This is a genomic window from Nonomuraea sp. NPDC059007 (assembly GCF_042740555.1).
Classification (GTDB): Bacteria; Actinomycetota; Actinomycetes; order Streptosporangiales; family Streptosporangiaceae; genus Nonomuraea.
Genome location: NZ_JBHYJD010000020.1, coordinates 56,064 through 113,734, shown reverse-complemented (window position 1 = coordinate 113,734; position 57,671 = coordinate 56,064). Strand labels below are relative to the sequence as shown.

At 73.1% G+C, this 57,671-nt stretch carries 39 protein-coding genes (2 of these 39 cut by a window edge); 18 read left to right on the top strand and 21 right to left on the bottom strand.

Going from position 1 to position 57,671, the window contains the following annotated elements:
• Both cydB and ACFWY5_RS30445 read right to left on the bottom strand, forming a co-directional pair.
• Positions 1-570: the 5' portion of a cytochrome d ubiquinol oxidase subunit II gene (cydB, locus tag ACFWY5_RS30450; RefSeq protein WP_379635996.1), read on the bottom strand. The gene continues 429 nt to the left of window position 1, outside the view; the window shows 570 of its 999 coding nt (coding positions 1-570); its start codon is at positions 568-570; the stop codon falls past the left edge of the window.
• 13 nt (positions 571-583) lie between these two features.
• Positions 584-1,987 carry a cytochrome ubiquinol oxidase subunit I gene (locus tag ACFWY5_RS30445; protein ID WP_379621014.1) on the bottom strand — a complete coding sequence of 468 codons (1,404 nt, stop codon included), beginning with the start codon at positions 1,985-1,987 and terminating at the stop codon, positions 584-586.
• A 76-nt stretch (positions 1,988-2,063) separates the two neighbouring features.
• Between ACFWY5_RS30445 and ACFWY5_RS30440 the strand changes: the two genes are divergently transcribed.
• Positions 2,064-2,945, top strand: coding sequence for a LysR family transcriptional regulator (locus ACFWY5_RS30440; protein ID WP_379635994.1), 882 nt, complete (start codon positions 2,064-2,066; stop codon positions 2,943-2,945).
• Here ACFWY5_RS30440 and ACFWY5_RS30435 read toward each other — a convergent pair.
• The 3 genes from ACFWY5_RS30435 to ACFWY5_RS30425 all read right to left on the bottom strand — a co-directional run bounded on the left by ACFWY5_RS30435 (position 2,942) and on the right by ACFWY5_RS30425 (position 5,330).
• Positions 2,942-4,318: a cytochrome bc complex cytochrome b subunit gene (locus ACFWY5_RS30435; protein WP_379635992.1), complete on the bottom strand. Its 1,377-nt coding sequence runs from the start codon at positions 4,316-4,318 to the stop codon at positions 2,942-2,944. The genes ACFWY5_RS30440 and ACFWY5_RS30435 overlap by 4 nt on opposite strands.
• 105 nt (positions 4,319-4,423) lie before the next feature.
• The gene (locus ACFWY5_RS30430) at positions 4,424-4,699 is read right to left on the bottom strand and encodes a DUF1905 domain-containing protein (RefSeq protein WP_379621020.1); all 276 of its coding nucleotides are present in this window, start codon (positions 4,697-4,699) and stop codon (positions 4,424-4,426) included.
• On the bottom strand, positions 4,692-5,330 hold the full coding sequence (locus tag ACFWY5_RS30425; RefSeq protein ID WP_379621022.1) for a maleylpyruvate isomerase family mycothiol-dependent enzyme: 639 nt from the start codon (positions 5,328-5,330) through the stop codon (positions 4,692-4,694). Before ACFWY5_RS30425 ends, ACFWY5_RS30430 begins: the two co-directional genes overlap by 8 nt.
• Positions 5,331-5,416: 86 nt before the next feature.
• On the opposite strand from ACFWY5_RS30425, the gene ACFWY5_RS30420 reads away from it, so the two are divergent.
• A complete protein-coding gene (locus ACFWY5_RS30420) occupies positions 5,417-6,067 on the top strand; it encodes a TetR/AcrR family transcriptional regulator (protein WP_379621024.1) in 651 nt (216 codons plus the stop codon).
• Here ACFWY5_RS30420 and ACFWY5_RS30415 read toward each other — a convergent pair.
• Complete coding sequence (locus ACFWY5_RS30415; RefSeq protein ID WP_379621026.1) at positions 6,052-8,409, bottom strand: ATP-binding cassette domain-containing protein; 2,358 nt, start codon at positions 8,407-8,409, stop codon at positions 6,052-6,054. The two genes, ACFWY5_RS30420 and ACFWY5_RS30415, sit on opposite strands and share 16 nt — an antisense overlap.
• A 95-nt stretch (positions 8,410-8,504) precedes the next feature.
• Positions 8,505-9,788: an MFS transporter gene (locus ACFWY5_RS30410; RefSeq protein WP_379635990.1), complete on the bottom strand. Its 1,284-nt coding sequence runs from the start codon at positions 9,786-9,788 to the stop codon at positions 8,505-8,507.
• A gap of 190 nt (positions 9,789-9,978) precedes the next feature.
• Between ACFWY5_RS30410 and ACFWY5_RS30405 the strand changes: the two genes are divergently transcribed.
• Both ACFWY5_RS30405 and ACFWY5_RS30400 read left to right on the top strand, forming a co-directional pair.
• Entirely contained in the window at positions 9,979-10,419 is a 441-nt protein-coding gene (locus ACFWY5_RS30405) for a helix-turn-helix transcriptional regulator (protein WP_379635988.1), read from the top strand.
• A 10-nt stretch (positions 10,420-10,429) separates the two neighbouring features.
• Positions 10,430-10,840, top strand: coding sequence for a VOC family protein (locus tag ACFWY5_RS30400; protein WP_379621032.1), 411 nt, complete (start codon positions 10,430-10,432; stop codon positions 10,838-10,840).
• Between the two features lie 3 nt (positions 10,841-10,843).
• On the opposite strand, the gene ACFWY5_RS30395 is transcribed toward ACFWY5_RS30400, so the two are convergent.
• Positions 10,844-11,197, bottom strand: a complete 354-nt coding sequence (locus ACFWY5_RS30395) for a VOC family protein (RefSeq protein WP_379621034.1) — start codon at positions 11,195-11,197, stop codon at positions 10,844-10,846.
• Between the two features lie 53 nt (positions 11,198-11,250).
• Here ACFWY5_RS30395 and ACFWY5_RS30390 point away from each other — a divergent pair, with 53 nt between their 5' ends.
• The gene (locus ACFWY5_RS30390; RefSeq protein ID WP_379635986.1) at positions 11,251-11,751 is read left to right on the top strand and encodes a TetR family transcriptional regulator; all 501 of its coding nucleotides are present in this window, start codon (positions 11,251-11,253) and stop codon (positions 11,749-11,751) included.
• 626 nt (positions 11,752-12,377) lie between these two features.
• On the opposite strand, the gene ACFWY5_RS30385 is transcribed toward ACFWY5_RS30390, so the two are convergent.
• Both ACFWY5_RS30385 and ACFWY5_RS30380 read right to left on the bottom strand, forming a co-directional pair.
• Positions 12,378-13,868 carry an alpha/beta fold hydrolase gene (locus ACFWY5_RS30385; protein WP_379635984.1) on the bottom strand — a complete coding sequence of 497 codons (1,491 nt, stop codon included), beginning with the start codon at positions 13,866-13,868 and terminating at the stop codon, positions 12,378-12,380.
• A 129-nt stretch (positions 13,869-13,997) separates the two neighbouring features.
• Entirely contained in the window at positions 13,998-14,639 is a 642-nt protein-coding gene (locus ACFWY5_RS30380) for a GntR family transcriptional regulator (protein WP_379621040.1), read from the bottom strand.
• 71 nt (positions 14,640-14,710) lie between these two features.
• On the opposite strand from ACFWY5_RS30380, the gene ACFWY5_RS30375 reads away from it, so the two are divergent.
• Positions 14,711-15,898: a CaiB/BaiF CoA transferase family protein gene (locus ACFWY5_RS30375; protein WP_379621042.1), complete on the top strand. Its 1,188-nt coding sequence runs from the start codon at positions 14,711-14,713 to the stop codon at positions 15,896-15,898.
• Complete coding sequence (locus ACFWY5_RS30370) at positions 15,895-16,695, top strand: HpcH/HpaI aldolase/citrate lyase family protein (protein WP_379621044.1); 801 nt, start codon at positions 15,895-15,897, stop codon at positions 16,693-16,695. Before ACFWY5_RS30375 ends, ACFWY5_RS30370 begins: the two co-directional genes overlap by 4 nt.
• Before the next feature lie 131 nt (positions 16,696-16,826).
• On the opposite strand, the gene ACFWY5_RS30365 is transcribed toward ACFWY5_RS30370, so the two are convergent.
• Positions 16,827-17,585: a DUF6597 domain-containing transcriptional factor gene (locus tag ACFWY5_RS30365; RefSeq protein ID WP_379621046.1), complete on the bottom strand. Its 759-nt coding sequence runs from the start codon at positions 17,583-17,585 to the stop codon at positions 16,827-16,829.
• 61 nt (positions 17,586-17,646) lie between these two features.
• On the opposite strand from ACFWY5_RS30365, the gene ACFWY5_RS30360 reads away from it, so the two are divergent.
• The 5 genes from ACFWY5_RS30360 to ACFWY5_RS30340 all read left to right on the top strand — a co-directional run bounded on the left by ACFWY5_RS30360 (position 17,647) and on the right by ACFWY5_RS30340 (position 22,352).
• Positions 17,647-18,192, top strand: coding sequence for a TIGR03086 family metal-binding protein (locus ACFWY5_RS30360; RefSeq protein WP_379621048.1), 546 nt, complete (start codon positions 17,647-17,649; stop codon positions 18,190-18,192).
• A 161-nt stretch (positions 18,193-18,353) separates the two neighbouring features.
• Entirely contained in the window at positions 18,354-19,853 is a 1,500-nt protein-coding gene (locus tag ACFWY5_RS30355; RefSeq protein ID WP_379621050.1) for a PhoX family protein, read from the top strand.
• Between the two features lie 82 nt (positions 19,854-19,935).
• The gene (locus ACFWY5_RS30350; RefSeq protein WP_379621052.1) at positions 19,936-20,454 is read left to right on the top strand and encodes a SigE family RNA polymerase sigma factor; all 519 of its coding nucleotides are present in this window, start codon (positions 19,936-19,938) and stop codon (positions 20,452-20,454) included.
• Positions 20,451-21,539, top strand: coding sequence for a hypothetical protein (locus tag ACFWY5_RS30345; protein WP_379635982.1), 1,089 nt, complete (start codon positions 20,451-20,453; stop codon positions 21,537-21,539). The genes ACFWY5_RS30350 and ACFWY5_RS30345 overlap by 4 nt, the downstream gene beginning before the upstream one ends.
• A gap of 30 nt (positions 21,540-21,569) precedes the next feature.
• Complete coding sequence (locus ACFWY5_RS30340; protein ID WP_379635980.1) at positions 21,570-22,352, top strand: SDR family oxidoreductase; 783 nt, start codon at positions 21,570-21,572, stop codon at positions 22,350-22,352.
• Between the two features lie 4 nt (positions 22,353-22,356).
• Here the strand turns inward: ACFWY5_RS30340 and uppS are convergent, their stop codons facing one another.
• Positions 22,357-23,094 carry a polyprenyl diphosphate synthase gene (gene uppS / locus ACFWY5_RS30335; RefSeq protein WP_379621182.1) on the bottom strand — a complete coding sequence of 246 codons (738 nt, stop codon included), beginning with the start codon at positions 23,092-23,094 and terminating at the stop codon, positions 22,357-22,359.
• 92 nt (positions 23,095-23,186) lie between these two features.
• Here uppS and ACFWY5_RS30330 point away from each other — a divergent pair, with 92 nt between their 5' ends.
• From ACFWY5_RS30330 to ACFWY5_RS30305, 6 genes are all read left to right on the top strand, one after another.
• Entirely contained in the window at positions 23,187-23,582 is a 396-nt protein-coding gene (locus ACFWY5_RS30330; protein ID WP_379621180.1) for a DoxX family protein, read from the top strand.
• Positions 23,583-23,632: 50 nt separating this feature from the next.
• Positions 23,633-24,190, top strand: coding sequence for a hypothetical protein (locus tag ACFWY5_RS30325; RefSeq protein ID WP_379635978.1), 558 nt, complete (start codon positions 23,633-23,635; stop codon positions 24,188-24,190).
• Positions 24,191-24,289: 99 nt separating this feature from the next.
• Positions 24,290-25,321 carry an ABC transporter substrate-binding protein gene (locus tag ACFWY5_RS30320; protein WP_379621176.1) on the top strand — a complete coding sequence of 344 codons (1,032 nt, stop codon included), beginning with the start codon at positions 24,290-24,292 and terminating at the stop codon, positions 25,319-25,321.
• Complete coding sequence (locus tag ACFWY5_RS30315) at positions 25,318-26,334, top strand: FecCD family ABC transporter permease (protein ID WP_379621174.1); 1,017 nt, start codon at positions 25,318-25,320, stop codon at positions 26,332-26,334. Before ACFWY5_RS30320 ends, ACFWY5_RS30315 begins: the two co-directional genes overlap by 4 nt.
• Before the next feature lie 5 nt (positions 26,335-26,339).
• Complete coding sequence (locus ACFWY5_RS30310) at positions 26,340-27,386, top strand: FecCD family ABC transporter permease (protein WP_379621192.1); 1,047 nt, start codon at positions 26,340-26,342, stop codon at positions 27,384-27,386.
• Positions 27,387-27,396: 10 nt separating this feature from the next.
• Positions 27,397-28,689: a lysine N(6)-hydroxylase/L-ornithine N(5)-oxygenase family protein gene (locus tag ACFWY5_RS30305; protein ID WP_379621172.1), complete on the top strand. Its 1,293-nt coding sequence runs from the start codon at positions 27,397-27,399 to the stop codon at positions 28,687-28,689.
• Between the two features lie 2 nt (positions 28,690-28,691).
• On the opposite strand, the gene ACFWY5_RS30300 is transcribed toward ACFWY5_RS30305, so the two are convergent.
• The 9 genes in view from ACFWY5_RS30300 to ACFWY5_RS30260 are tightly spaced (at most 24 nt apart) and all read right to left on the bottom strand, a layout consistent with a single transcriptional unit that may run on beyond the window.
• Entirely contained in the window at positions 28,692-29,432 is a 741-nt protein-coding gene (locus ACFWY5_RS30300) for a class I SAM-dependent methyltransferase (RefSeq protein WP_379621170.1), read from the bottom strand.
• The gene (locus ACFWY5_RS30295) at positions 29,429-30,283 is read right to left on the bottom strand and encodes a siderophore-interacting protein (RefSeq protein WP_379621168.1); all 855 of its coding nucleotides are present in this window, start codon (positions 30,281-30,283) and stop codon (positions 29,429-29,431) included. Before ACFWY5_RS30295 ends, ACFWY5_RS30300 begins: the two co-directional genes overlap by 4 nt.
• Positions 30,280-31,980 carry an ABC transporter ATP-binding protein gene (locus ACFWY5_RS30290; RefSeq protein WP_379621166.1) on the bottom strand — a complete coding sequence of 567 codons (1,701 nt, stop codon included), beginning with the start codon at positions 31,978-31,980 and terminating at the stop codon, positions 30,280-30,282. The genes ACFWY5_RS30295 and ACFWY5_RS30290 overlap by 4 nt, the downstream gene beginning before the upstream one ends.
• Positions 31,973-33,652, bottom strand: coding sequence for an ABC transporter ATP-binding protein (locus tag ACFWY5_RS30285; protein ID WP_379635976.1), 1,680 nt, complete (start codon positions 33,650-33,652; stop codon positions 31,973-31,975). Before ACFWY5_RS30285 ends, ACFWY5_RS30290 begins: the two co-directional genes overlap by 8 nt.
• Positions 33,653-33,658: 6 nt before the next feature.
• Positions 33,659-33,868 carry an MbtH family protein gene (locus ACFWY5_RS30280; protein ID WP_379621162.1) on the bottom strand — a complete coding sequence of 70 codons (210 nt, stop codon included), beginning with the start codon at positions 33,866-33,868 and terminating at the stop codon, positions 33,659-33,661.
• A gap of 24 nt (positions 33,869-33,892) precedes the next feature.
• Complete coding sequence (gene entS, locus ACFWY5_RS30275; protein ID WP_379635974.1) at positions 33,893-35,137, bottom strand: enterobactin transporter EntS; 1,245 nt, start codon at positions 35,135-35,137, stop codon at positions 33,893-33,895.
• Positions 35,134-51,009 (bottom strand): amino acid adenylation domain-containing protein, encoded by a 15,876-nt coding sequence (locus ACFWY5_RS30270; protein WP_379635972.1) that lies wholly within the window; start codon positions 51,007-51,009, stop codon positions 35,134-35,136. Before ACFWY5_RS30270 ends, entS begins: the two co-directional genes overlap by 4 nt.
• Before the next feature lie 24 nt (positions 51,010-51,033).
• On the bottom strand, positions 51,034-54,960 hold the full coding sequence (locus tag ACFWY5_RS30265) for an amino acid adenylation domain-containing protein (RefSeq protein ID WP_379635970.1): 3,927 nt from the start codon (positions 54,958-54,960) through the stop codon (positions 51,034-51,036).
• Positions 54,957-57,671, bottom strand: the 3' portion of a protein-coding gene (locus ACFWY5_RS30260) for an amino acid adenylation domain-containing protein (protein ID WP_379635968.1). 1,725 nt of this gene lie beyond the right edge of the window; the window shows 2,715 of its 4,440 coding nt (coding positions 1,726-4,440); its start codon lies beyond the right edge, outside the window; the stop codon is at positions 54,957-54,959. Before ACFWY5_RS30260 ends, ACFWY5_RS30265 begins: the two co-directional genes overlap by 4 nt.

Below are 57,671 nucleotides of genomic sequence, written 5' to 3'. Positions count from 1 at the left end.
GCCGCGGGCGGCCACCTGCCCGCCGGCGCGCAGGGCCAGGAAGGCGCCGCCGTGCCCGGCGAAGACCAGGACGGTGGTCAGCCCGCACAGCAGCACGAAGGGGTGCAGGACCTCGCCCGCCGACAGGGTGAAGCTGTGGCCGCCGTGCAGCGGAACGCCGGTCAGCAGCAGCCCGACCAGCATGCCGAGCGCCATCGCGGGGATGAGCCCGCCGGCGGTGAGCAGCACGTCCCAGACGCGCCTGCCCCCAGCGCTGACGCCACGGCCGCGCAGCTGGACCGCGCTCTTGCCGGCGACCAGGCCGAGCAGCAGCGCCACGATCAGCGGGTAGGCGCCCGACAGGAGGGTCCCTTCGAGAAAGGGGAAGGCGCCGAACAGTACGCCCGCGGCGCCGATCAGCCAGACCTCGTTGCCGAAGAAGAACGGGCCGAGGGCGGCGAGCGTCTGACGGCGGGCGTTCTCGTCCCGCCCGGTGAACGGCAGTGCGAGCTGTACGCCGTAGTCGTAGCCGCCGAGGATGAAGGATCCGGTGAGCAGGAAGCCCAGGATCGCCAGCCAGACAATGTCCATGGAGCCGTTCCTCTCAGAAGGTGGGGGGCGTCTGGGCCGGCTGCCCGAGGTGGGCGGAGTGGGGGCCGCGGCGGGCGTAGCGGATGATCAGCGTCCAGTCGGCGACGGCGAGCGCGCCGAGCACGAGCGCGAAGCTGAGCAGCGAGGTGAGCATCGCGCCCTGGCTCACGCCCGGCGACAGGGCCTGGGCGGTGGTGAGCTCGCCGTAGACGACCCACGGCTGGCGGCCGGTCTCGCGCAGGACCCAGCCGCCCACCGAGGCCAGGAACGGCAGCGGGATCGCGAGGATCAGCGCCCGGTGCAGCGGGCGGGTCAGGCGTCCGCCGTGGCGCAGGGCGGCGCCCAGGAGCAGGGCGACGGCGGCGTAGATGGGCAGCCGGTAGGGGCCCGCCTCGCCGAAGGCGACGCCGCCGGCGAACTCCCCCGCCGGCAGCGCCGTCAGCAGGACGGCCACGACGGCGACGGCTTTGCGCCGGGTCAGGCGCTCCCGGAAGACGATCATGACGGCGAACAGCGCGACGAGGCCCAGGACGTAGCCGAGCCAGAGCATCGCGTACTGGCCCCACACGGCCCAGTGCGGCGGGATGTAGTCGCCGGGGCCGTGGACGGCCCGCATGGCGTTCTGCAGGTGCTCCACTTCCGCGCCGCCGGACAGCAGGCCGAGCTTCATCGGCTGCGTCGCGGCCAGCAGGGGGTACTGCAGGGCGCCCACGACGTAGACGGCCAGGCTCGCCACGGCCGCGACCAGGACGCCCGAGCGCAGCGGGCGGCGAAACTCCCGCCGGCCGCGCAGCAGGTGGTGGGCGCTGATCCCGGCGACGAAGACGCCGCCGGTCAGCAGCGCCGCCGCCACGACGTGGCCGAGCGCGACCAGGGCGCTGGGGTTGGTCAGCAGGGCGCCGAAGTCGGTGAGGTAGGCCACGCCGTCGCGGATGAGGTAGCCGGTGGGGGCCTGCATGAAGCCGTTGGCGACCAGCACCCAGTACGCCGAGACGTAGGCGGTCAGCGTCACCAGCCAGATCATGCCCGCGTGCAGCCAGGGCCGCAGCCGCCCCCACCCGAAGATCCACATGCCGAGGAAGGTGGACTCGGCGAAGAAGGCGATGAGCGTCTCCAGGGCCAGCGGGGCGCCGAAGACGTTGCCGGCGAACTTGCTCAGCCCGCTCCAGTTCAGGCCGAACTGGAACTCCATCACCAGCCCGGTCGCGATGCCCAGCGCGTAGTTGATCACATACAGCCCGCCCCAGAACCGGGTCATGCGCTCGCGGGCGGCTTTGGTGTCCGGGTCGCGGGCGCGTACCGCCGAGGTGTGCATGAGCGCCACCAGCGGGACGAGGCCGAGCGTGAGGATGACGAACAGCCAGTGCACGCCGGTGGTGAGGGCGAACTGGAGACGGGCCAGATCCACGATGTTCACGCCGCCGACCGTAGGCAACCTCGGCATATGCTGTCCAAGACCGAAATATCCATCAGTTCATAGCTTTAGAGGCATAATGGATTTGCTGCCGCTGCGTTACTTCCAAGCCGTGGCCCGGCACGAGCACATCAGCCGGGCCGCCGAGGAGCTGCGGGTGGCCCAGCCGTCGCTCAGCCGGACCATCGCCCGTCTCGAAGCCGACCTCGGGGTGCCGCTGTTCGACCGGCAGGGGCGCCGGGTGCGGCTCAACCGGTTCGGCGCGGCGTTCCTGCGGCGGGTGGACCGGGCGCTGGGCGAGCTGGAGGACGGGCGGCGCGAGCTCGCCGACGCCGCGGGCCTGACCCGGGGCAGCGTGACGGTGGCCTCGGAGACGCTGATCATGCTCGTCGAGCCGGTCAAGAGCTTCATCGCCGCGCATCCCGGTGTCGGCGTGCGGCTGCTTCAGTCCGACACCGACACGATGGCGCTACGGCTGCGCGAGGGCGAGGTCGACCTCTGCCTGACCTCGCAGCCGCTGGAGGGCGCCGGGTTCGGCGAGCGGGTGTTTCCCGCCGAGCAGGTCATGCTCGCGGTGTCGCCGGCCCACCGCCTGGCCGGGCGTAGCCACGCCACGATGGCCGACCTGCGCGGTGAGCGGATCGCGACCACACCCCCGGGCCACTGGCAGCGCGCGATGATCGAGCGGCTGTTCGCGGCGGCCGGCATGGAGCCGGTGTACGCGTGCGAGGCCAACGAGGCCTACGCCGTCGTCGAGCTGGTCAGCGCCGGGCTGGCCATCGGCTTCGTGCCGGCCTGGTCGGCCGCCAACCCGGCGGGCCCGCCGATCGTCCTGCTCCGCCTGGACGCGCCCGGCTGCGAGCGCGTCCAGCGGCTCATCTGGCGGGAGCGGGCGTATCTGTCGGCCGCGGCCCGGCTGTTTCGCGAGCACCTGCTGGCCGCGCTCCTGCCGGAGGACTAGCGGCCCAGCGGCACGCGCTCCTCGTGGGTGGTCGCGCCGTGGAAGCCGCCGTCGGCCGAACGGGTGATGATCCCGGTTTCCACGCCGTGCGCGACCAGGCGGCGATCGCCCTGCTGCAGGGCCAGGCAGATCCAGCGCGTCAGGGCGAAGGCGAGGATCGGGCCGGCGACGACGGCGACCTGGAAGGCGATCGTCACGGCTTCGAGCGACAGGTGGAACCGGTGGGCGAGCTGGTCGTTGGACGCGGCCGCCCACAGCAGGCCGTAGAAGGTGACGCCGGCGGCGGCCAGCGCGGTGCGCACGGCGGCCTCGCGGGGGCGCTGCAGGATGTCGTGCCGGGCCCTGGCCTTCTTGATGCGGGCGCTGGTCTTGGGGCGGCCTTCGGCGTCACGCCGGGTACGGCGTTCGGCCAGGCGGCGCTCCAGCAGGGGGTAGCCGGCCAGGACGGTGAAGAAGACGCCGGGCACGGCCAGGGTGGGCACCAGGACCGCGAGGCTGAGGGTGTAGCCGAAGACGGTGGCCTCCCAGGCGGGCATGAGCCGCAGGGCGCCGTCGAGGAAGCCCATGTACCAGTCGGGCACCGATCCGGCCGAGACGTGGGTGGGGTTGGCGGGGCCGTACAGCCAGATGGGGGCGACCTGGAAGGCCAGCCCGAGCACGAGCAGCACGCCGACGGTCGTCAGCGCCATGATCGGGCGGGCGCGGCGGCGGCCGGGGGCCGCGTCGGCGAAGCGGGTGTGGCCGTGACGGCGCAGCAGCCGGGCGCGCACGGCCAGCAGCGCGATCATGGCGGCGGGGATCACCAGGACGTGCGTCCAGTACAGGACGGTGATGACGTTCTCGCCGGGGAATTCGGCGCCGAACAGCAGGTACATGCCGTATGAGCCGACGACGGGGATCGACTGCAGCACCGACTTGATCAGCCACAGGCTGCCGCCCGAGAGCATGTCGTCGGGCAGGATGTGCCCGGTCTCGCCGGCCGCCATGGCCAGCGGCAGCAGCGTCACCCAGATCAGCCATTGCGCGGTGCGCGGGTGGCGGAAGGCGCCGGTGACGAACATGCGCAGCAGCTGCAACGCGACGGCGGCGGCGAACACCAGCGCCGCCCAATGGTGCACCTGGCGCACCAGCAGGCCGCCGCGCACCTCCAGGCTCAGGTGCATCGTCGAGTCGAACGCCTTGCTGACCGGGATGCCGCTGAGCGGGGTGTAGACGCCGTCGTACAGCACGCGCGAGGTGCTGGGGTCGAAGAACACCATGAGGAACAATCCCGTGACCAGCAGCACGACGAACGACCAGATGGCGATCTCGGCGAACATGAACGTCCAGTGGGAGAACTGGAAGGTACGGCCTTTGGCCGGCAACAGGCGCATGGGAGCCCCCTCGTCTCGTCTCAACAACACGACGAAACAGGGCGCGGCGACGTGACGCCCCCGCGGGTGATACGCATCACGTGCGCGCGCCGCGCATCCGCGCCCTCAGGACAGGCGGCGGGTCAGATGCACGGTCACCTCGTCGCCGAGCCCCTTGCCGATGATCTTCCGGAAGGGGGCGCGCAGCGGCATCATGTGGCTGCCGCCGCCGATCGGCAGCAGGGTCGCCTCGTAGGCGTGGCCGTCCACGGTGCCGGCCACCTTGACGGCCTTCCCGGTGCCGAACACGCCGGCCGAGCCGGGCATCCGCACGCAGGGCCAGCCGCTGTTGGAGTCGGCGACGACCGGCGCGGTGAAGGTGGTGTCGATGGGCTCAGCCATGGTGGGTTCCTCCGTCGTGGGTCAGGGCCGGGACGCCGGCTCCGGTCAGCTCCCCCGCCCGGGTGGGGCGACCGGAGACGGCCAGCAGCAACGCCAGGGCGCTGCCGCGCACCTGCGGGCCGTCGCCGGCGTCGAGGTCGGTGTCGGTGGCGACCAGGCGCAGCCCATCGGCCCGCTGGCGGCCGCCGCCCTGCCCGACGCTGGTGCGCAGCTGGTAGCGCAGCGCGGCGGCGACGGGCTCGGGCGGGTAGGGCCGGGTCAGGCCGAGCGGGCGGCGGATGTCCTCCGCGTGGACGAACGCCTCCACCAGCCGGGTGGCCTTCGGCGCCGGGGCGCCGGTGGTGCGGTGGCTGACCGCGCGGAAGGCGGCGAGCGTGTCGCGCGGGTCGGCGGCGCGCTCGCGGGCCACGCCCGCCTGGTTGTAGCGGTCGAAGTCGAAGCGGGCGGCGGCCAGGCGCAGCAGGAAGGAGGCCGGGGTGGTCCGCGCGTCGTCGACGAGGTGGGCCAGGACGTCGTGGACGTCCCAGCCGGGACACAGGGACGGCGTGGCCCACCGCTCGGCGGGGACGTCCTCCAGGTCCCGGATCAGCGCCTGGCGTTCGGCGTGGACCGCGGGCCAGATCTCGTTCACGTCTCCCCCTCGTCGGTAACTGAACTGAACTGTACAGGACAGATACTCCTGTACTCAAGGGTTCAGTTAGAGGTAGGATGCGGGACGTGGGCACAGACAGCACCAGGACGGCCGCGCCGACGGGCAAACGCGCCGAACGCAACCGGCAGGCCATCGTGGCCGCCGCGCGCGAGATGTTCACCCGCGACGGCTTCGAGGCCGGCATGGACCTGATCGCCGCGCGGGCCGGCGTGTCCAAGGTGACCGTCTACAACCACTTCGGCAGCAAGGAAGAGCTGTTCACCGAGGTCATCGGCCTGGCGATGGGCGAGGCGCACGCCACGATGGCCCAGGTCAGAACCGAGCTGGCCGGCACCGGGGACGTGCGCGCGTCCCTGCTGCACACCGCCCGCGCCCTGGTCAGTGCCGCCACCGACCCGACCAGGCTGGCCCTGCGCAACCTCGTCACCGGCGAGCTGCGCCGCTTCCCCGACCTCGCCCGCGCCTACCGGGAGCACGGCCCGTCCCGCTCGGCCCACGAGCTGGGCGCGTTGTTCGGCGACCTGTGCGCGCGCGGCCAGCTCGAGATCGACGACACCGAGCTGGCCGTGCTGCAGTTCTTCAGCCTGACCGTCTACCCCCACCTGATCGCCGCCTCCATCGGCGCCGCCCTGCCCGCCGACCTCGCCGACCGGCTGATCACCGACGGCGTGGAGACGTTCCTGCGCCGCTACGGGAGCTCTCAGGCGCCGACGTAGGCGGCCAGGTGCTCGCCGGTCAGCGTGGAGCGGGCGGCGACCAGGCCTGCCGGGGTGCCCTCGAAGACGATCCGGCCGCCGTCGTGCCCGGCGCCGGGGCCGAGGTCGATGATCCAGTCGGCGTGCGCCATGACCGCCTGGTGGTGCTCGATGACGATCACCGACTTGCCCGAGTCGACCAGCCGGTCCAGCAGGGCGAGCATCTGCTCGACGTCGGCCAGGTGCAGGCCCGTGGTCGGCTCGTCGAGCAGGTAGACGCCGCCCTTGTCGGCCATGTGCGTGGCCAGCTTCAGCCGCTGCCGCTCCCCGCCCGACAGCGTGTTGAGCGGCTGGCCCAGGCTCAGGTAGCCGAGCCCCACGTCGGCCAGGCGGCCGAGGATGGCGTGCGCCGCCGGGGTGCTCGCCTCGCCCGCGCCGAAGAACTCCAGCGCCTCGGTCACCGGCATCGCCAGCACCTGGCTGATGTCGCGGCCACCGAAGCGGTACTCCAGCACCGAAGCCTGGAAGCGCTTGCCCTCGCACTCCTCGCACGGGGTGTCGACGCCGGCCATCATGCCCAGGTCGACGTAGATGACGCCGGAGCCGTTGCAGTTGGGGCAGGCGCCCTCGGAGTTGGCGCTGAACAGGGCCGGCTTGACGCCGTTGGCCTTGGCGAACGCCTTGCGGATCGGCTCCAGCAGCCCGGTGTAGGTGGCCGGGTTGCTGCGGCGCGAGCCGCGTACCGGGGCCTGGTCGACCGAGACGACGCCGGCCGAGGCCGGGATGGAGCCGTGCAGCAGCGAACTCTTGCCCGAGCCCGCCACGCCCGTCACGACGCACAGGACGCCGAGCGGGATGTCGACGTCGACGTCCTGCAGGTTGTGGCGGGTGGCGCCGCGGATCTCCAGCGTGCCCTTGGGCGTGCGGGTGGAGTCCTTCAGCCGGGCGCGGTCGTCCAGGTGGCGGCCGGTGATCGTGCCGGCCGCGCGCATGCCCTCGACGGTGCCCTCGTAGCAGATGGTGCCGCCGGCCGTACCGGCGCCGGGGCCGAGGTCGACGACGTGGTCGGCGATCGCGATCGCCTCCGGCTTGTGCTCCACGACCAGCACCGTGTTGCCCTTGTCGCGCAGGCGCAGCAGCAGTTCGTTCATGCGCTGGATGTCGTGCGGGTGCAGGCCGATGGTCGGCTCGTCGAAGACGTAGGTGACGTCGGTCAGGGAGGAGCCGAGGTGGCGGATCATCTTCACGCGCTGCGCCTCGCCGCCCGACAGCGTGCCCGCCGGCCGTTCCAGCGACAGGTAGCCCAGCCCGATCTCCACGAACGACTCCAGCGTGTGCACCAGCTTGGCCAGCAGCGGCGCCACCGTCGGCTCGTCCAGGCCACGCACCCACTCGGCCAGGTCGCTGATCTGCATCGCGCACGCCTCGGCGATGTTCATGCCCTTGATCCGCGAGGACCGCGCCAGATCACTCAGCCGCGAACCCCCGCACTCCGGGCAGGAGGCGAAGGTGACCGCCCGGTCCACGAACGCCCGGATGTGCGGCTGCATCGCCTCGCGGTCCTTCGACAGGAACGACTTCTGGATCTTCGGGATCAGCCCCTCGTAGGTGTAGTTGCCGCCGTCGACCTTGACCTTGGTCGCCTCCTTGTACAGGAAGGCCTGCATCTCCCGCTTGGTGAAGTCACGGATCGGCTTGTTCGGGTCGACGAACCCCGACTCGGCGTAGATCCGCACCGTCCAGAAGCTGTCGGACTTCCAGCCGGGGATCGTGAACGCGCCCTCGGAGATCGACTTGGAGTCGTCATACAGCTGCGTCAGGTCGATGTCGGAGACCTTGCCCCGGCCCTCGCAGCGCAGGCACATGCCGCCGGTGATGCTGAAGTCGCGCCGCTCCTTGACCGTGTTCCCGCCGCGCTCCAGCGTGACCGCGCCCGCCCCGCTGATCGAGGCCACGTTGAAGGAGAAGGCCTGGGGCGAGCCGATGTGCGGCTGCCCGAGCCGGCTGAACAGGATGCGCAGCATCGCGCTGGCGTCGGTGGCGGTGCCGACCGTCGAGCGCGGGTCGGCGCCCATCCGCTGCTGGTCGACGATGATCGCCGTGGTCAGCCCGTCGAGCACGTCGGCCTCCGGCCGCGCCAGCGTCGGCATGAACCCCTGCACGAACGCGCTGTAGGTCTCGTTGATCATCCGCTGCGACTCGGCGGCGATCGTGTTGAACACCAGCGAGCTCTTGCCCGAGCCCGACACACCCGTGAACACCGTCAGGCGGCGCTTGGGGATCTCGACACTGACGTCCTTGAGGTTGTTGACGCGCGCGCCGTGCACGCGGATCAGGTCGTGGGTGTCGGCAGCGTGCGGCATCGTGTCTCCATCGTGTGCGCGTGAACGGTACGCGGGGTCCCGCCGTGTAGATTTAAGCAGTTTGTCTGGTTTCTTGGGCGCGTGTGTCCCTCGGGTCACGCTAGGGGCGGCGCCGTACCGGATGCTTCTCCATTCCTGCTTGCTCTGGTCAAGGCTCCCCTGCGGGCCAGCAACAGCAGCACGCACGCCACCGCCCCCAGCGCCACCGTGACCAGGCCCGAGCCGGCCAGCGTCACCCGCGGCCCCAGCGCGGTGGTCAGCGGCCCGCCCAGCGCGGTACCCATCGGCGAGGCCGTCAGCAGCACCGCGCTGCGCGCCGCGAGCATCGCGGCCAGATGCCGCGGCGGCGAAGCCGTCTGCATGAGCGTCACCGACAGCGCCACGAACGGCCCATAAACCACCCCGCCCAGCGTGAAACACGCCACCGTCACCGCCACCGGCGCCTCGAACCCGAACGGCAGCAGCAACACCCCCCACCCGGCCACGATCACCACCGTCACCGGCCACAACGGCAACCGCCGCAACGCTCCCACCGCCAGCCCGCCGGCCACCGCCCCGATACCGAACAACATCCAGTACAACCCCAGCAGCGTGCCCGGCGCCCCCAGATCCCGGGTCACGTGCAACGGAAGCGCGACCTCGACCGGGCCGTAGAGCAGATTGAAGAACCAGGTCAGCGCCAGCAACCCCAGCAACTCCGGATGCGAACGCAGCAACGCCAGCCCGCCCCGCGCCGCCGCCCGGTCGACCGGCGAGACCTGCCCCACCCGCGGCAGGCGGGTACGCGCGATGAGCACCGCCAGGAACACATACGTCAGCGCGTCCAGACCCAGCACCAGCGCGGAACTCACATACGTCACCAGCACCCCGGCGATCGCCGGCCCCGCGATCGTGGCGGCGAAACTGAGCGTGCTGACCACCGTGTTGCCCGCCAGCCGCTGCTCCCGCGGCAGCAACTCCGCCAGCAGCGTGTACTTGCCCGCGTTGCCCCACGCGTGCAGCAACGACGACACGGCCAGCAGCACCACGTACAACCACGGCGTGAGCACACCCGCCAGCCACGCGAGCGGCACCACGCCGAGAAACACGCCGCGCACCACGTTGTCGGCCAGCAGCAGCCGCCGCGCCGGCACCCGGCGCAACCACCGCCCGAGCACCAGCGCCCCCACCACCCCCGGCAGCGTGTACGCCGCCACCGCCCCACCGATCCACAACCCCGCGCTGGCCGGCGGCGCCAGCTCCATCGCCAGCCACGCCACCGCGACGAAACTCATCCCGTCCCCGAGATAGGACACGGCGAAACCGCCGATCAGCCGCCGGAACACCCGGTTGGCCAGCACCGGCCGATAAGCGGAGGGAAGCAGGCGGGGCAGCGTCATGGGGGTTCACCGTCAGGCCGGCACGGCTCGGGAACACGAGTCGGGAACACGAGTCGGGGGGACGCGAGTCGGGGGCGGGAGGACGCGATGAGACTACCGGCGCGGCCGCCCGCCGCACAGCCCCCGGCCCGGACGCGGCCCGAGCGCAGGTCAGGGGCCCGATGTCAGCCGCCGGTGCTACGCTGCCCGCATGACCCCGCAAGACCTGGCCAACCTCGCGCACCTGCGGCGGGCGCGGGATCTGATCGACCGCGAATACGCGCGCCCCCTCGACGTGCCCACCATGGCACGCCACGCGCTCATGTCACCGGCCCATTTCTCCCGCCAGTTCCGGGCCGCCTACGGCGAGACGCCCTACAGCTACCTCATGACCCGCCGCATCGAGCGGGCCATGGCCATGCTGCGCGCGGGCGTCAGCGTGACCGACGCGTGCATGGCCGTCGGCTGTACCTCACTCGGCTCCTTCAGCTCCCGCTTCACCGAACTGCTCGGAGAGACACCGAGCGCCTACCGCGCCCGCGAGCACAGTGCCGTGGCCGCGATGCCCCCGTGCGTGGCGCGGCTGCGCACCCGCCCCACCCGCGACGCGCCGAGCAGGATCGAAGAAGCCAAACGCGAGGCCGCCGCCTAACGTGGGCGGCATGAGCATCGCACTTCAGTACTGCCACGTCACCGTCAACGACGTCGACGAAGCGCTCGCCTTCTACCGCGACGCCCTCGCCTTCGAGGTACGCAACGACGTCGCCTCCGGCGGATTTCGCTGGGTCACCCTCGGCACCCCGTCCCAGGCCGGCACCGAGATCGTGCTGTCGGAACCCCACGCGGGCCGCTCCCAGGCCGACGGCGACGCCATCCAGGAACTCCTCACCAAGGGCGTCATGCCCATGATCGTCCTGCGCACCGACGACCTCGACAAGACCTTCGAGAACGCCCGCGCCTCCGGCGCCGAGATCCTGCAGGAGCCCATCGAACAGCCCTGGGGCCCACGCGACTGCGCCCTGCGCGACCCGTCGGGCAACCTGGTACGCATCCAGCAGGAACCGAAGGCATAGGACCTACCGCGGTCCCGCCGTGCTCTGGTCGAACAGGTGGATGGGGTTACCCGAGGGGTCGAGGAACGCCGCGCTCTTGCCGTCGGGCAACTCCAGGACCTCACCCACCCACTTCAGCCCGGGATGGGCGGCGATGTAGTCGTCGACGCTGTCGACCATGAAGCCGCCGCCCCTCCCCCACTCCGGGCCCTCGCCGGGCGGGACGTCGAGCATCAGCTCGACCTCGGTCCCGGGCAGGTGGAACGCCACGGTCGTCTCGCCCTCCCGCCACGACTCATCGAGCCCCAGCACGTCGCGGTAGAACGCCAACGACTCCTGCAGATCGGTCACCGGCTGATAGAGGAAGATAAGCTTCATACGCCTGAACATAATCCGCTTACGTGATCGCGTCAATCAATTACGATGGTGTGGTGCGCGCATCCATTCCCGTACCCGGCTCGGCGAAGGCACGGCTCATCGAAGCCGGACTCCACCGCTTCGAACGCGACGGCTACGACGCCGTCAACGTCACCGACCTGGCCGCCAAAGCAAGCGTCACCACCGGCGCCCTCTACCACCACTTCGGCTCCAAACTCGGCCTCTACGGCGTCATCCGCGACGACTTCGAACAACGCGTCATCGACCGCATGCACGGAGCAGCCGCCGCCTCCCCCACCCCCATCCGCGCGGCCCTGCTGGTCGCCTTCGACACCGCCGTCCACTTCGGCACCTGCCGCATCCTGGCCGAACAACCCCCCGAACCACGAAAAGACCCCATCACCGAACTCCTACGCGACCTCCTGCAGACCCACCTGACCAGCGCCGCCCCCATCCTCACCGCCGCCTGGCGCGCCGCCCTCCTCGAAGTAGCCGACGGCACCCCCGCCTCCACCGTCCGCTCCGCCCTCGACCTCATCCTCACCAACACATAACCCCCTCCCCCAACCCACCAGAACCCCCGGCCACCCAGAACCCCAGCCACCCGGCAGCCCAGCACCCGCAGTCACCACCGGCAACCCGCCCCAGGACGCACCGCACCCCGACACAACAAGCCACCAGCCCGACACACGCGGACCGGGACACACGGACCGGGAAGCAGTTCCGGGGCACGCTGGCCGGGACACGCCAGCCGGGAAGCAAGTTGGGGCACGCGGTTCGGGAAGCAGGTCGGGGCACGCGGATCGAGACACGCGGGTCGGGACACGCCGGCCGGGAAGCGGGTTGGGGCACGCGGGTCGGGACACGCAACACAGGGAGGCATACGCAGGGCAGCGCACGCCACGGGGCCGACCCGCGTCGCCGAGGCACGACTGCGCGCCATGACACAGCGCACCACCCCAACGCCCGCCGCCCGCCGATCTGTGCCCCAGAGGCAAACGCCCTTCCCGCACACGGCATGTCCCGCAACCGCCGCGCACCGACGTGGCATGTCTCCGGAGGCGTGTGCCTTGTCCCGCTCCGTGGCGTAGAGACGAGGTGTGTTCCGGAGGCGGCAGGTGCTCCTGGTGCCGGCGCCCCGCATCGTGGCGGACCCCGACGAGCCGCCAGGGTGTGCGGGTTAAGGGGTGCAGGTGGTGTTGGGTGGGGGAAGGGTTCCGGTGGTGAAGTAGGTGTCGGCGTGCTGGCGGGCGCAGGCCGAGCCGGTGACGTAGATCTCGTGGCCGGTGTCGGGTTGCAGGACTGTGGAGCTGCCGGGGACCGAAGCCACGCTTCTGAACGTGGCCGGCGCGTCAGCCCACGTGCCCATGGCCAGCAGCGGCGGCACGCCGGACGGCAACGGCGCGGGTGGGTTCACCGATGGGATGGCCGCGCCCACACAGCCCAGCAGGAACGGCAGCGACGTGCCGCCGGGGCCGAAGTTCGGGGACTCCTTGCGCAGGCGCTTCACCATGGCGGACAGGTCGCGGTAGTCGGAGAGCCCAGGGGCGTCGCCGCACTCGGTGACCGCGAACTTGCTGGTCGACGGGTAGGGGATCCTCCCTCCCGGCGCCAGGGCGGAGGCGTCGCCCCGGGTCGCCTGGTCGATAGCCTTGGCGAGCTTGGGCCAGTCGGCGGCACCCGCCCGGATCAGCTGTCCGGCCAGGAGGCCTTCGAGGTGCTCGCGGGTGTAAGCGGCCTTCACGGCGGGGGCCGGAATGGGGGTCTTGGCCGCCTTGCGCAGGAGCTGGCGCCACAGGCGGGGCACGTCACGGCCGGTCAGGGCACAGGAGGTGTCGGTGGCGCACCAGGCTGTGAACCGGCGCATGCGCAGTTCCAGGTCGCGGGCGAGGGCGAGTTGCTCGCGCAGGAAGGGGTCGGCGTGGTTGCCGCCGCCGTCGAGCACCATGGTGCGCACCCGTTGCGGGAACTGCCTGGCATAGGACTGGCCGTACCAGGTGCCGTAGGAGCCCATGTAGAGGTTGATCTTGGGCGCGCCGAGCGCCCGGCGGATGGCTTCCATGTCGCGCGCGTGGACGGCCGAGCTCATGTTGTCGAACAGCTCCGGGTCGTGCGTACGGCAGGCTCTGGCCCGAGCCTTGTTGTCAGAGGCCAGACGGTCCATCTCCGCCTGGTTTCGGGGGAACGGCGGGACCGGCATGCGGCTGTCCTGCCACGCGCACCCCAGCTCGGGCCGGCTCAGACCGTTGGGATAGCCCCGCGTGTCCCAGGTCACGACGTCCATCTCGCGTCTCAGGCCGTCGAACGGCTTCGCCCAGTAATCCGCATGGTCACGCCAGGCGGTCACCCCCTGCAGACCCGGACCACCGAAGTTGACCAGCACGACCCCCTTGGACGCCGCCGGGCCGGTGGATCGTAGGCGGGCGACGCTCAGCGTGAGCTTCCGGCCGCCGGGTTTGGAGTAGTCGACGTGCACTTTGACCTGGGCGCATTCGAGGCCGCCCGGACCACACGGCTTCCAGGCCGGACCGGACGACGGCCCAACCCCGGCCGAATCCGGTACCGACGCCGTGGCGGTGGCGGTGGCCGAGCCCGTGGCCGGGCCCAGGGCCGAGATTCCGGTGAAGGACAGACCGAGCAGGCCGAGGGACAACAGGGTGTGTAGAAGCATGCGTCGAGGGTCGCGGCGAGCACCGCCCGGCCACATCAACCCACGGTCTGAACGACATCAGCCCACGGTCGGACGCCGCCAACCCCGGTCACGATGCCCCGGTTCACGACACCCCGGCCCACGCCCCGGTCACGATGCCCGGGACACGCCCGCCTGCCGTACATGATCGATCATGATCTTCTCGGCCAGGTCGCCGTCCGCCGCCCGCAACGCCGCCAGAATGTGCTCGTGCGCGTCAAGGTTGCCCCGAGCCTGCACCGGGTCCAGCCACAACGACGCCGCCGCCGGAACCGGCACACTGTTACGAATCGCACGGGCATGCTGCCCCAGAAACGCCGGCCCCCCGATATCGGCGATCGACAGATGAAACGCCCGCGACTTCTCCCCCAGCCCGGCCAGCGCACCGGCGGCCAGATCAGCGACCATCTCGGCGTGCAACGCGTGCAACCCCGCCAGATGCTCAGGAGTGATCCGCGCGGCGGCCAGCCGCGCACCCAGCCCCTCCACCACCGCGCGCACCCCGTAGAACTCCTCCAGCGCGTCCGCCCCCATGTCGATGACGGTCGCGCCGTGGTGCGGCTCGTAGCTGATCAGCCGGTCCTTCTCCAGACGGCGCAGCGCCTCGCGCACGGGAGTGACCGAGACACCCAGGCGCTCGGCCACCGCGGCGGCACGCAGCGCGGTGCCCCCCGGAATACGCGCGCTGCGGATGTCGTCCAGCAGGACGCTGTAGACGTAATCAGCCTTACTCATCGGCGGCGTAGGCGGCATGTCCGTGATTGTTCCGTATTTCGGAGTCGCGCGGGTTGACGTATGACTTATTTCTTATAAGTTACATCATCATGACAAGCCTGCCCGACCTTCGGGTGATCGATATGGCGACCCTGTTCGCCGGACCCTCCGCCGCCATGATGCTCGGCGACTTCGGCGCCGACGTCATCAAAATCGAACACCCACGGCGCGGCGACCCCTCCCGCGGCCACGGCGCCGCCGTCGACGGCGTCGGCCTGTGGTGGAAAACCCTGTCACGCAACAAACGCAACGCCGCCATCGACCTGTCCCGCCCAGAAGGCCAGGAGATCATCCGGCAACTGGCCCACAACGCCGACGTCCTCATCGAGAACTTCCGCCCCGGCACCCTCGAACGCTGGGAACTCGACCCACAACACCTGCTGACCGCCAACCCCCGGCTCATCATCGCCCGCATGACCGGATTCGGACAGTTCGGCCCCATGTCCCACCAACCCGGCTTCGGCACCCTCGCCGAAGCCATGAGCGGCTTCGCCGCCATGACCGGCCAGCCCGACGGCCCACCCACACTCCCGCCACTCGCCCTCGCCGACGGCATCGCCGGCCTCGCCATGTCCTACGCCATCATGGTCGCCCTCCACAACCGCGAACGCACCGGCCACGGACAGATCATCGACATGGCGATCATCGAACCCATCCTCGGCCTCCTCGGCCCCCAGATGAGCGCCTACAAAGCCCTCGGCGTGACACCCCGCCGCACCGGCAACCGCTCCAGCAGCAACGCACCCCGCAACACCTACCGCACCCGCGACGGCCGCTGGCTCGCCATCTCCACCAGCGCCCAACCCGTCGCCGAACGCGTCGTCACCCTCGTCGGCCGCCCCGACCTCGTCGCCCAACCCTGGTTCGCCAGCGGAGCCGGCCGCGTCCAGCACGTCGAAGAACTCGACGAAGCCGTCGCCACCTGGATCGCCGCCCGCGACGCCCACGAGGTCATCGCCGCCTTCGAAACCGCCCAGGCCGCCATCGCCCCCATCTACGAAATCTCCGACATCGCCGAAGACCCGCAATACGCCGCCCTCAACACCTTCGTCGACCTGCCCGACCCCGAACTCGGCACCGTCACCATGCAGAACGTCATGTTCCGCATGTCCGAAACCCCCGGCGAAATCCGCTGGCCCGGCCGCCCCCTCGGCCACGACACCGACACCATCCTCACCGAACTCCACTACACCCCGGAACAGATCACCACCCTGCGCGAAGCCGGAGTCATCGCATGACCGTCACCTGGCTCTACGTCCCCGGAGACCGCCCCGAACGCTTCGCCAAAGCCGCCACCTCCGGCGCCGACGAGATCATCATCGACCTCGAAGACGCCGTCGCCCCCCACCACAAAGACCAGGCCCGCGCCAACGCCCTCGACTACCTCCACACCAACCCCGGCATCCCCATCCAGGTCCGCATCAACGACCTCACCACCCAGCGCGGCCGCGACGACCTCGCCGCCCTCACCGGCGCACCCGGCCTCACCGCCGTCCGCCTGCCCAAAGTCGAATCCACCACACCCCTGGACACCCTCGACGTCCCCGCCTGCGCCCTGCTCGAATCCGCCGCCGGCATCCTCAACGCCGCCGCCATCGCCGCCCACCCCCGCATCACCTCAGTCGCACTCGGCGAGCAGGACCTGACCGCCGAACTCTCCCTCACCTCGCCGGCCGCCCTCGACCACCTGCGCCTCCAGGTCGTCCTCGCCGCCGCCGCCGCGGGCCTGCCCCCCGTCCCGATGTCGGTCTACCCCGACGTCCACGACGAACAGGGCCTCATCGCCTCCTGTACGGCCGGCCGCGCCCTCGGCATGTTCGGCCGCACCGCCATCCACCCCCGCCAAATCCCCGCGATCCGCCGAGCCTTCCGCCCCACCCCCGAGGAAACCGCCCGCGCCGCCGAAATCGTGCAAGCCGCCACAGAAACCGGCCAGGCCGCCTTCGCCCTGCCCGACGGCCGCTTCGTCGACGCCCCCGTCCTCGCCAGGGCCCGCCGCATCCTCGCCCTCGCCGACCGCCTCACCGACTCCTGACCCTCACGAGACGAGGCGCGGTCTCTCTCGTCCCCGAACCGCGCCTGGAGGTCACCCCGCTCTATCCGTTGAGGCTTGGCTGTCGAATCGGAAAGTAGGTTTCAACCAACCGACCGCCTTTACTTTGTAGATCAAGATCTGCGACGCGCGTAAGCCGCCGGGGTCATACCGACCGCCGCCGTGAAGTCGCGGGTCAGGTGGGCCTGGTCGGTGTAGCCGAGCTCGGCCGCCAGCGTTGCCAGGTCGAGGCCCTGGTAGATGCGCTCCGCCGCCTCGTGCAGCCGGAACCGGCGGATCACCCACTTCGGGCCGATCCCCACATAGTCCCGGAACAGCCGCTGCAACGAGCGCATCGACCGGCCCGATCGGGCGGCCAGCTGCTCCACCCTGACCATGGGCACCTCGGCCTCCGCCAGAGCCACCAGCGCCGCCGCCTCCTCCGCCAGCGGATCCTCGCGCGGGTCCAGACCCAGCAGGAACGTCTCGACCCGCGCGATCGCCGCCCGCGCCTCGGGTTCGGCCAGGACCCGCTCGGCCAGTGCCGCGCCCGCCTCGCCGTACATGTCGCTGATCTCCACGAAACGGCCGGTCAGCTCGGAGACGGGGCCGCCGAGGAACGTGCGGAAGCCGCCGGGGCGGAAGCGGACGCCGAGCACGCGCCCGCTTCCGCGCATCGTGTAGGAGAAACCGCCCTTGATCACTCCCGCTATCCGGCGGTGGTCCGGGGCGATGTTCAGGTTCACGGTGGGATGGGAGACGATGCGCTGCACGTACGGCTCGGCCAGCTCCTTCCAGGTGACGACCCAGAAGTGGTCCACGAACGCCGCGAGGCCGGGCGCCGGCGCCTGCCGGGTGAAGTCGAAGGCCGCGAGCCCGGCATAAGGGTCCACCCAGCCACGCTGTCGCGTTTCTACAAGCCGCGCCTGTGACGGACGGGGAATCATCGCTGCCATGGACCACATGATGCCGCTGATGACACGTGCCGCCGAACGTACCGCCGGCGTGGTGCGCGGCGTACGGCAGGAGCAGTTCGCCGCACCCACGCCCTGCGCGAAGTTCGACGTCGAAGCCCTGATCGCCCACCTGGAGTGGGTCGCCGAGCTGTTCGAGTCGCTGGGCGCCAAGGGACCGTACGTCGAGCAGGGCCCCTACGCCGGCGACTTCCCCGAGCGGGCCGAGCGCGCGCTGGCCGTCTGGTCGCGGCCCGGGGCGTGGGAGGGGGACAGCGCCGCCATGGGCCTGCCGATGACGGTGCTGGGCCACATGTTCCTCGTGGACATGATCGTCCACGGCTGGGACCTGGCCAAGGCCACCGCGCAGCCGTACGAGCCGGACCCGGAGACCGTGACGGTGGCCGTCGGCTTCACCGGCCGGATGGTGGAGATGGGCAGGCAGCGCGGCGCGTTCGGACCGCCGGTGGCGGTGCCGGACGACGCCCCCGCCTTCGACCGCCTGCTCGGCGTCATCGGCCGGGATCCGGCCTGGGCGGCGACGTGATCGAAAAGGCACTGACCACGAACGCGGCTGACACGCGCCTCCTGATCGAGAAGGTGATTCACGTGCTCACCGACTGACAAATAGGCCCTCTCAGGGATGATCAGCGCGTTTACGCTGCAAAAGCAGTTGTTCATCGTGTGTTCACACAAGGAGAGGCACACATGACCGCGCTTGATCGACGATCCTTCCTGGGCCGCGGCCTCGCCACCGCCGGTGGCGTCCTGGCCGGCGGTGTCGCCATCGAGACCTTGGCAGCCCACGCGTCCTGGGCCGACGCCGGACGACCCGCCGCCGACCCGGGTAAGGCGGGGTATGGCCCGCTGCGCCGTACCCCTTCCAAGAACACCGGCGAAGAGCTGCTCGCCCTGCCCTCGGGATTCTCCTACATCGTGCTCGGTCAGACCGGAACCCCTATGACCGACGGGGTCGCGACCCCGATCGCCCACGATGGCATGGCCGCTTTCCCCGGCAGGCGACGCCACACCGTCCGGCTGATCCGCAACCACGAGGTCCGCACGACTCCGGGATCACCGACGGGCCGGGTGCACGTGCCCGGATCCCGGCGTTACGACGAGCTCGGCGTCGGCGGCACCACCACGCTTGAGGTGGATCTGCGCAGCGGCGAGACGCTGGAGCACTTCGTCAGCTTCAACGGTTCGATCGTCAACTGCGCCGGCGGCCGGATGCTTCACAACCGCGGCTGGCTGACCTGCGAAGAGACCACCTCCGGCCTGGACCGGGGCTGGCAGCGCAAGCACGGCTACATCTTCGAGGTGCCGCTGAACGGGCCCAGGCCGGGCGAACCCGCTCCGTCGATGCCGCTCACCGCGATGGGCCGTTTCTCCCACGAAGCCATCGCGGTCGACCCGCGGACCGGCTACGTCTACGAGACCGAGGACGACTCCGGCAAGCCCAACGGCTTCTACCGCTTCCGGCCCGGCAACCCGCGCGATCTGGCCGCGGGCGGCGTGCTGGAGATGCTCAAGGTCAAGGGCGCCGGCGAGTACGACTGCCGCGAGGGCCAGACGATGGGCAGCCGCCTGCCGGTGGAGTGGGTCAGAATCGACGACCCTGACCCGGATCTCGAGAACGGCGCCCCGACCTGCACCCAGCAAGGGCTGGCCAAGGGAGGCGCGAAGTTCAACCGGCTCGAAGGCTGCTGGTACGGCGACGGCGCCATCTTCTTCAGCTCCACCAGCGGCGGCGACGCGAAGAACGGCGACGCCCCCAACGCCGACGGCTACCGCGAGGGGTACGGCCAGGTCTGGCAGCTCGTCCCCGGCCGCCATCGCCGTTCCGACACGCTGGTGCTCGTCTACGAATCGCCGGGACGCAAAGAACTCGACTCCCCCGACAACCTCACCTTCACCCCGCGCGGCGGCATCGTCCTGTGCGAGGACGACGCCTCCTCCGCCGACGCCGACCCGCACCCGCTGGCACCGGGCCTGGACAACGTCAACCGGCTGATCGGCCTGGATCCACGGGGCGGGCAGCCGTTCGAGTTCGCCGTGAACATCGACAACGACAGCGAGTTCGCCGGAGCCTGCTTCAGCCCTGACGGCTCGGTGCTGTTCGTCAACTGTCTCGGCCACACTGCCGCACTCGACCCTCCCGGGCGTACGTTCGCCATCCGCGGGCCGTGGTCACGCGGGCCGCTGTAGGTCACGGCCGGACTGATCAGATAAGGGTTCCAACCTTTCGCCCCGTACGTGGCGTTTGACTGGGGTGAGAGGAGAACGAATCTTGGAACCACACGCCGGCTTCCGCGAGTTCGTGCTGGCCCGCCAGCAGGCGCTCATGCGGACCGCGTACCTGCTCACGGGGGACGCCCACCTTGCCGAGGATCTGCTGCAGAGCGTCCTGGTCAAGGTGGTCGGCCATTGGGCCCGCCTGGCCCGCGACGGCAACCCCGAGGCCTATACGCGCAAAGCGCTGGTCAACCAGTACATTTCCTGGCGGCGGCGGTCCCGCCCCGAGTCGCCCAGCGCCAGCCTGCCCGAGCACGGGCGGCGCTATGACGAGGCGGCGCTGGACCGCATCGTGCTGCGCCAGGCGCTGGCCAGGCTGACTCCCAAGCAGCGGGCCGTACTCGTGCTGCGGTTCTGGGAGGACCTCACGGAAGCGCAGACCGCCCAGGTGCTGGGCTGCTCGCTGGGAACCGTCAAGAGCCAGACCCACCACGCGCTCTCGCGCCTGCGCGCGCAGGCGCCGGAGCTGGCCGGTCTGCTGTCGGAACATGTGATCGAGGAGGTGGCCCGATGACGAGGCTGCGTGACGCGCTCGGCGATCTGGCCGAGCAGGCCCCACGCGTGGATCTGGCGGAGGCGGCCATCGCGGGCCACCTGCGCAGGCGGCGTACCGGCCGGGTGGTCGCCGCCCTGGCCACCGCCACGGTGCTGGCCGTCGCCGGAGCCGTGGTGACGCTGCCGTGGCAGAGCACCGTGAGCCCGGTCGCGGCCGAGGGCGTGAAGGCGCCCGACCTGCCCGCCACCGCGGTGGGCCCGCTCGGCTACGCCTTCCGTACACCCTGCCGCGTCAAGCCCGAGCACGACTGCTCCGCGTCGGAGTGGCGGGTCGTCACCCGCTCGGGCAGGACCTACCGGCTGCCGCACGCCCCCGCGTACCTCCACGGGGGGCTCGCCGCGCCGGTGGCGATCAGCCGTGACGGCGGCACGCTCGCCTACTACGACCCCCAGGAGGGGGCGCACGTGGTCCACGACCTGGAGCGCGGCACCCGGACGGTGTCGCGGTTGCGGCTGGGCGAGGACCGCGTCGGCGTCGGCTCCCTGCTCCTCGTCTCCGACGACGGCCGCTACCTGGCTTTCGACCCGCGGGAAGGCAGCAAGGAGCCGGGGATGGTCATCGACGTGCGTACCGGCGCGACTGTGTCGGTGCCGGGGAAGTTCGAGCCGGTCAGCGTCAAGGACGGCGTGGTGTCGCTGGTGCGCTACCTCAAGACCGACCTGTGGCTCATGCCGGTGACCGGCGGGGGCAAGCCGGTGCGGTTCGACGGCGTGTTCATCATGTTCAGCGAGCCCGCCCCCGACGGCCGCACGGTCGCCGCGGTCCGGCACAAGGACCATCTCCGCAACAAGCTGACCCTGCTGGACGCCAAGACCGGCAGAACCCTGCGTACGGTGCCCGTCCGCGGCCTGCCCGACGACCGCGGCGCCGTGACCGCGACCGGCCCTTGGCGCAGCTCCGGGGAGATCGACCTCAGCTATTCGGGCAGCACGGGCCTGCTCACCTACGCGGTCGACGTGCGCAGCGGCCGGGCCCGCCTGCTGGAGCGCTACCCCGGCAAGCGGTTGAGCGTGACCCTGCCCGGCCAGGCGGAAGGCGGGTAGGAGTCAGGACACTCGCCGAAGGAGGCCCTCATGTCCGCCGAACTCGTGGCCGTAGTGACCGGGGCGGCTCGGGGTGTCGGCCGCGGGATCGCGCTGGTGCTGGGCGAAGCCGGCGCCACCGTCTACGTCACCGACCGCAAATCCCGCGCCCACCGCCACTCCGACCTGCCCGGCACCGTTGAGGACACCGCCGGCCAGGTGAACGACCGGGGCGGCCACGGCGTCCCCGTCGTCGTGGACCACGCCGACGACGACGCCGTGGCGGCGCTGTTCGAGCGGGTCCGCGCCGAGCGGGGCGGGCTCGATCTCCTGGTCGCCAACGCGTGCGCCGGCAACGCGCTGCCGTTCGCCGGCGGGCCGTTCTGGACGCTGCCGTTACAGCACTGGCGGAACATGATGGAGATCGGCGTCCGCAGCCACCTGGTCGCGGCCTGGCACGCCGCTCCCCTGCTGATCGAACGGCGCGGCCTGCTGGTCATGACCGGCTACGCCGACCCCGAGGCGGAGGTCATCGCCGGTCACGTCTTCTACGACCTGGCCATGACCGGCGTGAGCCGCCTCGCCCGTACGCTCGCCCACGACCTGCGCCCGCACGGCGTCACCGCGCTGGCCCTGTCGCCCGGCTTCACGCGGACGGAGGCGATCATGGCCGCCTTCGGCGACCGGATGCCGCCGGGCGGCGACTCGATCGAGTTCCCCGGCCGGGCGGTGCGGGCGCTGCTGGCCGACGCCGGAGTCGCCCGGCACGCCGGGCGCACCGTCCGTGTGGCGGACCTGGCGGAGGAGTACGGCTTCGGCGACCTTCCGGACTGAGCGGTCAGCTCCGGGTGTCGCGGGCGAAGGTACGCAGGGCCCGCAGGAAGTCGATGTGGCGGAAGCCGGGCCAGTTGACGTCGCAGAAGTGCAGCTTGGCGTGGGCGGCCTGCCACATCAGGAAGCCGGACAGGCGCTGCTCACCGCTGGTGCGGATGATGAAGTCCGGGTCGCTGCGGCCGCTGGTGTAGAGGTGGGCGGCGATGTCGTCGGCCGTCAGCGTCCGGGCCAGCTCGGACAGGTCGGCGCCGTCGGTCTCCAGGAGGGCGCGGACCGCGTCCACGACCTCCTGCCGGCCGTCGTAGCCGATGGCGAGCGTGAGTTCGTGGCCGTGCTCGCGGCCCGCTGTGGCTTCCATGGCGAGCTTGAGCGCGTGCGCGGTCGAGTCGGGCAGTTCGTCGAGGCGGCCCGCCACGTGCAGCCGCCACAGGGGCGAGGAGGCGACCAGGCTGCCCGCGATGACCTTCTCGATCAGTTCCATGTAGAACGTGACCTGCTCGGAGGCGCGTTTGCGCACGTTGTCGGAGGAGGCCACGTAGATCGTGACTTCCTTGATGCCGAGTTCGGCGCACCAGCCGGCGACGGTCTGGATGTGCTCGACGCCGTAGCGGTGGCCGACGCTCGGGTTGGCGAAGCCCTCCTCGCGGGCCCAGCGCCGGTTGCCGTCCATGACCAGGCCGACGTGCCGGGGAACGCGGGTGACCTGGGCACGGAGCCTGCGGGCGTAGAGCGCGTGGAGCATGTTCCGACTCTATAGACAGTGCAGGCAGGTACACCCTCGCTTGGGCGTTACCTGCATTCTGAATCCCGGGCCGGGAACCTAGCGTCGGGATCATGACAACCTCGCTACGTACCATCGGGCTGTGGATCCTTCAGGTCGTCACGGCGGCGGCGTTCCTGCTGGCGGCGCTGGGCAAGTTCGCGGACGCGGAGCCGGCCGCGAGCACGTTCGACGCGATCGGCGCGGGTGACTGGCTGCGCTATCTGGTCGGCGCGCTGGAGGTCGCGGGCGTCATCGGCTTGCTGGTGCCGCCGCTGGCCGGGCTCGCCGCGCTGGCGTTCGCGGCGCTCATGGTCGGCGCGACGCTGACCCAGGTGCTCGTGATGGGCGGCGGCGCGTTCCTGCCGCTCGTCCTGCTCGCCCTGTCCCTGGTGATCGCCTGGGGGCGGCGGAGCAGTACGGCGAAGCTGTGGTCGGCCCTCAGATCCCGCGAAGCGCACAAGATCTGATGACAATCCGCATGGGTGCGTTGTTCGGAAATGCCCGCACGCTGTCACCCATGCGAACTCTCACCCATTACCGCGACGCCCTCCTGGCCCGGTGGCCGACGATGGTCGGCCTGGTCGTCCTCGCCCTCACCGGCCCCGACGCGCACGTCGCCGCCATGATCATCATCCTGGCCGCCCTCTGCTACCTCGGCGCCGCGGCGCTCGGCTCACGCCGCGCCGGCTGGATCGTCGCCGTCCTCGCCTCGGTCCTGGTGAGCATCGGCATGGCCACCGCGCTGGACGCGATCGTGCTGCTCCTCGCCGCCGCCGCGATCTTCCTGGTGTACGGCCTGCTGCGCGGCGACCGGATCGACCGGCGTGAACTCGGCATCCAGGCGGCCGCCTTCGCCGGCTACTCCGCGATCGCGCTGACCGCGATGACGGCCGGCCCGGTCCTCGCCGTCCACCTGGCGGCGCTGGCGGCCATCGGTCACGGCGTCTGGGACGTGATTCACCACCGCCGCGACAAGGTCGTCACCCGCTCGCTGACCGAGTTCTGCATGGTGCTCGACTTCGGCCTCGGCGTGCTGCTGCTGGTCGTCACCTGGGCGGCGATCCTCACCGCCTGAGGCGTTCTCGGGGAATATTTTAGTTAGGCTAGCCTAACCTAACTTCAGGGATCATACTTGTCGTGCACCACGTCGGATGACGTCGAAAGGAGCCGTCCTTTGGCACGGCATGAAGCCCCACCCCGAACCTCGGCAACCCTGAGGGCCGCCGCGTTAGGCCTGGTCCTGGTCCTGCTGGCGGCGTGCGGCAGCAACGTACGGAGCGCCGCGCCCACCTCGGCGCCGCCCGCGCCTCAGCAGGCGGGCGCCTTCCCCGTCACGATCAAGCACGCGGCCGGGGAGAGCCGCATCGAAAAGGCCCCCGCCCGCGTCGTCGCGCTCAGCACCGGCTGGGTCGACGCCACCCTGGCCCTCGGTGTGGTCCCGGTCGCGGCCAACCGGTGGAGCGCCACCCAGCCGGTCTTCGCCCCGTGGAACGCCGACCTGCTCAAGGAGTCCACGACCACGCCGATCAACACCGTGGCCGACATCTCCGTCGAGGAGATCGCCAAGCTGCGCCCCGACGTGATCTTCGGCTCGTACCAGGTCACCTCCAACAAGGGCCTGTACGCCGCGCTCAGCAAGATCGCGCCCACCATCGGCATCATCGGCGCCGACAACCAGGACGGCACCTGGCAGGAGATCCTGCTCACCGTCGGCAAGGTCCTGGGCAAGAGCGCCGAGGCCCAGGCCGCCGTGACCAAGGCCGAGGCGTCGCTGTCCGGGGTCGCCACCACGTACCCGGGGATCAAGGGCAAGACCGTGCAGTACGTCGTGCTGCGCCAGCCCGGCACCGTCCAGGCCGGCGCCAAGGCCAACGACCACCTCGTCCGCTTCTTCCAGACCATGGGACTCGGCCCCGCCCCGGGGCTGACGGCGCTGGAGGCCAAGGGCGGCGAGACCGGCTTCCTCAGCTACGAACAACTCGGCGCGCTCGACGGCGACCTCATGTTCATCGGCGGCTTCAGTGACGAGGAGATGACCGCGTTCGAGAAGTCGGAGCTGTTCAAGAAGATCCCCACCGTGCGCGACGGCACGTACCTGGTCCTGGACGCCGAGAAGATCGGCGCGATGCGCACCCCCACCGTGCGCAACATCCCCTACCTCCTCGACGCCATGAAACCGGCCCTGGAAAAGGCCGGAAACGCGTGAGCGACGGCCACCGGGGCCGTGCTGCGCTGCGCGGCGCCGCCTTGGTGGTGGCCTGCGGGGTGCTGTTCCTCGTGTGCCTGCTCAGCGTGGGACTGGGCTCGTTGCAGATGTCGCCCGCCACGGTGATCTCGGCCCTGCTGTCGCCCGACGACTCCTACTCGGCGCTCATCGTCACCTCGATGCGCGTGCCGAGGACGCTCGTCGGGCTGCTGGCCGGCGCCGCGCTCGGCGTGTCGGGCGCGCTCATGCAGTCCATGACGCGCAACCCCCTGGCCGATCCCGGCCTGCTCGGGGTCAACGCGGGCGCGGCCACCGCCGTGGTGTTCGCGGTCGCGTTCTTCGGGCTCGACCAGCTCACCTCGTACGTGTGGTTCTCGTTCGCGGGCGCGCTGGCCGTCTCCCTGCTGGTGTACGGCATCGGCTCGGCGGGCGGCGGCCGGGCCACCCCCGTACGGCTGGCGCTGGCCGGAACGGCCATCGGCGTGGTGCTGACCTCGATCATCCAGGCCGTCCTGCTGATCGACCCGATCGCCTTCGACCGCTACCGGTTCTGGGCCATCGGCGCTCTGGCCGGCCGGGACATGAAGGTGGTCGAGCAGGTGCTGCCGTTCATCCTGATCGGCCTGGCGATGGCGCTGGTCCTGGCGCCCTCGCTCAACGTGCTGGCGCTCGGCGACGACAGCGCCCGCGCGCTGGGGCTGCGGCTCGGACACGTGCGCGTGCTCACGGCCGTCGCCATCACGCTGCTGTGCGGCGGGGCGACGGCGGCGGCCGGGCCGATCGTGTTCGTGGGGCTGGCGGTGCCGCACATGGTGCGCCTGCTGACCGGCCCCGACCAGCGGTGGGTGATCCCGTACAGCATGGTCGTGGCGCCCATCCTGCTGCTCGGCGCGGACCTGGCCGGACGCGTACTGGCCCGGCCGAGCGAACTGGAGGTCGGCATCATCACCTCGTGCCTGGGCGCGCCCGTGCTGATGTGGCTGGTCCGCGGGAGGAGGCTGGCGAAGCTGTGAAGACCATGACGGCCGTCCCCGGCAAGACGGTACGCCTGTTCGGCGACCGCGTGTCGGCCCGCGTCTCCATCCGCACGGTCATCGTGTGCGCGCTGCTGGCCTGCGCCGCCGCCGGGCTCGGCATGGTCGCCCTCGCGGTGGGCGACTACCCGATCCCCCTCCCTGACGTCCTGGCCGCGCTCACCGGAGACGGGCCGGGCGGCGACCGCTTCATCGTCGCCGACCTGCGCCTGCCGCGCGTGCTGTGCGCGCTGCTCATCGGGGCGGGGCTCGGCGCCGCCGGGGCGATCTTCCAGGGCCTGACCCAGAACGCGCTCGCCAGCCCCGACATCATCGGCTTCACCACCGGGGCGGCCACCGGCGGCATCCTGGTGATCGTGCTGCTCGCGGGCGACTCCGCGCAGGTGGCGGGCGGCGCGCTCGCCGGCGGCGGCGTGGTGTCGCTGGCCGTCTACGTGATGTCGTTCAAGCGGGGCGTGCAGGGATACCGGCTCATCCTCATGGGCATCGGCATCACCTCCATCCTGGTGTCGGTCAACAGCTACCTGCTGGCCAGGGCCGAGGTCGAGACCGCGGCCAACGCCCAGCGCTGGCTCATCGGCTCGCTGAACGGCTCCACCTGGAGCAACACCGCCGTCCTCGCCGTCCTGCTGGCGGTACTGCTGCCCGCGGCGGCGTCCATGAGCGGCCGGTTGCGGCTGCTCGGGCTGGGCGACGAGCAGGCGCGCGGGCTCGGGCTCGCGGTCGAGCGGTCCCGGCTGGGGCTGATGCTGGTGTCGGTCGCCATGACCGCCGCCGCGACGGCCACCGCCGGGCCGATCGCGTTCGTGGCGCTGGCCGCCCCGCAACTGGCCCGCAGGCTCACCCGGACGAGCGGGGAGGGCGTGATGTCGTCGGCGTTCATGGGGGCGCTGCTGCTCGTGGCCGCCGACTTCGCCGCCCAGCGGGTGATACCCGGCGTACAGCTGCCCGTGGGCATTCTGACCGGGGTGATCGGCGGGCTGTATCTGGTGGCTCTGCTCACCGCCCAGTGGCGGGCAGGGCGAGGCTGACTCAAGGAGAATGCGGGTGACCATGCACGTTCTCGACGTCCTGGGCATCGGGTTCGGACCGTCGAACCTGGCACTGGCCATAGCCCTCGAAGAACACACCGCGGCGCCGCCGCTCACCGCCAGGTTCCTGGAGCGGCAGCCGCGGTTCGGCTGGCACCGGGGGATCCTCATCGACGACGCGACGATGCAGGTGTCCTTTCCGAAGGACCTGGTCACCATGCGCGACCCGAGCAGCGACTTCAGCTTCCTGTACTACCTGCGGGAGAAGGGGCGCCTGGTCGACTTCGTCAACCAGAAGACGCTGTTCCCGTTACGGGCGGAGTTCCACGACTACTTCGAGTGGGCGGCGGGCAGGCTGAGCCACCTCACCCAGTACTCCGCCGAGGTCGTCGCCGTCGAACCGGTGCACGAGCGCGGCGAGGTACGCGCGTTCGACGTGGTCACCGCCCAGGACGGCCGCCGGGTACGGCGGCGCGCCCGCAACCTGTCCATCGCCATGGGACTCAAACCGCACCTGCCGCCGGACACGGTCCTGTCCGACCGCGTCTGGCACACCAGCGAGGTCCTCCCCCGCATCGCGCAGCGCCTCGAATCGGGCGAGCCGGTACGCCGGGCGCTCGTCCTGGGCGCCGGCCAGAGCGCCGCCGAGGTGGTCGACCTGCTGCACCGCACGTTCACCGAGGCCGAGGTCTGCGGCGTGTTCGGCAAGTTCGGCTACACCCCCGCCGATGACAGCCCGTTCGCCAACCGCGTGTTCGACCCGGCGGCCGTGGACGTCTTCTACGGCGCCCCGCCCGAGGTCAAACGCTCGATCCTGGACTACCACCGCGGCACCAACTACTCCGTCGTCGACATCGACCTCATCCAGTCGCTGTCCTCGACCATGTACCGCGAACGGCTGCACGGCAGGCAGCGGCTGCGCATGCTGAACGTCTCGCGGGTCCACGACGTCCGCGAGCACGCCGGCGGCCTGGACGTGACCGTCGAGGACCTGCCGACCGGCCGGCGCGAGGTCCTGGCCGCCGATGTTCTCGTGCACGCCACCGGCTACCGCCCGCACGACCCGGCCGCGCTGCTCGGCGAGGCCGCCAAGTTCTGCCTGCGCGACGAGGAGGACGCCCTGCGCATGCACCGCGACCACAGGATCGTCCTCGCCCCGCAGGTCAAGGCCGGCATCTACCTTCAGGGGGCGACCGAGCACACCCACGGCCTGACCTCGACGCTGCTGTCCACGGTGGCGGTCAGGGCCGGCGAGATCCGCGACTCACTGCTGGCCCGCCGCTCCCCCGCCGCCTCCCCCTGACCTCACCCGGCCTTCGTGGCCGCCATGATCACGCGCGGGCTGGCCGGCAGGGTGGCGGGCGTGTCTCTGGCCTCCTCCAGCAGGACGGAGGCCCCAGGACCCAGCTCCGCCTCCAGCGCCGCGGCCCGCGCGCGCACCAGCTCGTACACCCGCAGCTGCCGCTCCAGCCATCGATCGGCCTCCTCCTTGGCCGTCACGGTGAACCCGGCCGCGGCCAGCAGCCCGCCGTGATCGAGGTAGGACGGCTCCCAGGTGCTGAACACGAACCTGCCGCCGGGCCGCAGCACCCGGGCCACCTCGGCGAACGCGGCCCGCTTGTTCCACACCATCCACAGCGCGTCCACGCTCAGCACCGCGTCGCAGGACGCCGGCTCCAGGCCCGTGGCGGTGAAACCGCCGACGGCGAAGCGCGCCTCGGGCAGGCCGAGCGACACGCTCAGCTCGCGCGCGCCCTCCACCGCGACGGCCAGGGGGTCCAGGCCGAGCAGCCGGGCACCCGCCGCGCGCGCCAGCGCGATCCCCGGCCCGCCCCTGCCGCAGCCCAGGTCCACGAGGGACATCCCCGGCCGCAGCTCCAGCAGGACGGCGAAGCGGGCCAGGTCCGTCCTGGTGACGAAGCCGAACGGGCGCAGTTCCTCGGGATGGTCGTCGCCGTAGACGTCGAGGTAGATGCGCGCCAGCGTCGGGCTCGACAGCTGCCTGGCGTAGAAGTCGGCGTAGCGGTCCTCCGCGGTCTGGCTCACAGGCCCGCCGCTTCCAGGGCCGCGTCGAACTCGTCCTGGCACTGCTCGGTGTCGCCGCCCCGCTCCCGCGTCACTGCGACCCTGGCCCTGACGTCGGGGGCGACCTGCTCGAAGCGGCGCTGCCACTCCTCGGCGGCCGGGCGCCAGTAGCCGAGCGTGGCGAAGTTGTCCGCGGGCAGCCGCCGCTCGTGGCGCAGGTGCTTGCGGATCGCCCGCATGGCCGCGGCCTCGCCCGCCGCCCAGACGTAGGCGTCGCGCACGTCGTGCCGCCGGACGATCTCCGGCAGGCCGGCGTCGCCCGGGTACAGCCAGGTGATGTCGGCCTGGCCCCGGGTGTCGAACTCCTGGCGTTCGGCCGGGCCGGCGACCTGGGCGTACACCTTCGCGCTGGTTCCGGCGGGGAGCTCTTCCACGATGCGGCCGATAGCGGGCAGCGCGGTCGCGTCACCCACGATGAGCTGCCAGGACGCCTCGCGCGGCGGGCGGTGGAGTCCGTGGGCCGCCGACACCCCGACCTTGTCGCCGGGACGCGCCCTCATGGCCCAGGGCGCGGCCACGCCGCCCTCGTGCAGGACGAAATCGACGTCCATCTCGCCGGTGGCCGGGGTGAACCGGCGCACCGTGTACGTGCGCAGCACCGGCTCCGGCACGCCCTCCGGGTACACCCAGCGGCCCTCGACGACCTCGGGCAGCACGGGCTCACGCTGTCCTTCCGCCGGGAAGAACATCTTGAAGTACTCGTCGGCCGCGCCGCTGCTGACATAGCCGTCCAGGCCGAGCGTGACCCTGATCATCAGCGGGGTCACGTGGCGGGTCGCGATGACCTCGGCGGGGAAAAGGTCGTTGCTCACGTCGTCTCCTCAGGGGTGGGGTGTGTGGCCACTTCGCCGCCGCGCAGTTCCACGCGGCGGGAGAAGCGGTCGATGGTGGCGCGGCGGTGGGCGATGACGATCAGGGTGCGCTCGCCCGCCTGCCGTTCGAGCGCGCCCTCGATGAGGGCCGCGGTGGCGGGGTCGACGTCCGCGGTGGCCTCGTCGAGGATGAGGACGGCGGGGCCGAGCAGCACGGCCCGGATGAGGCCGATGAGCTGGCGTTCGCCCGCCGACAGCAGGGCGCCGCGCGCGCCGGTCTCGGTGTCGAGCCCGGCGGGCAGGCCGTGCAGCCAGCCGTCCAGGCCGAGCAGCGTGATCGCCCGCTCCAGGTCCGCGGGGCCGGAGCCGGTGCCCAGGGCGAGGTTGGCGGCGATCGTGCCACGCACGGTCTGCACGTCCTGCGGGATCAGCGCGACGCGCCGCCGCCGCTCGGCCGGGTCGAGAGCGGCCAGGTCGGCGCCGTCGTGGCGGACCGTCCCCCGGTCGGGGGTGTAGAGGCCGGCCATGAGCTTGGCGAGCGTGGACTTGCCCGCGCCGGTCGCGCCCACCACGACGGCGCGCTCGCCGGGCGGGAACGCGAGCGTGATCTCGCGCAGGACGTCCTCGCCCGGGACGTAGGCGTAGCAGGCCGCGTCCAGGTGCAGCCCGCGCCCGGTTCCCGGCCGGTCCGGGCCGGAGGCGGGCGGGGGCTCGGTGGCGGCCAGCAGGTCCAGGACGCGGGCCAGCCCGACCCTGGTCCGCTGGACGCCGCCGGCCAGGCGGGTCAGCTCCATGAAGGAGTCGAACATGCCGCGGCACGACAGCACGAACACCACGACGGTGCCCACCTCGCCCGGCCCGCCCCCGAGCAGGACCCCGCCCAGCAGGATCACCCCGGCGATGGCCAGGCACTCGAACGCCTGGATGGCGGTCATGGTGTTGAGCGCGCGGGTGGTCTGGGCGATGCCGTCCAGCAGCCGGTCGTTGTCGCGGGCGTAGCGGCGGTCCCACTGGCGGGCCGCACCGGCGAGCTGGATGGTCTCGCGGGCCTCCAGGCTTTCGGCGAACGTGGCCGCCACCTTCGCCTGCCGGTCCGCCTCGACGTCCCACGCGGTGGCCGAGCGGACCCGGAAGCGGTGCAGGACGTACAGCGCCGGTGGCATGAACGCGGCGAACAGCACCACGGCCAGCAGCCACGACCTGCTCACCAGTACGTATCCGCCGATGAGCAGGTAGCCGGCGGAGGCGAGCAGGGCGGGCACCTGCTGGCGGACGAACACGGCCAGCTCGGCGATCTCCGCGGTGGCCCGGCCGACGAGTTCGCCCGCCGCGTGGCTCTCCACGAACCGCAGCGGGGCCGCGGCCAGCCGTTCGGCCGCCCGCTCGCGCAGCGTGCGGACCAGCCGCTCACCCGCGGCGCCGAGCAGCAGGTCGCCGCCCTGCCGCGTCGCCAGATGGACGAGGGTGAGCCCGAGGAGGACGAGCGTCACGGTCGTGATCTGGTCCGTGTCGCCGTCGAGCACGGCCGTGGCGATCGCGCCGACGGCGGCCGGCACCAGCGCCACCGCCGCCGACGCCGCCAGGCTCAGCCCGGCGCCCCACCCGATCCGGGCGAGGTGCGGTCGGAGATAGGGCAGCGCGGCCCGGACGAGGCCCCGTTTCGACGGCGTCTCCCGCAGTTTCCCGGCCTCACCCATGGGCCCGGCCGATCGGGATGATCTGGTCGGCGTGCCGCAGTACGGCGGGGCGGTGGCTGACCGCGATCACGGTGCCGGCGCCGAGCCAGTCGCGCACGCCCGCCAGCACCCGTTGCTCGGTGCGCTCGTCCACGGCGGAGGTGACGTCGTCGAGCAGCAGGACGTCGGGACGGCGCAGCAACGCCTGTGCCAGCGCGACCCGGCGCCGCTGGCCGCCCGACAGGGTGGCGCCGCCCTCCCCGATCAGCGCGTCCAGTCCGCCCGGCAGGGCCTCGACCTCGTCCAGGACCGCCGCGGCGCGCAAGGCGGCGCGTAGTTCCGCGGGACCCGGCGGATCGTCCAGGCCGAGGGTCAGGTTGTTCGCGACGGTGCCCGACACGAGCACCGGCCGCTGGGGCACCAGGGTGACCAGCTCGCGCAGAGTGGCCGGGTCTAGGTCGCGCAGGTCCACGCCGCGGTAGCGGACCTGGCCTTGGCGGGGTTCCTGCAGGCGTACCAGCACCCGCAGCAGCGTCGACTTGCCCGAGGCCACCGGACCGGTGACGACGGCGAAAGAGCCCGGCTCCACGCGGAAGCCGACCGGCCCGAGCACCGTGCGCCCTTCGTGCTCGACGCACAGGTCCACGACCTCGATCACGCCGCCGGGACGTTCCGGAGGAGCGGCACTCCCCCTCAAGGGCTCGGGGCCGTCGCGCAGCACCTCGGCGATCCGCGCGGCGGCCTCGACCGCCTGGGCCCGCTGGGAGACGCGCACGGACAACGTGGTCGAGGTGGCGGTGAGCATGAGCATCCAGGACGCGAACGCGGCCAGCCCGCCCACCGTCATCGTGCCCGCCGCCACGGCGGGGGCGGCAGCGGCGACGCCCAGAGCGATGGCCAGCAGCGGCACGAAGGACGACACGGCCGACCAGCCCGCGCCGGCCCGGATCACGGCCAGCGCCTTCCGGCTCACCTCGGCGCTGTGGTCGTGATGGGTGCGGACGAGGGCCTGCTCGGCGCCGGCTCCCTTGACGGTCAGGGCCGCGCCGACCAGTTCGTCCACGACGTCGGCGCGCCGCCCCTGGGCCGCCGCCAGCGCCCCGCTGCGTACGCCGAGCACCCGGCCGAACACGACGTTCGTGACGAGGACGGCGGCCACGCAGCCCAGGCAGAGCAGCGCCAGCAACGGGTGCAGGAACGCCACCGCCACCACGACCGTGACGAGCCCGATGACCAGGTGCGGGAGGGCGGTGGTGCCGCCGACCCAGATCCAGATCAGGTCCACGTCGTGGGAGTTGCGCGCCTGGAGGTCGCCCCGGCCGAAGGCGGCGGCCGTACGGGTGTCGAGGGTGAGCAGGTGGGCGGAGAGCCGCCGGCGCAACCGGGTGATGATCTTGGCGCCGGCCATGTAGTCGAGGTGCTGGCCTGCGTGCTGGGCGAGCCAGGCGAGCAGCCCGGTGCCGGCGATCACCCCGCTCCACCGCAGCAGCGCCGCCCGGTCCGCGGCGACGAGCCCCTCGTCGAGGGCGCGCTGGATCGACAGCGGCAGCGACACGAGCGCGAGCTGCCACAGCGTGGTGAGGGCGGCGGCGGCCGCGATCGCCCGCGCTTCGCCGCGCAGGCACCATCGCAGCAGTTCGCGGGCGGCCCGTGGGGAGCCGCCCGCGATCCGCGGGGTCGTCGTGGTGCTCACCGGCGCCTAACGGTCCATGGCCCGCTGCAGGCTCAGCGGCCGCATGTCGGTCCAGTGGCGCTCGACGTACTCGAGGGCGGCGGCGTGGGTCCCCGGCCCGTGGACCACCTCCCATCCGGCCGGTACGTCCGCGAACTCGGGCCAGAGCGAGTGCTGGCCCTCGTCGTTGACGAGGACGAGGAAGGTGCCGTTCTCATCGTCGAACGGGTTGGACATGGAACCTCCATACATAGGGTGTGACTAGGACGTCGGTGCCGGTTGGCTGTCGGGTTCGCGCAGGGCGGGCAGCAGGGCGGCCAGGACGAGCACGGTGACGCCGGCCCCCGCCCCGTACACGATCAGGGCGGTCGCGGGGCTGAACGCCTCGGCCAGTACGCCGGCGACGAGGGAGCCGGCCGCGGCGGCCGCCACGACCTGCGCCTGCCAGAGGCTCGCCACCCTGCCTCTGATCTCGTCGGGCGTGTGCCGCTGCAGCAGGGTGAAGCGGAGGATGTCGGTCAGGACGCGGCCGGCGCCGTACCCGGTGAGGGCGAGGAACGCCGCGAGCGGGACGGGACTCAGGCCCGTGGCGAGCACGGCGAGCCCCATCACGAGCAGGGACGCCAGCAGCGCGAGGCCGGGGCGGCGGGCGGCGCCGATCCAGCCGCTGGTGAGCGAGCCGGCCACGGCGCCGATCGCCGGGGCGCTGTAGAGCAGGCCGAGCACGCTCTCGCCGCCGCCGAGATGGGTCTTCACCAGCGCGGGCAGCAGGACGACGGGGCCGCTGAGCAGCATCGTGGCCAGCCCGGCGACCAGCACGCTCCTGACCGTGCGGTGGCGCACCGCGAAGGTCAGCCCGGCCGCCATCGCGCGCAGGGGCGGTTCCCGGCCGGTTCCCGGCGCGGGGTAGGAGGGCAGGCGGCTGATGCTGAACGCGGTCAGGACGGTCGCCGCCGCCGCGGCGGCGTAGTTGGCGGCCACGCCCCAGGTCGCGATCAGCAGCCCGCCGAGCGCCGGTGAGATCATCGCCGAAAGGTCGGCGGTGAGGGTGAGCAGCGCCCCGGTGGCGGGCAGGTGCTCGCGGCCGACCAGGGTGGGCAGCAGGGCCGTGAGCGTGGTGGAGCTGATGCCGCCGGCCAGGCCGTCCCAGGCGGCCAGCGCGTAGATGGGCCACAGCGGCGGGTCGGGCAGCAGCGCGTTGACCGCCAGGAGCACGAACCCGATCCCGGCGGCGGTGCGGGCGGCCAGGATGACGCGGCGGCGGTCGTAGCGGTCGGCGAGCAGGCCGCCGGCGAGCGACCCGGCGAACACGCACGCGCCCGCCGTGGTCGCGACCGCGCCGAGATGCAGCGCCGAGCCGGTGATCGTGTACACCTGGACCGGGACCGCCACCATCAGCAGCCCGATCCCGAACAACGAGGCCAGCCGTGCCGCGAACACCAGCCGGAACGGCCGCGAGGCGCGCAGCGGCGTCAGATCGAGAGTGATCTTCTTCAGGACGCTCATCCGGCCGTCTCCCCCGCGAGGTGGGCGGCGATGAGGGAGCCGGTCAGCGCCCAGCCCGCCGCCCGCCCGAGCGTGTGGTGGTCCACGGGCACCGCGTGCTCCACCATCCGTCCGGACACCTGGCGCCGCCAGGCCGTCCGGTTGGCCGCGGCCTCCTCCTCGCGCTCGCCGGCCGAGGCGCCGATGAAGAGCATGTCGCCGTCGAACACCTCGAAGCAGGCGTGTCCCATCTGCTCGCTGTGGCGCAGGTAGGACTCCACGATCCGGTCGAGCGCGCCCTCGTCGAAGGAGGTCAGCACGCTCTCGGTGCGCCGTACCCGGGCGTAGAGGTCCTGCTTGTCGGTGAGGTCGAGCGTGGCGGGGTCGAGCCCGGCGGAGGAGGCGACGTAGGCCATCGCCTCCGCGCGCAGCGCCGCGCCGGTGCCGTCCCCGCCGCCGCCGGTCTCGGTGATGTAGGCGTCGAGGACCGTCAGCGAGGCGACCGCGTGGCCCTCCCGCCGCAGCGTGGTGGCCACGCGGTGCGCGACCAGCCCGCCATAGGACCAGCCGACCAGATGGTACGGCCCGCGCGGGTCGACCCGCCTGATCCTTTCCAGGTACCCGGCGACGGCCTGGTCGAAGGTGAGCCGCGGCGCGCCCGGGTCGGACAGCAGCGGCTCCTGCAGCGCGTAGATCGGGTGCGCCCCCGGCAGATGGGCGACCAGCCCGGTGTAGGACCAGCCGAGCCCGCCGGCCGGGTGGAAGCAGAAGACCGGCGCCTCCTGCCCGGAGGAGCGGATCTCCAGCAGCGGACGCAGCCCGCCGGCGCCGCCCCGCCGGTCTGCCGCCCTGGCCACCAGCCGGGCGGGTGTGGGCGCGTCGTAGACGTCCCGGACGGAGACCGCGCCGATCCGCTCGCGCAGCCGGCCGACCAGCCGCACCACCAGCAGCGAGTGGCCGCCGAGCGCGAAGAAGTCGTCGTTCCTGCCCACGTCGGCCAGCCCGAGCACCTCGCGGAAGGCGTCCGCGACCGCCTCCTCCCGCGGGCCCTGGGGCGGTTCGCCCGCGCCGGGCGCGGTGATGACCGGGCCGGGCAGGGCGTCCTGGTCGAGCTTGCCGTTCACGGTGAGCGGCAGCCGGTCGAGCGTGACGACGGCGGCGGGCACCATGTAGCCGGGCAGCACGGCGGCGGCCTCGGCGATGAGCCGTTCGACGTCGAGCTCCTCGGCGCCGCCCGCGGGCACCAGATAGGCGACCAGGTGGACGGCGCCCTGGGCGTCGGTCCTGGGTACGACGGCCGCCTGCCCGACCCCGTCCAGGCCGGTGAGCACGTCCTCGACCTCGCCGGGCTCGATGCGGTAGCCCCTGATCTTGACCTGCCCGTCCGAGCGGCCCAGGAAGTCGATCAGGTTGTCGGGCCGCCAGCGGGCCAGGTCGCCCGTCCGGTACATGCGCCCGCCCGGCCCGCCGAACGGGTCGGCGACGAAACGCCCGGAGGTCAGGCCAGGCCGGCGGTGGTAGCCCCTGGCCAGCCCGTCGCCCGCCAGGTACAGCTCACCGACGGCGCCGGGCGGCACGGGCCGCAGCCCTGGGCCGAGGATGTAGGCGCGGGTGTTCCAGATCGGCCGGCCCACGGTCGAGGTCGTGCTCTCGGCCAGGTCCGCGCCCAGGGCGTTGATCGTGTACTCGGTGGGCCCGTACAGGTTGTAGCCCTCCACTCCCCCGGCCTCGCGGATCCTGTTCCACAGCCCGGCGGGCACGGCCTCGCCGCCGAGCGAGAAGAAGACCAGCCCCGGTGCGTCCGGCGGGGCGTCGCCGCCGCACCGGGGCCGGTCCAGCAGCCCGGCCTCGACGAGGAACGTCCCGTACGACGGGGTCACGTCGAAGCCGTCGACGCGCTCGCGGTCGAAGTAGTCCAGCAGCAGCGCCGGATCGCGCCGCGTGTCCTCGTCGATGACGTGCACCTCGTGCCCGGCCAGCAGCCAGAACAACTGCTCCCACGAGGCGTCGAAGGAGAACGACGTGGTGTGCGCGATGCGCAGCTTGCGCCCGTCCTGCCGGGCGGTCACGTGGTCGAAGATGTTCTCCAGGTGGTTGTAGTACATGGTGGTCAGCCCGCGGTAGGGCACGGTGACCGCCTTGGGCCGCCCGGTGGAGCCCGAGGTGAAGATCAGGTACGCCGGGTGTTCGAGCCCGGCGGGGGCATGCCGTTCGCCGGCCGGGATCGGCTCGGGCGAGGTCGCCGCCAGCTCGGCCATCGCCTCCGGCCCGTCGAGCACGACGGCGGGCCGCCCGGCCGGGAGCAGGTCGCGCAGGCTCTCGGTGGTGAGGACCACGACGGGCGCGGACTCCTCGATCATGTACGCGATCCGGTCGGCCGGATATTCGGGGTCGATGGGCACGTAGGCCGCCCCCGCGGCGAACACCGCGAACAGCGCCACCACCATCAGCTCCGACCGGGGCAGCACCAGGGCGACCGCGCTCTCGGCGCCGACGCCCCGGCTCACCAGTAGCCGGGCCAGCCGGGCGGCGGCCGCCTCCAGCTCGGCGAAGGTCAGCTCCGCCGTACCGCTGACCAGGGCGCGCTCGTGCGGGATCAGCAGCGCGCGCTCGTGCAGCAGGTCGGCGATCGACAGTTCCGGCACGGGCCTGGGCGCCGGGTTCAGCCCGTCGAGCAGGTGCGCGCGCTCCAGGTCCGAGACGGCCTCCACACGGCCGATCGGCCGGTCGGGGTCGTCGGCGAAGGCCGTCAGGATGCGGACGTAGGCGTCCATGACCCTCGTGGCCTTGTCCTTGCCGAAGACGTCGGTGCGGAACAGCATGCGCAGCCTGGCGGTGCCGTCGGGCGGGCTGACCACCATGGTCAGCGGGTAGTGGGTGGCGTCGCGCAGGTCCCTGCCCTCGACCCAGAGCTCACCGTCCGGCCCCCAGCGCTGGTCGGGGGTGACCTTCGGCTGGTTCTGGAAGACGAACAGCGTGTCGAACAGGTTGCGCCGGCCGGCCAGCTCCTGGATGCGGGCCAGGCCGACGTAGGGGTGGCGGACCACGGTCATGCGCTCGCGCCGCACCCGGGCGGCCATGGCCCGCAGGCTGTCGGCCGGGGCGGTGCGCACGCGCATGGGCACGGTGTTGAACAGCAGGCCGACCGTGCTCTCGATGCCGGCCAGCTCCGGCGGGCGGCCGTAGGTGAGCAGGCCGAACACGGCCTCGTCGGCGCCGGTGTGCTGATGCACGAGCACCGCCCACGCGATCTCGAACAGCGCGCTCGCGGTCAGGCCCAGCTCGCGGCTGACCGCGCCGAGCCGGTCGGCCAGATCGGCGTCGAGGTCCTCCTCCAGCTCGTCCATGTGGCGCGCGTCGGCCGTGGTGTCCTGCGCGTGGGGCGCGATGAGCCCGGCCGCGCCGACCCCGGCCAGGAACGCGCGCCAGGCCTCCTCCGCCACGGACATGTCCTGTACGGCCAGCCATTCCAGATAAGTCCGGAAGTCGCAGACCTCGCGCCGTTCCTCGGCGTCCGGGTCGGTGTAGAAGGACAGCACCGACAGCAGGAACAGCGAGATCGACCAGCCGTCCATGAGGATGTGCTGGGCCCACACGACGAAGCGGTGCTCGTCCCGCGCCAGCTTGGCGAGCCCGAACCTGATAAGCGGCGGGGCGGCGATGTCGAACGGCTCGGCGGCGCCGCGTTCGCGAAACTCCTCGAACGCCTCCTCCGGCCGGGGCGCGCCGCTCAGGTCGGCCGCCGTCCAGGAGAACGGGACGTGGACCGGGATCGCCTGGACGGTGGCATCGCCGACGTCGTAGAAGCCGGTGTTGAGGTTGGGGAACTTCGCCAGCGCCGCCCGAACGGCCCCGGCCAGGCGGGCGGGGTCGAGAGGGCCGCGCAGGCGCAGCGTGTTCTCGGTGAGGTAGACCTCGCCGGTGGTGTCGGCCAGCATCAGGTGGAACAGCAGGCCTTCCTGGAGCGGGGAGAGCGGGAGCACGTCGCGCAGCGGGCCGGTCTTGTTCTCCAGCCACCGGCGGCGGAACGGCGACAGGGCGAGCATGGGCGCGGCGGCCGTCTCCCGGCCGGCGTCGCCGGTGGCGTGCAGGTGCTCCGGCGCCCAGGCCGCCAGCCGATCGGCCCAGGCGCGCAGCAGGTCGCTCGTGGTCTCGGCGGGGCCGGTGGCCTCCAGGACTGTCTCGTGAGGGCGGCGGTGGACGGTGAAAGTCAGGTCGTAGCCGGGGGGCGGGTTCTGGCCGAGACTGAGCAGGATCCGGGCCTGGGGGGCCTGCTCCAGGAACTCGGCGGTGTCGGGGCGGTCGTAGCGGGCCGTTCCGTAGGCGAGGGCCGTTTCCCGGTCGGGGGGCAGCAGGGCGTGCAGGAGGTGGTCCGGGTCGCTTCGCATGAGGTCGGCGTCGAGCAGGACCGGGAAGACCCGGGTCAGCAGGCCCACGGTGGCGGGGGCCTGCTCGCGGTCGGGTTCGTACACGTCCAGCAGAATCGGGCCGGTGACGCCCGCCTCCGCCAGTGCCGTGGCCAGGGCGGCCAGGGCGACGGGGCGCCAGGGCTCGCCGTCCAGGTGGTGGGGCAGCTCGACGCGGCCGTGCGTGATCGGGCCCGTGGTCTGTCCCGGCCACAGGTGGCCGGACTCGGCGATGCGGTCGGCCAGGTCGAGCCATGCCTCCGCCGAGTCGTCGGGGTCGGGCGCGGCGGCCAGGGTTCTGGCGTAGTCGGCGAAGGACGTCGGGGCCGCTGAGGGCTGTCCCCCGGGGAGTTCTTCGAGGATGAGGTCCCAGGAGCGCTCGTCGACCAGGGCGGGGTGCGCGCTGAGGAGAAGCTCGTCCCGACCGGTCCTGGCCGCGTGGAAGACGTGTCCCGCGGCAAGGTCCAGGGCGGTGCCCGGGTCGACGAGCACCGGCCGGGCGAGCGCCTGGAGGGGATCCACGACGCTCGTCCGCCACAGGCCCGCGCCGTCGCGCCACACGCGGGTGCGCAGGGCATCGTGCCTCAGCACGCAGCCGCGCAGGGCCCCGATCACGGCCGAGTCGTCGGTGCCGGGCGGCAGCGTGACGCGACGCGTCGTGGGCATGCCCGCCTCGCCGGAACCAAAGCCGAGGTCGCGGCCGAGGCCGGGGCCGGGGCCGGGGATTGAGCCATGGCCGCGGTCGAGGAGCCAGCGCTGGGCGGGGGTGAGCGGGGCCGGTGCCGGGGTGAGGGTGTCGGGGGTGACCAGGTCCGACAGGCGGGTGCCGGCGTGCGCCGCGGCCTGGGCCAGCACGGCGGCGACCCCGGACAGCAACTGGCGGGCCGTACCCTCGTCGAACAGGGCGGTCGCGTAGACCACCGACAGCTCCAGCGCCTGCTTCGCGCCGCCGTCGAACACGTGGAAGACCAGGTCGAACTTGGTGGTGCGGGTGTCGACCGGGCGGGGCGTGACGCGCAGGCCGTCGAAGGCGAGGGCGACCGCGGGTGCGGTCCCGTAGGAGACGAGGACCTGGAAGAGCGGGTTCAGCGTGGCCGCCCGCGGCGGGTTGAGGTGCTCGACCACCTGCTCGAACGGCACCCGCGCGTGCTCCATCGCCGACAGGTTGCCCTCCCGCATCCGCTCCAGCAGGTCGCCGACGCGCGGGTCGCCGGACAGGTCCGCGGTGAACACGAGCGTGTTGACGAACAGGCCGACGACCTCGGCCAGCCGTTCCTCGGTACGCACGTCCATGGGCGAGCCGAGCGGGATCAGCTCCCCCGCGCCCGCCTTGGACAGCTGCACGGCCACCGCCGCCTGGAACACGGTCAGCACGCTCACCCGCCGCGACCTGGCCAGCTCGCGCAGCGACTGCGACAGCCCGGCGTCGAGCGGCTGCCGCAGCACCCGGCCCTCATGGTCACTGGTCTCGGGACGCGGCCGGTCGAGGGGCAGCGCGAGCCGCCGGGGCGCGTCGGCCAGCCGTCGCGCCCAGAAGGCCAGGTCGGCCGAGACACGCGATCCGGGGTCGGCGGCGTCACCCAGCGCGTCGTTCAGCAGCCGCGCATAGTCGGCATAGCTCAGCTCAGACGCGGCCGGCTCAGGCGCGCCCGGCTCGGGTGTGGCCGGCTCGGGTGTGGCCGGGTCAGGGGCGGCCGGGTCGGGGGCGTGGGCTCGGACGCGGGCGGCGTGGGCGGTGGTGAGGTCGCGCAGCAGGATCTGTGCCGAGGTGCCGTCGAAGGCGATGTGGTGGGTGCCGACGTGCATGAGGTGCGCGTCGTCCGCCACCCTGAAGAACGTCAGCCGCAGCGGCGGCTCCGACTCCAGGTCGAAGGCCCGGTTGACGGTGGCGCGGATGGTTTCCTCGCGGCCGGCTTCCGGCACGGTGCGCAGGTCCACCAGGTCGGCCCGCAGGTGCGCGGCGAGCGCCCGCGCCGGCAGAACGCGCTGGACCGGCCCGTCCGCCCGCAGCGGGTAGACGGTGCGCAGGATCGCGTGCCGCCCCGCGACGTCGAGCAGGGCCAGCCGGAACGGCTCGGGATCGACGGGCCCGCCGCTCAGCTCCAGCATGACGCCGGTGTTGTAGGCGCTGGACGATCCCTCCAGCCGGTCCAGGAACCACAACCGCCGCTGGGCGGGCGACAGGGGCGCCTCGTCGTGCCCGGCGTCGGGCGCGACGCCGTCCGGCTGGGCGGGTTCCGACGGAGCCAGCAGCTCGGCCAGGTCGGCGACCGAGGGCCGGTCGAAGATGTCGCGCACCTCCAAGGACGCCCCGGTGGCCGAGGTGAGCCGCGTGACCAGGCGCATCGCCAGCAGCGAGTGGCCGCCCAGTTCGAAGAAGTCGTCGCCGGGCGCCGTGACCTCCACGCCGAGGACGGCGGCGAACGCCTCGGCGACCACCCGCTGCGCCCCGGTCAGCGGGGACGGCTCACGCGCGGGCGCCGCCTGCTCGGGATCGGGGAGCGCGGCCCGGTCGAGCTTGCCGTGGGGGGTGCGCGGCAGCCGCTCGAGCGGCACGTACGCCGACGGCCGCAGATGCTCGGGCAGGTGCGCCGCGGCCAGCTCCCGCACCCGATCGACAGCAGCGGGCTCGGCCACCAGATAGGCCACCAGCCGCGGCTCGCCACGCGGATCGTCACGCACGACGACGGCCGCCTGGGTGACCGCGGGATGGCCGGTCAGCAGCGACTCCACCTCGCCCGGCTCGACCCGGAAGCCACGGATCTTGGCCTGGTCGTCGGTACGCCCGAGGTAGACCAGGCTCCCGTCGGAACGCCGCCGCGCCAGGTCCCCGGTCCGGTACATCCGCCGCCCGGCGGCGAACGGATGCGCCACGAACCGGCCGGCGCTCAGCCCGGGACGCCCGTGGTAACCGCGGGCCAGCCCGGCACCCGCGACGTACACCTCACCGGCCACCCCGTCGGGCACCGGCCGCAGCGCCCGGTCCAGCACGAACACCTGCGTGTTGACCACCGGCCCGCCGATCGGCAGCGGCCCGGCGTCGTCGCCGGGCAGGCAGCGCCACAGCGTGGCGTCCACGGTGGTCTCGGTGGGCCCGTAGGAGTTGAACACGCGGTGGCGCACCGCCCAGCGCGCCGCGAGCGGCGCGGGACAGGCCTCCCCCGCCACCACCACGACCCTGCCCGCGGGGATCTCCTCCTCGGCGATCTCCGCCAGCGCGGACGGCGGCAGCGTGCAGTGGGTGATCCCGGCCTCGGCGATGAACCCGCCGAGGGGCGCGCCGAGGCGTCGCGCGTCGGGCACGAAGACGAGCGCGGCGCCGGTCAGCAGCGCCATCGCGATCTCCCACACGGAGGTGTCGAAGCTCAGCGTGGCGAACTGCAGCACCCGGCTGCCCGGCCCGGCGCCGATCGCGCCGGCCATGGTGACGCCGAGGTCGGCGAGCCCGGCATGGGTGACCACGACCCCCTTGGGCCGCCCGGTCGAACCCGACGTGAAGATCATGTACGCGGCGTCGTCCACCCGCGCCCCCGGTCCAGGATGCGCACCCGCCCCCGGCTCCGGCGGCGTACCCGCCGGCGCGAGGTCGAGCTCGTCGAGCGGCACCGGCCGCGGCCCCGGCAGCCCGGCGGGCAGCGTCGGCAGGGTCTCGCGGGTGGTGAGCACCGCGACAGGATCGGCGTCGCGCAGCATCAGCGCGATCCGCTCGGCCGGGTAGGCGGGGTCCACCGGCAGGTACGCCGCCCCGGCCCGTTGCACGCCCAGCATGGCGACGACGGCCTCGGGACAGCGGGGCGCCAGCAACGCCACCAGGTCGCCCCGGCCGATGCCGCTCCCGGCCAGCGCCGCGGCGAGCCGGGAGCCGGCCTCGTCCAGTTCCCCGTAGGTCATCCGGGTGCCGTCCATCTCGACGGCGAGCGCGTGCGGGTCGCGGGCGGCCTGGCGGGCGAACAGCTCGGGCCAGGTGGCCGGCGCGACGTCGGCCTCGGTGGCGTTGCCCTCCAGCAGGATGTGCCCGCGGGCCTGCGGCGACAGCAGGTCGAAGGCTCCCACGCGCCGCTCGGGGTCGGCGACCAGCGCGGCGAACAGCCTGGTCAGCGCGGGGCCGGCGGATCGGGCCAGGTCGCCGGGCAGCACGCCCGGCCGGTGCCGCAGCACCAGGCGCAGGCTGTCGCCGGGCAGGGCGGTGATGCCGATCGGGTAGTGGGTGGCGTCGTGCCCGTCCACGGCCGTCACCGACAGGCCGGAAGCGGCGGCGAGCGTGTCGAGGCGCCGCTGGTCGAAGGGGAAGTTGTCGAAGACGGCGAAGGTGTCGCACAGGTCGGCGTGCCCGGCGGCGCGCTGGATGTCGGCCAGGCCGAGGTGGTGGTGGGCGATGAGCCCGGCCTGCTCCCGCTGCACCCGGCGCAGGCTGCGCAGCGCGGTGTCGCCGGGACGTAGCCGGAGGCGGGCGGGGACGGTGTTGACGAGCATGCCGACGAGGCGGTCGGCTCCCGGCACCTCGGGCGGGCGGCCGGAGGTCATGCCGAGCAGGACCACGTCGTCGCGGCCCGTCCAGTGGGCCAGCAGCATGGCCCACGCCCACTGCACGACGGTGTTGAGCGTCAGGCCGTTGCGCCTGGCCAGCCGGGTCAGCGCGGCGGTGAGCCCGGCGGGCAGGTCGATGTCGAGGCGTTCGGGCAGCGGGACGGGTTCGTCGAAGGGGGCCAGAAGGGTGGGCTCGTCCAGGCCGGCGAAGTGGTCCCGCCAGGCCCGGCCGGCGGCTTCCCGGTCCTGTCCGGCCAGCCAGGCGCGGTGGGCGCGGGGGTCGGGCGGGGGCGGGAGGACGCTGTCGTCGGCGGCGGCGCCGTACAGGGTGAGGAGCTCTTCGACCAGCACGGACAGGGACCAGCCGTCGAGAACGACGTGGTGGGTGGTGATGGTCAGGCGCCAGCGGTCCAGCGCGGTGGGCTGGAGGTCGAAGCGGATGAGCGAGGGGGCGGTCAGGTCGGACGGCTCCTCGCCGCCCCAGCGGGGTTCGGCCTCGGTGTGCACGACCTGGACGGCGGCGCCGGAGGGGGTGCGGGTGATGGAGCTGCGCAAGCTGGGGTGGCGGCGGATGAGCGCGGCGCTCGCGCGGCGCATGCGCCCGGGTGACAGGGGGCCGGACAGGTCGAGGGTCCAGCTGATGAGGTACGGGTCGGGGCCCGCGGTCGTCTCCTTCCTGAACAGGATGCCTTCCTGGGGGGCGGTGAGCGGCCAGACCTCCCGCAGGGACGGGTGGCGGGCGCGCAACGCGGCGTCGTCGGCCGGGCTGAGGGCTGGCGGCGTCCAGCCGGGGGCCGTGGTGGTGTCGTGGCGGGCCCGGGCGGCCAGTCCGGCCACGGTGGGGTGGGCGAACACGTCGGCGGGGGTGATCACGATGCCCTGGCGCCTGGCGAGGCCGGCGAGCCTGACGACGAGCACGCTGTCGCCGCCGAGCTCGAAGAAGCCCTCGTCCACGCCGGTCGCGGTGCGGCCCAGGACCTCGTCGTACAGGGCGCACAGGTGGCGTTCCACGGCGGTGGCGGGCGGGCGCCCGGCGGGGGTGTCCTGGCCGGGGGCGGGCAGCGCGTGCTTGTCGACCTTGCCGTTGGGGGTGGTGGGCAGGGCCGGGAGGGCGAGCAGGTGCGCGGGGATCATGTGGCCGGGCAGGGCGGCGCCGAGGTGGGCGCGCAGTTCGGCCGTGGTGGGTGGTTCTGTTTCCGGGACGTAGTAGGCGACGAGCCTGCCATGACCGGAGGCGTCCCGGTGGACGGCCGCGGTGGCCTGCCGTACGGCGGGGTGGGCGGTCAGGGTGGCGGCGACCTCGCCCAGTTCGATGCGGAAGCCGCGCAGCTTGACCTGCTCGTCCTCGCGGCCGAGGAACTCCAGCGCGCCGGTGCCCGTCCGGCGGGCCCGGTCGCCGGTGCGGTAGAGGCGGCCGGCGCCGGTGAAGGGGTCGGCGACGAAGCGGGCCGCGGTCAGCGCGGGCAGGCCGTGGTAGCCGCGGGCCAGCCCGGCTCCGCCGAGGTACAGGTCGCCCGGCACCCCGGCGGGGACCGGGCGGAGCCGTTCGTCCAGCACGTGGGCGACGGTGTTGTGGATCGGGGCGCCGATGGGCGGGTCGGCGGGCAGGTCGCCGCCGAGCGGGGCGCGGGTGGACCAGACGGTCGTCTCGGTGGGGCCGTAGAGGTTGACGACGTCGGCGCCGCGGGCGCGCAGGCGGGTGGCCAGGGCGCGGTCCAGCGCCTCGCCGCCGGTCAGGGCCCGGATGCCGTCGAGCGCGCCGTCTCCGTCGGCTTCTGCCAGCAGGCGCCACTGGGTGGGCGTGGCCTGGACGACGCTCGCCCCGCAGGCGCGTACGGCGGCCAGCAGCCTGGCCGGGTCGCGTACCTCCTCCTCGCGGGCCACGACCACGGACCCGCCCGCGATCAGCGGCGCGAACAGCTCCAGCACCGAGATGTCGAACCCCGCGGTGGTCAGCGCGAGGACGGTGTCGTCCTGGCCGATGTCCTGGCCGGTCATCGACTCCAGGAAGTTGACCACGGCGGCCATGGGCACCACGACGCCCTTGGGGCGGCCGGTCGAGCCCGAGGTGTAGATGACGTAGGCGGCCCTGTCCGGCAGGTACGGGCTCTCGGCGAGCGGCGCGGCGACGCGGGGCCGGTCGATCTCCAGTCTCGGCACGCCCGCGGGGAGCTCGGTCGCCGACGTGGTCAGCACCAGCTCGGGTGCGGCATCACTCAGCATGTACGCCAGCCGTTCACCCGGATAGTCCAGATCCAGCGGCAGATAGGCGGCGCCTGCCCTCCACACCGCCAGCAACGCCACGACCAGCTCGGCCGACCGGGGCAGGGCGACGGCGACCACCGGCTCGCGGCCGTGCAGCCGGGCTCGCAGGTCACCGGCGAGCAGCGCGACCCGCTCCTCCAGTTGCCCGTAGGTCAGGGTCTCGCCGTCGCAGCGCACGGCGACCGCGCCGGGATGCCGGTGGGCGCGCCGCCGTACGAGCTGGTCGGCCGCCGCGGGCGTCACCTGCCTGACCGGGCCCTGCCAGGCGGTCAGCAGATCGGCGCGCTCGGCGCCGGTGACCAGGTCGAGGGCGGCGACCGGCGTCAGCGGGTCGCGGGTGACGGCCTCCAGCAGCAGCTCAAGGCGCTCGGCCAGCAGCGCGGCGGTGGCCGGGTCGAACAGGTCGGCGGCGTACTCGACCTCCCCGCGCAGCGGCGTGCCCTCGCCGCGCTCGCTGACGCGGAACGTCAGGTCGAACTTGGCGGTCCCGGTGCCGACCAGGCGCGGCTCGCCCCGGTACAGGACGCCGTCGCCGGTGCCGGCGGGCAGCGCGTGGTAGCTGACCAGCACCTGGAAGATCGGGTGCCGGGCCAGGGACCGGGACGGGTTGACCGCCTCCACGACCCGCTCGAACGGCACGTCCTGGTGGGCGTAGGCGTCCAGGTCGCTCTCGCGGACCCGGTCCAGGAGCTCGGCGAACGCCGGCCCGCCGGAGACGTCCACGCGCAGCGCCAGCAGGTTGACGAAGAAGCCCGCCACGCCGTCCAGCGCGGGGTCGCCGCGACCGGCGACGGGCGTGCCGACGCAGACGTCGTCGCCGGCGCCCATCCGGTGCAGCAGGGCGACGACGGCGGCGTGCACGAGCATGAAGGGGGTCACGGCGGCGTCGGCGGCCAGGCGTTGCATCCGGGCGCGAAGTTCGGGGCTCAGCTCGAAGGCGTGCACGCCGCCCCGGTGCCCGGCCCGGGACGGTCTGGGGCGGTCGGCGGGCAGGTCCAGCTCGGCGGGCGCGCCGGCCAGGCGGGCGGCCCAGTGCTTGACTCCGGCCAGGGCCTCGGGGCCGTCGCCGGCCGGGCCGTCGAGCTGCAGGAGCGCGTGGTCGGCGTACTGGAGGGCCAGCGGTTCCCACGTGGGCTCCACGCCCCTGCGCCTGGCTTCGTAGGCGTGGGCCAGGTCGTCCAGGAGCACGACCGTCGACCATTCGTCGGCGGCGATGTGGTGCACGACCAGCAGCAGCACGTGCCCGCCGGTGTCCCGTTCGCACAGCCGGGCCCGGATGGGCGGCTCGGTGGCCAGGTCGAAGGGATGCCGCGCGGCCGCGGCGAGCGCGTCGCCGAGCCCGGCGGCGCTCACCCGGACGACCTCCAGCGGCGGGGCCGCCTCCCGCGGATCCAGGACGCGCTGCCACGGCAGGCCGAGGTCCTCGGGGAAGACGGTACGCAGGCTCTCCTGCCGGGCGGCCAGATCGGTCAGCGCCTCCCGCAGGGCGGGAAGGTCGACCTGGTCGCGCAGTTCGACCGCGATGGGGATGTTGTAGGTGGGCCTGGGGCCGTCGGTGCGGTAGAGGACCCACAGGCGGCGCTGGGCAGGCGACAGCGGAGGGCGCGCCGGGCGGGTGGTCGGGCGCGGCGCCGCCCGTTCCGGTTCCGCCGTCCGCAGGTACGCGCTGAGCGCGGCCACCGTGGGATGGTCGAACAGGGCGCGCATGGTGATCCTGACGGCCAGTTCGGCCCGGACCCTGCCCGCGACCTTGGCCGCGCCGAGCGAGTCGCCGCCCAGCCGGAAGAAGTCGTCGCCCAGGCCGACGGAGGGCACGCCCAGCACGCCGGCGAAGATCCCGCACAGCCGTTCCTGGGCCGGAGTGGCCCGGACGGCCGGCGCGGCGGCGCTCTCCACGGCGGGGTCGGGCAGCGCGGCGCGGTCGAGCTTGCCGTTGGCGTTCAACGGCAGCGCCTCCAGCCACACCACGTGGGCGGGGACCATGTACTCCGGCAGGCTCTCGCGCAGGGCGGCCGTCACCTCGGACGGGGCGTCCTCGCCCGGTGCCCGCACGACGTAGGCGACCAGGCGACGGGACGGGCCGCGCACGTCGGCGGCGGCCTGGGCGATGCCGGGCAGGGCGCGCAGCGCGTGCTCGATCTCGCCCAGCTCGATCCGGAACCCGCGCACCTTGACCTGCGCGTCGGCCCTGCCCAGGTAGTCGAGGCGGCCGTCGGGCAGCCATCTGACCAGGTCGCCGGTGCGGTACATGCGGCTGCCCGGCGCTCCGTTCGGGTCGCCGACGAACCTGCCCGCGCTCAGGCCGGGCCGGTTCAGGTAGCCGCGGGCCACGGCGGCGCCGCCGACGTACAGCTCGCCGGGCTCGCCGGGCGGGACCGGCCGCAGCGCGTCGTCCAGCACGTACGCGCGGCTGCCCGGCACCGGGCGGCCGATCGTGGGTGTGCCCCGGCCGGGGGCGACGGCTCCCGCCGTGGCGATCACGGTGGTCTCGGTGGGGCCGTACATGTTGAAGATCGCGCAGCCCGGCATCCGTTCCGCCACGGCGGCCACCAGGTCGGCGGGCAGCGCCTCCCCTGCGGCGATCAGGCAGCCCGCCCGCGCCCGGAAGGAGGGGTCGGCCAGGACCGTGGCCAGCACGGACGGAACGCCGCTGATCAGGCTGCCCTGCCAGGTCAGCCGGTCGTCCTCCAGCAGGGCGAGCGGGTCCTCGACGATCTCGACGGCGCCGCCGTTCAGCAGCGGGGCGAACATCTCCAGCGCGGAGACGTCGAAGGTGAGCGAGGTGGACAGCAGGACATGGCGCAGGTGCTCCTCACCGAGGATCTCGCGCGCCCAGGCGGCCAGGCCGACCACGCCGCCGTTGGAGACGACGACGCCCTTGGGCGTGCCGGTGGAGCCGGAGGTGTAGATCACGTACGCGGCGGCGGCGGGGCCGGCGCCGTGCGGGACCGGCCCGCCGCCGTCCGGCGCGGTCCGGTCGTCGAGGACGAGCTCGGGCAGGCCCAGATCGCCGCCGCCCAGGCCGGTGCCGGGGGCGCGCAGCAGCAGCACGGGCGCTGCGTCGTGGGCGATCAACGCCGCCCGCTGGAGCGGGTAGCGGGGATCGATGGGCAGGTAGGCGGCGCCGCTCTTGAGGACCGCGAACACCGCCACGACCAGGTCGGCCGTCCTGGGCAGGCAGAGGGCGACCAGCTTCTCCGGTCCCGCGCCGCGCTCGCGCAGCCGCGCCGCCAGCGCGTCGGAGCGCCGGTCGAGCTCGCCATAGGTCAGGTGCGTGCCCGCGTGCCGTACCGCCACCGCGTCAGGATCGCGGCGCACCACGGCCGCGAAGGCCTCGGCCACCGAGAGCGCGGGGGCGCGGGCGGCCTCTCCCGCCCATTGCGTGAGCACGGTGTGCCGCTGGCCGGGTGTCGCGGTGTCCAGCGTGCCGATCGGCCGGTCGTCCGGCGCGAACCGGCTCAGGAAGTCCAGGAACCGCTCCCGGTGCGCGGCCAGTTCCTCCCGCGTGAACATCGACGGGTTGGCGTCGAACTCGAAGGCCAGCTCGGCCCCGGCCGGGTAGACGGAGATCGTCAGCTCCTCCACCGGCCCGGCCGCGAGGTAGCGCGAGGCTCCCGGGGCGCCGGCGAAGGCGAGCGGGCTCTCGAACGGCTTGATGTTGAGCCACACCCGCGAGGGCGCCCGGTCGCCGATCTCGGCTCGCAGGTCGCCGCGCATGTCCTCGAAGCGGTACTCCTGCCGTTCACGCGCCTCGGCCAGCCGTTCCCTGGTACGGCGCAGCAGCTCAGCCCCGCTGGTCCCCGGCCCGGCGGCGATGTCGACCGGCAGCACGTTGACCCACGTCCCCGGCACCCGCGGGTACGCCGACCCGGGCTTGCCCATGAACGGCACCCCCACGACGACGTTCCGGTCGCCGGTCATCCGGTGCAGATATCCGGCCACGGCCGCCATGACGACCTCGGCCCAGTTCGCCCGGTGGGCGGCGGCGCCGTCCTTGAGCCGTGCCGTCGCCGCGGCGTCGAGGCGGCCCAGCTCGCGCACGAAGCTCCGTGCGGGCTGCCCCGCCCGCCTGGCCAGGCCGGTCGCGGCGGGCAGGTGCCGCTGCCGGTCGAGCCAGTGCCGCCGGTCCTCGTCGTAGCGGGCGGAGGAGCGGTAGCCGGCCTCCTGCTCCAGCGCCTCGGCCAGCGGCAGGAACGGGCTCGGCCCGGGTTCGCGCCCCGCGGCGAGCGCCGTGTAGACGGCGGCGACCCTGCGCTGCAGCTGGGCGTGGGCGTACCCGTCGAGCAGGATGTGGTGCGCCCGCTGGTACCAGTAGTGCCGATCGGCCCCGATGGTGAACACCACCTGCCGCACGAGGTCGTCGCCGGTCAGGTCGAGCGGCTCGGCCAGGTCGGCCCGCATCCGCTCCAGCGCCGCGCCGTGCGGGTCGGACGCGTCGCTGACGTCCACGATCCGCGCCCGGTACGGCGTCATGTCGGCGACGCGCTGCCGGACGGACTCGCCCTCGGCCTCGAACCGCACCCGCAGGACGTCGGTCTCGTCCATCACCCGGTCGATCGCCCGGACCAGGAGCGCGGGGTCGAGCTCGCCGGTGATCTCGACGTACTCGGCGGCGTTGAAGATGGGGTTGTCCGGGTCGAGCCGCTGGGCGAACCAGAGGCCGCTCTGCGCGCGGGACAGGGGCAGGATCGTCACCGTTCGTGTCTCCAGAGATCGCGTTCAGACGGGGAAGTGGCCCAGCAGGCCGGCCGCGGCGTCGCGGCCGATCACGGCGGGGTCGCCGGCCACCCAGAGGCGGCCCGCGTGCTCGGCGTGGGAGATGACCAGGGGGTAGTGCTGCTCGGGCGCGTCGGACCGGCCCTCGTCGGCGAGGGGTTCCAACAGGCTCCGGCGGATGAGGATCTGGCGTCGGGGGTGGCCGCGCAGCGCCGCGCCGCCCTGGGGATGCAGCAGGTGCAAGATCTCGTACTTCAAGGGGTCGGCCGGTGACTTCTCGCCCACCAAAGCCGGATATATCCGGCTAAGACCGCCAGCCGGGGTGATCTCCAGGTCGGCCACCAGCGTCGGCCGCCCCAGCCACGTCGCCGTAGCGGCGAGAATGTCGGCGGACGTGAGCGCGCCGACCGGCGCCGACATCCTGAACCTCGGCCCGACACCGGGCGACCAGGGCCCGAACACCTCGGCCGTGCCCTTGGCCAGCAGCCCGAGCCAGCCTTCGAGATCATCCTCACTGGCCTGAAGGTGTTCGGGCGCGCCGCCCTGTGCCGCTTCTCCGGTCGAAAGCTGGTGCAGGACACGGTGCAGGGACGCCTCGTCGAACACCGCGGCGTGCGCGACCGCCACCAGCCGCCCGGCGACGGCGACCACCCGCAAGGGCCTTCCTGCGGCCAGGTCCACGCCCTTGCGCGCGAGTTCCAGCGCGCCGGCCAGATCCGTGCCGTCGTGCGTGAGCAGATCCGCGGCCCGGGGGACGATCGTGGCCCGCCACGGCCTGCGGTCCGGGGTGGCGATGGCCAGCCGTACCGCATCGTCCAGATCCGCGACGGAGGCGAGCGCCCGGCCCTCGACCATCCCGGTGATCAGGTACGACTCGACCGGCAGCCCGGAGCGCCGTAGCCGGTGTGCGGCCAGCGGCAGCTCGGCCGCTTTCGCTACCGGCGCCGGTCCGCCTTTCGCGAGCAGGAGGGCCAGGGTGGCCGGGGTCCGGTGGTCGAAGACGTCGCCCACCGACAGGGGCGCCCCCGCGCGGCTGACCAGGCGCATCGCCGTGATGCTGTCCCCGCCGAGCTCGAAGAAGTCGTCCTCTGCCCCGACCTCGCCCGTCAGCCCCAGCACGTCACGGAACAACCCGCACAGCCGCTCCTCCGCCGCCCCCGCCGGCGGCCGGCCGGTCCCGCGCGACGGTGAGCCGGGATCGGGCAGCGCGCCCCCGTCCACCTTCCCGCTGGCCGTCCGTGGCAGCGCGTCGATCGGCACGAACAGCGCGGGCACCATCGCCGCGGGCAGCAACCCGCCCAGGTGCGCGCGCAACACGCCGGGTTCCACCTCCCCGTCCCGCCCGACGACATAGGCGACCAGGTAGGTGCCCCCGTCAACCCGGCGCGCCGCACGGACCGCGCAGTCGCGCACCCCGGGATGGGTCCGTAGCGCCGCCTCCACCTCCCCGGGCTCCACCCGTACGCCCCGGATCTTGACCTGGCCGTCGATCCTGCCCAGGAACTCCAGCACCCCGTCGGCCCGGCGGCGTACCAGGTCACCGGTGCGATACATCCGCGTACCGGCGCCGGACGGGCAGGCGACGAAGTGCCCGGCGCTCAGTCCCGGGCGCCCGTGGTAGCCGCGCGCGAGCTGCACCCCGCCCAGATAGAGCTCGCCCGCCACCCCGTCGGGCACCGGCCGCAGCCAGGTGTCCAGCACGTAGGTGGCGGTGTTCCAGATCGGCCGCCCGATCGGCACGACCGCCTCCGTGTTCGCCTCGAACGCGGTGACGTCGATGGTGGCTTCGGTCGGGCCGTACAGGTTCTCGATCGCCACCGTCCCCAGGACGGCCCGCGCGCGCTCCACCAGGTCCCCGGGCAGCGCCTCGCCGCTGCAGACGATCCGCCGGAGACCGGGAAGGTCCGCGCTGCCGGGCCCGTCCAGGAACTCCCGCAACATCGACGGCACGAAGTGCACGACCGTGACGCGCTCCCCGCGCATGACCTCGGCCAGGTAGGCGGGGTCGCGATGCCCGCCGGGCCGCGCCATCACCAGCTGGGCGCCGTGGGTGAGCGGCCACCAGAACTCCCACCCGGACACGTCGAAGCCCGCGGGCGTCTTCTGCAGGACCCGGTCATCGGCCCGCAGCGGGTAGGCGTGCTGCATCCACCGGATCCGGTTCGCCAGCGCCCGGTGAGTGATGGCGGCGCCCTTCGGCCGTCCGGTGGAGCCGGAGGTGTGCAGCACGTAGGCGACCCGGTCCGGGTGATGCTCCTCGTCGAGCACCCCGTCGGTGCCGGGCAAGCTCTCCTCGGTCACCACGTACACCGGTCCGGTGTCGTCCACGATCGCGCGCGACCGGGCGGCGGGCTGCTCGGTGTCGAGCGGCACGTATCCGGCGCCCGTCTTGAGCGCGGCCAGCAACGCCACCACCAGCTCGGCCGACCGGGCGCGGGCCACGCCCACCAGCCGCTCGGGCCCGGCGCCGCGCGAGCGCAGCGCCCCGGCCAGCCGCTCGGAGCGCCGGTCCAGCTCGGCGTAGGTGATGACCTGCCGCTCGTCGCGGACCGCGGGCCGGTCGGGGTGCCGCGCCGCCTGCTCCCTGAACATCCGCACCACATCGATCTCCGGTACGGCGACCGCGCTCCCCCGGGCGGGACCCGCCTGCTCCGGCAGCACGTCCACGACCCTGGCCCCCGGATCGGCGGCCATCGCGGCGAGCACGGCGGCCACCCGCTCCGCCAGATCCGGCGGCTCACCGGCGAGCGCCCCCGGCAGCCGGTCGACCGTCAGCCGCAGCCGCGCCCCCGGCACCACGATCAGCGTGAGCGGATACCCCGTGGCGTCGGTACCGCTCACCCCGCGCAGCCGCAGCCCCCCGTACGACCGCCCGTCCAGGACGGCCGCGTCCACCGGATGGCTCTCGACGACCACCAGCGTGTCGAACAGCGCCCGCCGTCCCACCGCCCGCTGAACCGCCGCCAGTCCCACGTGCTGCGCGCCGAGCGTGCGAGCGTGATCGTCGCGCACCCGGCGCAGCAGCCCCGCCACGGACTCGGCGGGATCCAGCACCACACGCGCCGGGACGGTGTTGACGAACAACCCGACCATCGACTCGATGCCGGCCACCTCGGCGTCGCGCCCGGAGACCGTCAGCCCGAAGACGACGTCGCCGCGGCCGGTGAGCGTCCGCAGCACCAGCGCCCACGCGGCCTGCGCCGCCGTACCGAGCGTGACCCCGGCCGTCCGGCACAGTTCCCGCACCGCGGCGGATGTGTCCTCGCTCATCTGCGCGGCCGAACGCTCCGGCCGCACGCCTCGCGGCGCGTCCGGCACGCCTACCAGCGTCGGCCCGTCGAGCCCGGCGAGCCGTTCCCGCCAGGCGGCCAGCGCCGCGTCGTCGCCCCCGTCGCGCCGCCGCTCGCGCAGCCACGCCAGGAAGTTGCGGTACGGCGGCGCGGGCGCGAGCCGCCCCGGATCGCCGCCGCTCTCGTAGAGCCGGAGCAGGTCGCCGACGACCAGCGAGTTCGACCACCCGTCCAGCAGCAGGTGATGGTAGGTGAACAGCAGCCGGTGCCGCCCCTCCACGGTCACCAGGGTCATGCGCAGGCAGGGCGAGGCGGTCAGGTCGAACGGCCGGAGCGCGTCGGCCGCCTTGATCCGGGCGTAGGCGTCCCGGCCGGCTTCGCCGTACACGTGGAGGGGCAGGACGCTCTCGGCCGGGATGACCTGGACCGCCTGGCCGGAGGCGCGGGTCACGAACGCGGCCCGCAGGTTGGGATGGCGCACGAGCAGGGCCTGGCCGGCGGCGCGCAGCCGTCCGGGGTCGAGCGGCCCGTCGAGCTCCAGGTCGAGCTGGACGACGTAGGGGTCGTGGCCGCCGCCGGAGTGGAACAGGATGCCTTCCTGGAGCGGGCTGAGGGGGAGAACGTCCTCCAGGGCGGTCATGCGTGCCTCCACTCGCGCTGGAGCCGGTCCAGTTCGGCCGGATCGAGGTCGTCGATGAGCGGGCCGGCCGCTCCGCTCAGCTCCTCGTGCCAGAGGCCGGCCAGGCGGCTCACCTCAGCCTCGGTGAGAAGCTCCTGCGCCCAGGTCCATTGCACGTGCAGGGTGGGGCCTTCGCGGAGCACGGCGTTGATCTCCAGGCAGTGCGGGAGGGGCAGCGCGGGGTCGGCGTGGCCGCGGACGACTTCGTCCTGCTCAACCGACTGCCAGCCTTCCGCCCGGTCGTGGACGCGGCCCCAGTAGTTGAAGCCGATCTGCGCCCGTGGCAGGGACGCGAGGACCTGTTCCGTGCGGGGGTTGAGGTGGCGCAGGAGGCCGTATTCGACGCCGCGCTCGGGTGACAGGCGCTCTCGCATCTCGTCGTGCGGGCCGAGGCGGAGGCTGACCGGGTATTGGCTGGTCAGCCAGCCGACCGTGCGGGAGAGGTCGGCGCCGGGCAGCAGCGACTCCTCCCGCCCGTGCCCCTCGACCTCGATCAGGAGCGGCGGCTCGCCGCCGGTGTGCCAGCGGGGTACGGCTCGGGCCAGGGCGAGCAGCAACGTCGCCTGGGCGTCGGCGCCCGGGGCGGTGAAGGGTGCGGTGGTGAGCAGGGATCGCGTGCTGCCGACGGTGTCGCGGGCGGGGTCGAGCGGCCGCCCGCCGAGCGGGGCGCCCGCGTCACGGGCCAGGTCGCGCCAATAGGCGAGGCCGGGCTCACCGGCCGCGGCCCGGTCGTGGAGGTGGCCCGCCCAGGCGCGTAGCGTCGTGCCCGGCTCGGGCAGGCTGATCGGCTCGCCGCGTACACCCTGGTCGCAGGCGGTGGCGAGGTCCTGCAGGAGGACCGGCCACGAGACCGCGTCCACGGCCAGGTGGTGGACGGCGATCAGCAACCTGCGGGAGTCCAGCCGCGCGAAGGCGGCCACCTCGGCCGTCACCGGGTCCAAGCCTGCCGAGACTCGCTGTTCGTCGGTTTCGGAGGCCAGGACGTCCGCGGCACGGACCGCGCCGGGTTCCCTGATCACGTGCCGCCAGCCGCCGGTGCCGCCTGGGGGCACCAGGCGCGAGCGCAGGGCGTCGTGGGTGTCGAGCACGGCCTGGACGGCGGCGGTGAGGATGGCGGGGGTGATGCCGGCGGGCAGGTTCACGACTCGGGCTTGTGTGTAGCCGGTCAACGGGCCGCCTCTGGCGAGCAGTTCGGCCAGGATCGGGGTGATCGGCACCTCGCCGGAGCCCGGTTCGCGGGGCGGGGGCTCGTTCGTGGTGGCTTTCAGGAGGGCGCGGGGGCTCTGGTGGACGAAGACGTCCCGGGCCGTGAAGCGCAGGCCCGCCGCCCGCGCGCGGCCGACGAGGCGGATGGCCGCGATGCTGTCGCCGCCGAGCGCGAAGAAGCCGTCGTCGGGGCCTGCCCGCTCCAGGTCGAGCACCTCGCGGAACAGGCGGCACAACCGCTGTTCCGCCGCGGTTCCGTGGCCCGCCGCCGGGGCTCGCGGTTGCGGCGCGGGGAGGGCGGTGCGGTCGAGCTTGCCGGCGCGGGTGAGCGGGAGGGCGTCCAGCACCACGACGTGCGCGGGCACCATGGCCTGGGGCAGGAGGCGGGCGGCGTGGGCGCGTACCTCCTCGGGGTCCAGGGCGGCCGAGCGGGACACCACGTAGGCGATGAGGCGTGCGCGGGCGCCGTGGGCGGCCACTGCGGCCTGGACGACGTCCTCGTGGGTGGTGAGCGCGGCTTCCACCTCACCCGGCTCGATGCGGTTGCCGAGGATCTTGAGCTGGTCGTCGGCCCGGCCGAGGTACTCCAGCAGGCCGTCGCCGCGGCGGCGGGCCAGGTCGCCGGAGCGGTAGAGGCGCTCGCCGGGGGCGAAGGGACTGGCGACGAAGCGGGAGGCGGTCAGGCCGGGGTGGCCGAGGTAGCCGCGGGCGAGCTGGTCGCCGCCGAGGTACAGCTCGCCCGTCACGCCCTGCGGCACCGGCCGCAGCGCCTCGTCCAGCACATGGGCGGCGCAGCCGGGAGCGGGGACGCCGATGGGCACCGTCCCGGCAGGAAGCTCGCCGGCGTCGGTGAGCTCGTGGACGATACAGCCCACGGTGGCCTCGGTGGGGCCGTACTCGTTCACGGCGGTCCGGGCGCCGGGCTCCCGGCGGCCCGCGTGCCAGTCCCGCAGGTGGGCGCCGGTCAGTGCCTCGCCGCCGACCACGAGCGTGTGCGGTCCGCCCAGGGCGTCGCCACGGGCGCCGTCCAGCAGGGCGAGGTGGCTGGGGGTGCACTTGGCGAAGGTCAGCCCCTCGACCGGCTCGGCGAACTCACCGGCGACCACCCGCCCGCCCGCCGTCAGCGGCCCGAGGGCGCTGGTGATGTTGAGGTCGGAGGTGAGCGGGCCCGACAGCAGCGCCGTCCCGGCCAGACCCGGGTAGCGCTCACCCGCCCACGACAGGTACGCGGCCAGCGCGGCCCGGCCGACCACGACCCCCTTGGGCCGGCCGGTGGATCCGGAGGTGTAGATCACGTAGGCGGCCTGGCCGGGGTGGGGCAGCGCCCGTGCGGGCCCGCCGGACACGTCGCGGCCGAGATGGTCCGCAGGTGCGGGCCCGCCGGACGCCTCGCTGTCCACGCGGTCCGCTTGTGCGGGCGCTCCGGACGCGTCGCTGTCCAGGCGGTCCGCTCGCACGGCTTCGAC

Bases quoted from the DNA above. Each gene is read 5' to 3' on its own strand.
- ACFWY5_RS30385 (WP_379635984.1), bottom strand. From the start codon at position 13,868: ATGCTTCTACACACCCTGTTGTCCCTCGGCCTGCTCGGTCTGTCCTTC.
- ACFWY5_RS30440 (WP_379635994.1), top strand. From the start codon at position 2,064: ATGGATTTGCTGCCGCTGCGTTACTTCCAAGCCGTGGCCCGGCACGAG.
- entS (WP_379635974.1), bottom strand. From the start codon at position 35,137: ATGAGCGTCCTGAAGAAGATCACTCTCGATCTGACGCCGCTGCGCGCC.
- ACFWY5_RS30305 (WP_379621172.1), top strand. From the start codon at position 27,397: ATGCGGGTGACCATGCACGTTCTCGACGTCCTGGGCATCGGGTTCGGA.
- ACFWY5_RS30310 (WP_379621192.1), top strand. From the start codon at position 26,340: ATGACGGCCGTCCCCGGCAAGACGGTACGCCTGTTCGGCGACCGCGTG.
- ACFWY5_RS30265 (WP_379635970.1), bottom strand. From the start codon at position 54,960: ATGACCGCCCTGGAGGACGTTCTCCCCCTCAGCCCGCTCCAGGAAGGC.
- ACFWY5_RS30345 (WP_379635982.1), top strand. From the start codon at position 20,451: ATGACGAGGCTGCGTGACGCGCTCGGCGATCTGGCCGAGCAGGCCCCA.
- ACFWY5_RS30395 (WP_379621034.1), bottom strand. From the start codon at position 11,197: ATGAAGCTTATCTTCCTCTATCAGCCGGTGACCGATCTGCAGGAGTCG.
- ACFWY5_RS30280 (WP_379621162.1), bottom strand. From the start codon at position 33,868: ATGTCCAACCCGTTCGACGATGAGAACGGCACCTTCCTCGTCCTCGTC.
- ACFWY5_RS30430 (WP_379621020.1), bottom strand. From the start codon at position 4,699: ATGGCTGAGCCCATCGACACCACCTTCACCGCGCCGGTCGTCGCCGAC.
- ACFWY5_RS30370 (WP_379621044.1), top strand. From the start codon at position 15,895: ATGACCGTCACCTGGCTCTACGTCCCCGGAGACCGCCCCGAACGCTTC.
- ACFWY5_RS30360 (WP_379621048.1), top strand. From the start codon at position 17,647: ATGGACCACATGATGCCGCTGATGACACGTGCCGCCGAACGTACCGCC.
- ACFWY5_RS30400 (WP_379621032.1), top strand. From the start codon at position 10,430: ATGAGCATCGCACTTCAGTACTGCCACGTCACCGTCAACGACGTCGAC.
- ACFWY5_RS30375 (WP_379621042.1), top strand. From the start codon at position 14,711: ATGACAAGCCTGCCCGACCTTCGGGTGATCGATATGGCGACCCTGTTC.
- ACFWY5_RS30355 (WP_379621050.1), top strand. From the start codon at position 18,354: ATGACCGCGCTTGATCGACGATCCTTCCTGGGCCGCGGCCTCGCCACC.
- ACFWY5_RS30410 (WP_379635990.1), bottom strand. From the start codon at position 9,788: ATGACGCTGCCCCGCCTGCTTCCCTCCGCTTATCGGCCGGTGCTGGCC.
- ACFWY5_RS30340 (WP_379635980.1), top strand. From the start codon at position 21,570: ATGTCCGCCGAACTCGTGGCCGTAGTGACCGGGGCGGCTCGGGGTGTC.
- ACFWY5_RS30380 (WP_379621040.1), bottom strand. From the start codon at position 14,639: ATGCCGCCTACGCCGCCGATGAGTAAGGCTGATTACGTCTACAGCGTC.
- uppS (WP_379621182.1), bottom strand. From the start codon at position 23,094: ATGCTCCACGCGCTCTACGCCCGCAGGCTCCGTGCCCAGGTCACCCGC.
- ACFWY5_RS30290 (WP_379621166.1), bottom strand. From the start codon at position 31,980: ATGGGTGAGGCCGGGAAACTGCGGGAGACGCCGTCGAAACGGGGCCTC.
- ACFWY5_RS30325 (WP_379635978.1), top strand. From the start codon at position 23,633: ATGCGAACTCTCACCCATTACCGCGACGCCCTCCTGGCCCGGTGGCCG.
- ACFWY5_RS30415 (WP_379621026.1), bottom strand. From the start codon at position 8,409: ATGCCGCACGCTGCCGACACCCACGACCTGATCCGCGTGCACGGCGCG.
- ACFWY5_RS30435 (WP_379635992.1), bottom strand. From the start codon at position 4,318: ATGCGCCTGTTGCCGGCCAAAGGCCGTACCTTCCAGTTCTCCCACTGG.
- ACFWY5_RS30330 (WP_379621180.1), top strand. From the start codon at position 23,187: ATGACAACCTCGCTACGTACCATCGGGCTGTGGATCCTTCAGGTCGTC.
- ACFWY5_RS30405 (WP_379635988.1), top strand. From the start codon at position 9,979: ATGACCCCGCAAGACCTGGCCAACCTCGCGCACCTGCGGCGGGCGCGG.